This is a genomic window from Halobacterium wangiae, assembly GCF_021249345.1.
GTDB classification, from domain to species: domain Archaea; phylum Halobacteriota; class Halobacteria; order Halobacteriales; family Halobacteriaceae; genus Halobacterium; species Halobacterium wangiae.
In genome coordinates, this window is the sequence record NZ_CP089588.1 from 1413335 (window position 1) to 1468770 (window position 55436).

58 protein-coding genes (2 of these 58 running past the window's edge) are annotated in these 55436 nt (G+C 68.7%); 29 read left to right on the forward strand and 29 right to left on the reverse strand.

The genetic code is table 11. The features are described 5' to 3' along the window. A protein-coding gene (locus LT965_RS07720) for a DNA polymerase sliding clamp (protein WP_232703441.1) crosses the window boundary here: on the forward strand, positions 1-591 show its 3' portion. Its footprint begins 153 nt before the window's first position; 591 of the gene's 744 nt are visible here — the last part of the coding sequence; the start codon falls outside the window, past its left edge; the stop codon is at positions 589-591. A 350-nt stretch (positions 592-941) separates the two neighbouring features. On the opposite strand, the gene LT965_RS07725 is transcribed toward LT965_RS07720, so the two are convergent. Together LT965_RS07725 and LT965_RS07730 are read right to left on the reverse strand one after the other, a co-directional pair. Then, on the reverse strand, positions 942-1616 hold the full coding sequence (locus tag LT965_RS07725) for an HD domain-containing protein (protein ID WP_232703442.1): 675 nt from the start codon (positions 1614-1616) through the stop codon (positions 942-944). 30 nt (positions 1617-1646) lie between these two features. Further along, complete coding sequence (locus LT965_RS07730; protein WP_232703443.1) at positions 1647-2273, reverse strand: protein sorting system archaetidylserine decarboxylase; 627 nt, start codon at positions 2271-2273, stop codon at positions 1647-1649. 84 nt (positions 2274-2357) lie between these two features. Here LT965_RS07730 and priL point away from each other — a divergent pair, with 84 nt between their 5' ends. Further along, a complete protein-coding gene (priL, locus tag LT965_RS07735) occupies positions 2358-3437 on the forward strand; it encodes a DNA primase regulatory subunit PriL (protein ID WP_232703444.1) in 1080 nt (359 codons plus the stop codon). A gap of 38 nt (positions 3438-3475) precedes the next feature. On the opposite strand, the gene LT965_RS07740 is transcribed toward priL, so the two are convergent. Continuing rightward, the gene (locus LT965_RS07740; protein WP_232703445.1) at positions 3476-3676 is read right to left on the reverse strand and encodes a DUF7472 family protein; all 201 of its coding nucleotides are present in this window, start codon (positions 3674-3676) and stop codon (positions 3476-3478) included. Between the two features lie 169 nt (positions 3677-3845). Between LT965_RS07740 and LT965_RS07745 the strand changes: the two genes are divergently transcribed. After that, positions 3846-4493 (forward strand): SWIM zinc finger family protein, encoded by a 648-nt coding sequence (locus tag LT965_RS07745; protein ID WP_232703446.1) that lies wholly within the window; start codon positions 3846-3848, stop codon positions 4491-4493. Here the strand turns inward: LT965_RS07745 and hjc are convergent. From hjc to LT965_RS07765, 4 genes are all read right to left on the reverse strand, one after another. Next, a complete protein-coding gene (gene hjc / locus LT965_RS07750) occupies positions 4453-4878 on the reverse strand; it encodes a Holliday junction resolvase Hjc (RefSeq protein ID WP_232703447.1) in 426 nt (141 codons plus the stop codon). The two genes, LT965_RS07745 and hjc, sit on opposite strands and share 41 nt — an antisense overlap. Before the next feature lie 155 nt (positions 4879-5033). Continuing rightward, positions 5034-6317 carry an adenosylhomocysteinase gene (locus LT965_RS07755; protein WP_232703448.1) on the reverse strand — a complete coding sequence of 428 codons (1284 nt, stop codon included), beginning with the start codon at positions 6315-6317 and terminating at the stop codon, positions 5034-5036. Positions 6318-6469: 152 nt separating this feature from the next. After that, positions 6470-7174, reverse strand: coding sequence for a hypothetical protein (locus LT965_RS07760; RefSeq protein ID WP_232703449.1), 705 nt, complete (start codon positions 7172-7174; stop codon positions 6470-6472). Between the two features lie 135 nt (positions 7175-7309). Then, entirely contained in the window at positions 7310-8599 is a 1290-nt protein-coding gene (locus LT965_RS07765) for an amidohydrolase (RefSeq protein ID WP_232703450.1), read from the reverse strand. Between the two features lie 454 nt (positions 8600-9053). On the opposite strand from LT965_RS07765, the gene hisG reads away from it, so the two are divergent. Beyond that, a complete protein-coding gene (hisG, locus tag LT965_RS07770; RefSeq protein ID WP_232703451.1) occupies positions 9054-9902 on the forward strand; it encodes an ATP phosphoribosyltransferase in 849 nt (282 codons plus the stop codon). Here the strand turns inward: hisG and LT965_RS07775 are convergent, their stop codons facing one another. From LT965_RS07775 to LT965_RS07785, 3 genes are read right to left on the reverse strand one after another with little or no spacing between them, the layout of a single operon-like run. Beyond that, the gene (locus LT965_RS07775) at positions 9903-10259 is read right to left on the reverse strand and encodes a hypothetical protein (protein WP_232703452.1); all 357 of its coding nucleotides are present in this window, start codon (positions 10257-10259) and stop codon (positions 9903-9905) included. It abuts the gene before it with no gap. A gap of 60 nt (positions 10260-10319) precedes the next feature. After that, positions 10320-10688, reverse strand: a complete 369-nt coding sequence (locus LT965_RS07780) for a DUF7473 family protein (RefSeq protein ID WP_232703453.1) — start codon at positions 10686-10688, stop codon at positions 10320-10322. A 3-nt stretch (positions 10689-10691) separates the two neighbouring features. Then, the gene (locus LT965_RS07785; RefSeq protein WP_232703454.1) at positions 10692-11252 is read right to left on the reverse strand and encodes a TATA-box-binding protein; all 561 of its coding nucleotides are present in this window, start codon (positions 11250-11252) and stop codon (positions 10692-10694) included. Between the two features lie 117 nt (positions 11253-11369). Between LT965_RS07785 and LT965_RS07790 the strand changes: the two genes are divergently transcribed. Together LT965_RS07790 and LT965_RS07795 are read left to right on the forward strand one after the other, a co-directional pair. Further along, entirely contained in the window at positions 11370-12332 is a 963-nt protein-coding gene (locus LT965_RS07790) for a TIGR01177 family methyltransferase (protein ID WP_232703455.1), read from the forward strand. Between the two features lie 327 nt (positions 12333-12659). Then, positions 12660-13271, forward strand: coding sequence for a hypothetical protein (locus LT965_RS07795; protein WP_232703456.1), 612 nt, complete (start codon positions 12660-12662; stop codon positions 13269-13271). Here the strand turns inward: LT965_RS07795 and LT965_RS07800 are convergent. The 3 genes from LT965_RS07800 to LT965_RS07810 form a co-directional block, all read right to left on the reverse strand. Beyond that, a complete protein-coding gene (locus LT965_RS07800; RefSeq protein ID WP_232703457.1) occupies positions 13244-13609 on the reverse strand; it encodes a hypothetical protein in 366 nt (121 codons plus the stop codon). The two genes, LT965_RS07795 and LT965_RS07800, sit on opposite strands and share 28 nt — an antisense overlap. 30 nt (positions 13610-13639) lie before the next feature. After that, the gene (locus tag LT965_RS07805; protein ID WP_232703458.1) at positions 13640-14644 is read right to left on the reverse strand and encodes an AAA family ATPase; all 1005 of its coding nucleotides are present in this window, start codon (positions 14642-14644) and stop codon (positions 13640-13642) included. A gap of 83 nt (positions 14645-14727) precedes the next feature. Then, entirely contained in the window at positions 14728-16287 is a 1560-nt protein-coding gene (locus LT965_RS07810) for a DUF7282 domain-containing protein (RefSeq protein WP_232703459.1), read from the reverse strand. A 227-nt stretch (positions 16288-16514) separates the two neighbouring features. Here LT965_RS07810 and rnz point away from each other — a divergent pair, with 227 nt between their 5' ends. After that, a complete protein-coding gene (gene rnz, locus LT965_RS07815) occupies positions 16515-17444 on the forward strand; it encodes a ribonuclease Z (protein ID WP_232703460.1) in 930 nt (309 codons plus the stop codon). 122 nt (positions 17445-17566) lie between these two features. On the opposite strand, the gene LT965_RS07820 is transcribed toward rnz, so the two are convergent. Next, positions 17567-17767 (reverse strand): glycine zipper 2TM domain-containing protein, encoded by a 201-nt coding sequence (locus LT965_RS07820; protein ID WP_232703461.1) that lies wholly within the window; start codon positions 17765-17767, stop codon positions 17567-17569. A gap of 197 nt (positions 17768-17964) precedes the next feature. Here LT965_RS07820 and LT965_RS07825 point away from each other — a divergent pair, with 197 nt between their 5' ends. From LT965_RS07825 to LT965_RS07850, 6 genes are all read left to right on the forward strand, one after another. Then, positions 17965-19929 carry a DUF460 domain-containing protein gene (locus LT965_RS07825; protein ID WP_232703462.1) on the forward strand — a complete coding sequence of 655 codons (1965 nt, stop codon included), beginning with the start codon at positions 17965-17967 and terminating at the stop codon, positions 19927-19929. Positions 19930-19987: 58 nt separating this feature from the next. Next, positions 19988-21202 carry a DUF418 domain-containing protein gene (locus LT965_RS07830; protein WP_232703463.1) on the forward strand — a complete coding sequence of 405 codons (1215 nt, stop codon included), beginning with the start codon at positions 19988-19990 and terminating at the stop codon, positions 21200-21202. 96 nt (positions 21203-21298) lie between these two features. Further along, positions 21299-22288 (forward strand): tyrosine--tRNA ligase, encoded by a 990-nt coding sequence (locus LT965_RS07835; protein WP_232703464.1) that lies wholly within the window; start codon positions 21299-21301, stop codon positions 22286-22288. Positions 22289-22295: 7 nt separating this feature from the next. Next, positions 22296-23165, forward strand: a complete 870-nt coding sequence (locus LT965_RS07840) for an ArsR/SmtB family transcription factor (RefSeq protein ID WP_232703465.1) — start codon at positions 22296-22298, stop codon at positions 23163-23165. Positions 23166-23447: 282 nt separating this feature from the next. Then, complete coding sequence (locus LT965_RS07845) at positions 23448-24011, forward strand: NUDIX domain-containing protein (RefSeq protein WP_232703466.1); 564 nt, start codon at positions 23448-23450, stop codon at positions 24009-24011. Continuing rightward, entirely contained in the window at positions 24008-24517 is a 510-nt protein-coding gene (locus LT965_RS07850) for a hypothetical protein (RefSeq protein WP_232703467.1), read from the forward strand. The genes LT965_RS07845 and LT965_RS07850 overlap by 4 nt, the downstream gene beginning before the upstream one ends. A gap of 207 nt (positions 24518-24724) precedes the next feature. Here LT965_RS07850 and LT965_RS07855 read toward each other — a convergent pair whose 3' ends face one another. After that, a complete protein-coding gene (locus LT965_RS07855; RefSeq protein ID WP_232703468.1) occupies positions 24725-24901 on the reverse strand; it encodes a DUF7470 family protein in 177 nt (58 codons plus the stop codon). A 107-nt stretch (positions 24902-25008) separates the two neighbouring features. Here LT965_RS07855 and eif1A point away from each other — a divergent pair, with 107 nt between their 5' ends. Together eif1A and rio1 are read left to right on the forward strand one after the other, a co-directional pair. Next, positions 25009-25293 (forward strand): translation initiation factor eIF-1A, encoded by a 285-nt coding sequence (eif1A, locus tag LT965_RS07860; RefSeq protein WP_232703469.1) that lies wholly within the window; start codon positions 25009-25011, stop codon positions 25291-25293. Between the two features lie 13 nt (positions 25294-25306). Then, positions 25307-26245, forward strand: coding sequence for a serine/threonine-protein kinase Rio1 (gene rio1, locus LT965_RS07865; protein ID WP_232703470.1), 939 nt, complete (start codon positions 25307-25309; stop codon positions 26243-26245). Positions 26246-26257: 12 nt separating this feature from the next. Here rio1 and LT965_RS07870 read toward each other — a convergent pair whose 3' ends face one another. Then, entirely contained in the window at positions 26258-26614 is a 357-nt protein-coding gene (locus LT965_RS07870; protein ID WP_232703471.1) for a hypothetical protein, read from the reverse strand. A 1-nt stretch (position 26615) separates the two neighbouring features. Continuing rightward, on the reverse strand, positions 26616-26909 hold the full coding sequence (locus LT965_RS07875) for a hypothetical protein (protein ID WP_232703472.1): 294 nt from the start codon (positions 26907-26909) through the stop codon (positions 26616-26618). A 113-nt stretch (positions 26910-27022) separates the two neighbouring features. Here LT965_RS07875 and LT965_RS07880 point away from each other — a divergent pair, with 113 nt between their 5' ends. From LT965_RS07880 to LT965_RS07915, 8 genes are all read left to right on the forward strand, one after another. Then, positions 27023-27892, forward strand: coding sequence for a winged helix-turn-helix domain-containing protein (locus tag LT965_RS07880; RefSeq protein ID WP_232703473.1), 870 nt, complete (start codon positions 27023-27025; stop codon positions 27890-27892). Between the two features lie 223 nt (positions 27893-28115). After that, a complete protein-coding gene (locus LT965_RS07885) occupies positions 28116-29249 on the forward strand; it encodes a tryptophan--tRNA ligase (RefSeq protein ID WP_232703474.1) in 1134 nt (377 codons plus the stop codon). A gap of 105 nt (positions 29250-29354) precedes the next feature. After that, positions 29355-30650, forward strand: coding sequence for an MFS transporter (locus LT965_RS07890; RefSeq protein WP_232703475.1), 1296 nt, complete (start codon positions 29355-29357; stop codon positions 30648-30650). Between the two features lie 26 nt (positions 30651-30676). Next, positions 30677-31483 carry an ArsR/SmtB family transcription factor gene (locus LT965_RS07895; RefSeq protein WP_232703476.1) on the forward strand — a complete coding sequence of 269 codons (807 nt, stop codon included), beginning with the start codon at positions 30677-30679 and terminating at the stop codon, positions 31481-31483. A 55-nt stretch (positions 31484-31538) separates the two neighbouring features. After that, positions 31539-32090, forward strand: a complete 552-nt coding sequence (locus LT965_RS07900; protein WP_232703477.1) for a KH domain-containing protein — start codon at positions 31539-31541, stop codon at positions 32088-32090. 170 nt (positions 32091-32260) lie between these two features. After that, positions 32261-33940, forward strand: a complete 1680-nt coding sequence (gene thsA, locus LT965_RS07905; protein ID WP_349292060.1) for a thermosome subunit alpha — start codon at positions 32261-32263, stop codon at positions 33938-33940. 160 nt (positions 33941-34100) lie between these two features. After that, the gene (locus LT965_RS07910; RefSeq protein ID WP_232703478.1) at positions 34101-34493 is read left to right on the forward strand and encodes a hypothetical protein; all 393 of its coding nucleotides are present in this window, start codon (positions 34101-34103) and stop codon (positions 34491-34493) included. Between the two features lie 162 nt (positions 34494-34655). Continuing rightward, entirely contained in the window at positions 34656-35642 is a 987-nt protein-coding gene (locus LT965_RS07915) for an ornithine cyclodeaminase family protein (protein WP_232703479.1), read from the forward strand. A gap of 299 nt (positions 35643-35941) precedes the next feature. Here LT965_RS07915 and LT965_RS07920 read toward each other — a convergent pair whose 3' ends face one another. Continuing rightward, entirely contained in the window at positions 35942-36154 is a 213-nt protein-coding gene (locus LT965_RS07920; RefSeq protein ID WP_232703480.1) for a DUF7535 family protein, read from the reverse strand. 70 nt (positions 36155-36224) lie between these two features. After that, positions 36225-39062, reverse strand: coding sequence for a leucine--tRNA ligase (gene leuS / locus LT965_RS07925; protein ID WP_232703481.1), 2838 nt, complete (start codon positions 39060-39062; stop codon positions 36225-36227). Between the two features lie 134 nt (positions 39063-39196). On the opposite strand from leuS, the gene LT965_RS07930 reads away from it, so the two are divergent. Further along, on the forward strand, positions 39197-39349 hold the full coding sequence (locus LT965_RS07930; protein ID WP_232703482.1) for a hypothetical protein: 153 nt from the start codon (positions 39197-39199) through the stop codon (positions 39347-39349). 33 nt (positions 39350-39382) lie between these two features. On the opposite strand, the gene LT965_RS07935 is transcribed toward LT965_RS07930, so the two are convergent. The 3 genes from LT965_RS07935 to LT965_RS07945 all read right to left on the reverse strand — a co-directional run bounded on the left by LT965_RS07935 (position 39383) and on the right by LT965_RS07945 (position 40947). After that, positions 39383-39781, reverse strand: coding sequence for an Hsp20/alpha crystallin family protein (locus tag LT965_RS07935; RefSeq protein ID WP_232703483.1), 399 nt, complete (start codon positions 39779-39781; stop codon positions 39383-39385). A gap of 155 nt (positions 39782-39936) precedes the next feature. After that, positions 39937-40746 carry a prephenate dehydratase gene (gene pheA / locus LT965_RS07940; RefSeq protein ID WP_232703484.1) on the reverse strand — a complete coding sequence of 270 codons (810 nt, stop codon included), beginning with the start codon at positions 40744-40746 and terminating at the stop codon, positions 39937-39939. Positions 40747-40794: 48 nt separating this feature from the next. Continuing rightward, complete coding sequence (locus LT965_RS07945; protein ID WP_232703485.1) at positions 40795-40947, reverse strand: hypothetical protein; 153 nt, start codon at positions 40945-40947, stop codon at positions 40795-40797. Positions 40948-41273: 326 nt separating this feature from the next. Here LT965_RS07945 and LT965_RS07950 point away from each other — a divergent pair, with 326 nt between their 5' ends. Further along, complete coding sequence (locus LT965_RS07950; RefSeq protein WP_232703486.1) at positions 41274-41390, forward strand: DUF1059 domain-containing protein; 117 nt, start codon at positions 41274-41276, stop codon at positions 41388-41390. A 119-nt stretch (positions 41391-41509) separates the two neighbouring features. On the opposite strand, the gene lpdA is transcribed toward LT965_RS07950, so the two are convergent. The 5 genes from lpdA to lipA all read right to left on the reverse strand — a co-directional run bounded on the left by lpdA (position 41510) and on the right by lipA (position 47687). Continuing rightward, on the reverse strand, positions 41510-42934 hold the full coding sequence (lpdA, locus tag LT965_RS07955) for a dihydrolipoyl dehydrogenase (protein ID WP_232703487.1): 1425 nt from the start codon (positions 42932-42934) through the stop codon (positions 41510-41512). After that, on the reverse strand, positions 42934-44403 hold the full coding sequence (locus LT965_RS07960; protein ID WP_232703488.1) for a dihydrolipoamide acetyltransferase family protein: 1470 nt from the start codon (positions 44401-44403) through the stop codon (positions 42934-42936). The genes lpdA and LT965_RS07960 overlap by 1 nt, the downstream gene beginning before the upstream one ends. Before the next feature lies 1 nt (position 44404). After that, entirely contained in the window at positions 44405-45382 is a 978-nt protein-coding gene (locus LT965_RS07965; protein WP_232703489.1) for an alpha-ketoacid dehydrogenase subunit beta, read from the reverse strand. Between the two features lies 1 nt (position 45383). After that, on the reverse strand, positions 45384-46466 hold the full coding sequence (gene pdhA, locus LT965_RS07970) for a pyruvate dehydrogenase (acetyl-transferring) E1 component subunit alpha (protein WP_232703490.1): 1083 nt from the start codon (positions 46464-46466) through the stop codon (positions 45384-45386). A gap of 285 nt (positions 46467-46751) precedes the next feature. Beyond that, the gene (gene lipA, locus LT965_RS07975; RefSeq protein ID WP_232703491.1) at positions 46752-47687 is read right to left on the reverse strand and encodes a lipoyl synthase; all 936 of its coding nucleotides are present in this window, start codon (positions 47685-47687) and stop codon (positions 46752-46754) included. 119 nt (positions 47688-47806) lie between these two features. Here lipA and LT965_RS07980 point away from each other — a divergent pair, with 119 nt between their 5' ends. Together LT965_RS07980 and LT965_RS07985 are read left to right on the forward strand one after the other, a co-directional pair. Continuing rightward, positions 47807-49198 carry an MATE family efflux transporter gene (locus LT965_RS07980; RefSeq protein ID WP_232703492.1) on the forward strand — a complete coding sequence of 464 codons (1392 nt, stop codon included), beginning with the start codon at positions 47807-47809 and terminating at the stop codon, positions 49196-49198. 36 nt (positions 49199-49234) lie between these two features. Next, positions 49235-51571 (forward strand): DEAD/DEAH box helicase, encoded by a 2337-nt coding sequence (locus tag LT965_RS07985; RefSeq protein WP_232703493.1) that lies wholly within the window; start codon positions 49235-49237, stop codon positions 51569-51571. 48 nt (positions 51572-51619) lie between these two features. Here the strand turns inward: LT965_RS07985 and LT965_RS07990 are convergent, their stop codons facing one another. After that, positions 51620-52708: an AI-2E family transporter gene (locus LT965_RS07990; RefSeq protein ID WP_232703494.1), complete on the reverse strand. Its 1089-nt coding sequence runs from the start codon at positions 52706-52708 to the stop codon at positions 51620-51622. A gap of 92 nt (positions 52709-52800) precedes the next feature. Here LT965_RS07990 and LT965_RS07995 point away from each other — a divergent pair, with 92 nt between their 5' ends. Beyond that, positions 52801-53535 carry an endonuclease NucS domain-containing protein gene (locus LT965_RS07995; protein ID WP_232703495.1) on the forward strand — a complete coding sequence of 245 codons (735 nt, stop codon included), beginning with the start codon at positions 52801-52803 and terminating at the stop codon, positions 53533-53535. 30 nt (positions 53536-53565) lie between these two features. Here LT965_RS07995 and LT965_RS08000 read toward each other — a convergent pair whose 3' ends face one another. After that, positions 53566-54642, reverse strand: a complete 1077-nt coding sequence (locus LT965_RS08000) for an AI-2E family transporter (protein WP_232703496.1) — start codon at positions 54640-54642, stop codon at positions 53566-53568. A 101-nt stretch (positions 54643-54743) separates the two neighbouring features. On the opposite strand from LT965_RS08000, the gene endA reads away from it, so the two are divergent. Beyond that, a protein-coding gene (gene endA, locus LT965_RS08005) for a tRNA-intron lyase (RefSeq protein WP_232703497.1) crosses the window boundary here: on the forward strand, positions 54744-55436 show its 5' portion. Its footprint extends 342 nt past the window's final position; only the first 693 of its 1035 coding nucleotides appear in the window; the start codon lies at positions 54744-54746; its stop codon lies off the right edge, out of view.

A 55436-nucleotide genomic window follows, 5' to 3' on the forward strand; every position in this document is an offset into this window, starting at 1 on the left:
GGGGCCGCCGCGTTCGAGTCCTACGAGGCCGACGGCGGCATCATCGGCGTCAACCTCTCTCGACTCGAAGACATCGCGGGCATGGCCGACGCGGGCCAGCTCGTCCAGCTCGAACTCGACGAGGAGACGCGCAAGCTCCACATCCAGATCGAGGGTCTCGAGTACACGCTCGCGCTCATCGACCCCGACTCCATCCGGCAGGAACCCGACATCCCGGACCTCGACCTCTCCGCGCACGTCGTCGTCGAGGGCAAGGACATCGACCGCGCCGTCCGCGCCGCCGACATGGTCTCCGACCACATCGCGCTCGGCGTCGACACCGCCGACGAACTGTTCTACGTCGACGCGGCGGGCGACACGGACGACGTCCACCTCGAACTCACCCGCGACGACCTCATCGACCTGGAAGCCGGCGACGCCCACAGCCTGTTCAGCCTCGACTACCTCAAGGACATGAACAAGGCAATCCCGAAGGACGCGGAGGTCGAACTCGAACTCGGCGACGAGTACCCCGTCAAACTCCACTTCGACATCGCTGAAGCCCAGGGCCACGTGACGTACATGCTGGCGCCGCGGATTCAGTCCGACTAGGTACCTTTTGCTGCACTCACTCGGGCGCTGACGCGCCCTCGTTCGCTGGCAAAAGCTACGCTAAAAGCACTCCTCCTTCAGTCCGCTTCGCGTCCCTCAGTCGTCGGCCTCCGCTCGTTCGCTACGCTCACTCGCGGAGTGAACCGCTTTGCTCGGGTCCGTTGGACCGCTCGCTCGCGGATGCTGGCGAGCCGGCTGTGAAGGTTCAAATAGCAGGCCGGGACCAACCCGGCGCGTGACGTAATCCGAGGGCAGGTCCGGTCTAGGCGGGAGCGCGGCACACCGGCCTGCCAGCCAGCGTGCCGCCTGTTCGAATCCGTCTGGGAGCGGAGCCGTCAGTCCGTCGGCCGCTACAACTCCCCCTCCCACTCGGCCGCAAAGCGCTCCGCGAACTCCTCCAGGAAGGCGTGGCGTTCGGCCGCTATCTCGCGGCCCGTCTCCGTGTTCATGTTCTCGTGGAGGCGCAGCAGCTTCGCGTGGACGTGGTGGAAGGTGCTCCCCGGCGCGTCGTCGTCGATGCCGGCGTCCTTCTCGTAGGCCTCCTCCTCGGGGAGCGGGCGGTCCACGTCCCACATGAGGTTGCCGTGCGCGCCGCCGAACTGGAACGCGCGGGCGATGCCGACGGCGCCGATAGCGTCGAGGTTGTCCGCGTCCTGGAGCACCTCCGCCTCGACGGTCTCGGCGGTCAGGGGGTCGTCCTCGAAGTCGTACTCCTCGTGGACGGCGACGCAGTGACAGACCGGGTCGACGAGGTCCGCGGGGACGTCGGCGTCGGCGAGGATCTCGCGGACCTCCGGGATGGTCTCCTCTGGGTGCGTAAAGCCGTCGCCGCGGATCCGGTGGAGGTCGTGGACGAGCGCGGCCACGCCGACGATTCGGGGGTCAGCGTCTTCGGCCTCGGCGATGCGGGTGCCGACGCGGTTGACGCGCCACGCGTGGTGCACGTCGTGGCCCGACGAGTCTCCGTCGAGGTGGGCGGCCATCTTGCTCGCGACGCGGTCGAACAACGAGTCGTCGCTGGGCATGCGCGACCGTTCAGCGACACGGGCCAAAAATCACTCGACGCGGAGCGGCTGCTCCACGCGGCGCCCGTCGCGGCGAGCGAGCACCGTCTCTCCGGCCGCTACCTTCTCGCCCTCCTCGACTACGACGTCCCCGCGGTCGTACTCCCGGGGGAGGAGGACGTCCGCGCGACTGCCGAACGAGATGTGGCCGATGCGGTCCCCGCGCTCGAGTTCGTCGCCTGCCTCGACGTAGGGGTGGATGCGGCGGGCGAACGCGCCCGCGATGAGCACCACCTCGAACTCGCCGCAGTCGATGCGGACGCGCTCGTTGTGGTGGGACTCCTTGTCGAACGCCGGGCGGTGGCCACCCGAGCGGTGACTGACGGCTTCGACGGTGCCGTCGAGGGGCGCGCGGTTCACGTGCACGTCGGTGACGTTCATGAACACGCCGACGCGGACGCGGCCGTCCTCCTCGCGAATCACGGACACCTTGCCGTCGGCGGGCGAGGCGACGCCCTCGTGTGGGGGCGTGCGCTCGGGGTCGCGGTGGAACCAGAGCACGAACCCGGAGACGGCGAGCGCGAGCACGCCCCACAGCGACGAGACGGCCAGCAGCGCGAGCCCGACGACTGCCGACGGGAGCGCGTACACCCACTTCCAGGAACCGCGAGCGAACATATCCCTACTGTGGACGGCCAGCGCCGATAGCCCTTCGGTCGGGAGCGGGGCGTTTATCGGGCCTCGCTCGCAAGGGTGTCAGCGATGAACGCGCGTCACGCTCGCTACCCGTTCCTCGGGGAGGCACGCACCGCCGTCCAGGAGGCGGGCGTCGACCTCGCCCGTGTCGTCGCCGAGGAGGACGCCGTCGTCGAGCGCGCCCGCGAGCGCGTCGTCGGCGCGCTCACCAGCGGCGCGATCGGCGAGCGGGCGCGCTCGGACCGCGTCGAACTGCTCTCGTACCCCGTCGCTCGCGTCCTCGTCTCCGTCGTCGACGAACACATACTCGTACGGAAGTACGCCGACGCGGAGGCGCGCGCGGCCCACGAGCGGTTCACGACCGACGAGACCGACGAGTCGGAACTCCGGAGCGTCGGCGACGAGGCCAGCGTCTCCCGCGCGGAACTCCTCCGGGAGTTCGACCTCACGGACCACGTCTACGCCACTGACGACGGCTACGACGTGGACGTCCCGACGTACCTCCTGCTGGCGTCGTCGCTGCGGGGCGACGAGTGGCGCCTCGTCAACCGCGCGCTCGACGGCGGTCGGGTCCCGGTCCGCGAGCCGGAACTCGACACGCTCCTCCGCCAGGCCGTCCGCGACCGGGTGGCCGAGGGGCTCCCACTGGACGTCCCCGACGAGATCACCGAGGCGATGGAGGCGCCGGCGACCGCCGTCCGGGACGTGCTCGCGGACATGGACCTCACGCGGGAGATCGACACCGTCGTCCCGGAGCTGTTCCCGCCGTGCATGCAACACCTCCTCGACGCGGTGCAGCGCGGCGAACACCTCGCCCACCACTCCCGGTTCGCCATCACCGCGTTCCTCGCGAACGTCGGCCTCACGACCGACGAGATCGTCGAGATCTACTCCGTCAACCCGGGCTTCGGCGAGGAGATGACGCGCTACCAGACCGACCACATCCGCGGAGAGTCCAGCCCCACGGAGTACACGGCGCCGTCGTGTGCGACGATGAAGGCGTACGGGGACTGCACGAACCCCGACGACCTCTGCGACGCCATCAACCACCCGCTGTCGTACTACGAGGCGAAACTGGACGACGAGGACGACGAGGACCTCGAAGACTGGCGCGACCGCGAGGAACAGGACGCCGAGGCAGAGTAGAACCAGTCAGTCCGGACGGTCGGACCGCAGTACGTCACTCACTCCTGTTTCGTGGAGAGCCAGTAGCCGACGCCGGCCATGAGGAGGATGAAGGCGACGATAGCGCCGACGACGGTGTACGCGGCGGTCTGACCGGACCCGTCGGCCATCGTAGCGCCGCCGACGAGAATTCCGATGAACACGAGGACGGACACGATGGCAACACCCGCCTCGAGACGGGCGTCCAGCGACTCAGACATGGGAAGCGCTTTCGTCGGACCCGGGAAAAGCGCTTCGAAGCGGCGGCCGTCCGTCGGCGTCGAGCCCCCGGCGGAGAACGGGGTCGACCTCCCATCACTAGAGGGGCTGAGAACCCAAGAACACTGCGCTTTTGAGGGGTTTAGGGTGGTAGAGCCCCTCGATTACGGTATGGAATCCGCCACACCGACCGACCAGCAGAACGACGCGCGGGCCCGCCGCGCCCGTGAGGAGCGGATGGTCGTGCGTGCCGTCGGCGGTGGCATCTACGAGGTGGCGACGCCCTCCGGTAACGTCTACCAGGTGGACCTCGACGGCGGCCGCTGTACGTGTCCGGACTACCAGTTCCGGCGCACGCAGTGCAAGCACCTGCGACGCGTCGCGATGGAGGTCACCGCCAGGCGGGTCCCCGTGCCCGGCCAGCGGGAGGCGACGTGTGCCGACTGCGGCCAGACGTTCTTCACCGAGGAGAGCACGCCCGACCCCGCCTACTGTGAGGACTGCACGCTGGCCCCGGGCGACCCGGTCATCGACCGCGAGACGGGGAGTCTGCTCCTCGTCGTCGAGTCGAGTGGGGACCGCGCGAGCGAGGTCCGCATCGCCGACCGCGGCTGGTCTGTCGCCGACCACTACTCGAACCAGGGGTACGACCCCGACGACAGGGTCGTCGACGTGCTCTACCCGCTGGATCGCGGCGTCTCGCCGGAGGACATCTCGCCGCGGGACCTGAAACGCTACTCGTTCCCGCGGGGCCGCCTGCGCCGCCCCACCGAGCGACTCAGTAGTCGTCGAGACCAGTTCGTTCCGGCCCCCCAGTGAGCTCCTCGATATCCGTCCCGTCCTCGAGGGCCTTCTCCTTCTTCACCCGGTAGCTGCCGGCGTCCGTCGTGTGGAGGTCCGCGGGGTGGAAGAAGTACCAGTCCTCCCGGTCGAAGCGCACGCCGATCCGTGGTTTGGCGCCGAAGTTCCGCGCGAAGTAGACGAGCGCCTCGACCTCCTCGCCCGTGAGGTAGATGGGGTCGCCCGCGCTCGACTTCGCCTCGATGGCGTAGAAGACGTCGCCGTCGCCGGCGAGCACGTCCGGGAGTTCGCGCTCCGTCGCGCTGCCGCTGGCCGGCGCCCGCATCACGGCGAACCCGCGCTCGTCGAGCGCGTTCACGAGCTGGCGCTCTCGCCGGTTGCCTTTCGCGTTGGAATTAGACATCGCCGCCCTCCCTGCTCGCAGTCATACACCGGGCTATGCAGCGGGGGGATAGGAGGCTTGCGCCCGAGGGACAGCGACATTCTTCGGCAAGCATCCGCGAGCGAGCGGTTCGAAGAACCCGAGCGATGCGGTTCACCGAGCGCAGCAAAAGGTCCCTAGGTCCCGTGCCGCCAGCCGCTCATGTACTCGGCCTGAACCTCGGTGAGTTCGTCGAGTTCGACGCCCTCCGCGTCGAGTTTGATCTCCGCGAGTTCGCGGTCGAGTTCGTCCGGGACCTCGTGGACGCCGGCCGCGTAATCGTCGCCGTTCTCGACGAGTTCGCGCACGCAGACCGCCTGCACGCCGAAGGACTGGTCCATCACTTCGACCGGGTGGCCGAGACTGACGGGGGTGGCGAGGTTGACGAGGCGCCCCTCCGCCAGCACGTTGATGCGGCGACCGTCGTCGAGGCGGTACTCGCGGACGCCGTCGCGGACCTCTCGTTCGGACTCGGCGAGGTCCGAGAGTCCCTCGAGGTCGATCTCGATGTCGAAGTGGCCGGCGTTGGCGAGCACGGCGCCGTCGGTCATCTGCTCGAAGTGCTCCTCGACGATGACGTCGCGGTTCCCCGTGGTCGTGATGAAGACGTCGCCGATTTCGGCGGCCTCGTCCATCGACATCACGTCGTAGCCCTCCATGTGAGCCTCGAGCGCGCGCCGCGGGTCGATCTCGGTGACGATGACGTCGGCGTTCTGGCCGGCGGCCTTCTTCGCGACGCCCTTCCCGCACTGACCGTAGCCCGCGACGACGACGTCCTTGCCCGCCCACGCGAGGTTCGTCGTCATGGCGATGGAGGCCAGGGAGGACTCGCCCGTGCCGTGGACGTTGTCGAACAGCTGTTTCATCGGCGTGTCGTTGACCGCGAAGACCGGGTACTCGAGGGCGCCGTCGTCGTCCATCGCGCGGAGGCGGTGGACGCCCGTGGTGGTCTCCTCGGTGCCGCCGACGATGGTGTCGATGAGTTCGGGGTGTTCCTCGTGGACGCGGAAAACGAGGTCGCCGCCGTCGTCGACCGTGACGGAGGGGTCGTGAGCGAGGACCGCGTCGATGGCCTCGTAGTACGCCTCGTCGTCGACGCCGTGCTCGGCGTAGCTCGTGATGTCATCGTTGGCGTCGAGCGCGGCGCTGACGTCGTCGTGGGTCGACAGCGGGTTGCAGCCCGTGATGGCGACCTCCGCTCCGGCGTCCGCCATCGTCTCGACGAGCGCGGCGGTCTTCGCCTCGACGTGGAGCGCCATCCCGACGGTCTCGCCGGCCAGCGGCTGGTTCTCGACGAACTCCTCGCGGAGCGCGGTGAGGATCGGCATGTGTTCGAACGCCCAGTCGATCTTCTTCCGCCCGGACTCCCGGGCGGCCTCGACGTCGTCGAGGTGGTCGCTGATCGGCGACGCAGTTGTCATACGAACGCGGACGGCGACCGAACCCAAAACCCTACCGAAGCCGTCAGCGCCGTCCGACATCGCTCGGCCGACGGCGGTGCCGCTGCTGGCCAGTTCGATGCTGTCGATACGAGCCCGACTGCCGAGTTCGCGCCCGCAGAAAGCGAGTGCCGCTACGGCGGTCCGTTGCCGTTACCGCCGCCGTTGCCGTTACCGCCTGCATTGCCGTTGCCGCCGCCGTTACCGTTGTTTCCGCCGTTGTTCCCGTTGCCGCCGGCGTTCCCGTTACCGTTCCCGTTGTTGCCGTTCGCTTCCGCGTCGGACTCGTCGGAGTCGTCACCGTCGTCCTTCGGCCCGGGGTCGACGTGGTCCGGGCGGTTGTCCGCGCCGGGGTTGTTGTCGACGACGAACGCCGACACCGTCTGCCCGCTCATGTTGCCCTCCTCCTGGAGGGAGGCGACGAACGCGGAGACCCGAGCGCCGAACGTGTCGAGTTCCTCGGAGTCGTTCTCCTCGGTCTCGTTCGTCTCCTCGGTCGGCGCGACGAGGTCGAGCGTGGTCGACCCCGTCGCGTTGTCCACGGACGCCGTCACGGAGACGGAGACGTTCTGGTCGGGTGCCGCCAGCCCGACGGTGCCGTTCTCGTCGGTGACGTAGTCGCCGCTGCCGGCGTACGTCGAGTTGTTCAGTGCTTCGACGGTGACTGACGCGTTCGCCACCGCGGACCCGTTCTCGCTCACCGTCACCGTGACGGTACCGTCCGTCGCCTGGTCGCCGCCGACCGCGAGGTCGTCGGCCGCCATCGCTCCACCCGGAACGACGGCGACGACCGCGACGACCAGCGTTACGACCAGTAATGTGTGCCCTGTGTTCCGCATTGCGACTAGATAGTTACCAGCAACGGTGGCATAAGGCTACTGGCCGATTCGGGTTCTCGGCGCCGCTTGCCGTCGTCTTCGGGCGGTTTCGTGCGTTCTGCGACTCGCCGGGGTCGGGCTCTCCGAGGTGTTCTGTTACGCCGCTCGTTCGGCGACGGCGGCCGCACGGGACGCCGCGCGCTCCCGGACCGCGTCCTCGTCGAGGGTCAGCACCGCCCGGTCCCGCATCAGGACGTCGCCGTCGCAGACGGTGTGGCGGACGTCGCTCCCGCCCGCGGCGTACGCGAGGTGGGAGACGTAGTCGTGGACGGGCGTGAGGTGGGGCGCGGAGAAGTCGACGACCGCGAGGTCCGCGTTCGCGCCCACCTCGATGCGGCCGGCGTCGAAGCCGAGCGCCCGCGAACCGCCGGCAGTGGCCATCTCGACGGCCGCCTCCGCGGGCACCGCGGCGGCGTCGTCCGCGGCGAGTTTACCGAGCATCGCGGCGTCACGGAGTTCGTCGAAGAGGTCGAGGTCGTTGTTCGACGCCGCGCCGTCGGTGCCGAGCGCGACGTTCACGCCTGCCTCGCGCATCGCCTGGACGGGCGCCATCCCCGAGGCGAGTTTCATGTTCGACGCCGGGCAGTGGACGACGCTCGCCGAGCGCTCCGCGAGCAACTCGACCTCGCTGTCGTCGGTGTGGACGCCGTGCGCGAGGAAGTCCCCGGGTTCGAGCAGCCCCACGCTGTCGGCGTACTTGAGGGGACGAACGCCGCGCTCGTCGACGATGGGGTCGACCTCCGCGGTCGTCTCGTTCGCGTGGAAGTGCACTGGCACGCCCGCCTCGCGGGCCTGCCCGACGAACTCCCGGAGGTACGCCTCGCCGACGGTCGTGAGGCTGTGGGGCATGTACGCCGTGCGGATGCGTCCGCCCGCCGCGCCGTCGAACTCCAGTGCGACCTCGATGCTCTCCTCGTTGTCCGCGACTGCGTCGTCCTCGTCCTTCCCGATGGTGACGACGCCGTGGCCCAGTCGCGCCCGCACGCCGGCTCTCTCGACGGCCGCCGCGACCTCCGGCACGTGGAAGTACATGTCCGCGAACGCCGTCGTCCCGGACTTGATCATCTCCACGAGCGCGAGGTCCGTCCCCGCCCGCACGTCCTCGGCGCCCAGCTCCGCCTCCGCCGGCCAGACGTCCTCCTGCAGCCACGCCTCGAGGGGTTTGTCGTCGGCGTACCCCCGCAGCAGCGTCATCGCCGCGTGGCAGTGGGCGTTCACCAGCCCCGGCATCACCAGGCAGCCGTCGGCGTCCAGTCGCTCGTCGCCCTCGGACACGTCGCCCACGTCGAGAATCTCGCCCGCCTCCTGGTCGACGAGCACGTCGCCTTCCACGACGGTCATGTCCGGTCGGAGGACCCGTCCGCCCGCGACTCGCAGTGTGGTCATGGGTTCGGCTTCGGCGGTTCGCGGTGTGAATCTGTCGGGTTCCGCGTTCGTGATTAGTGTTCGGGGATTTCGCTTCGGCTGACTACCCCGCCTCAGAAGCCCCCGCGGTCTCGGGTCGAGAGACTCACTGCGCTCCTCACTCCCTTCGGTCGTTGCGGTGCTTGCGCCGTCTGTCTTCCCCGAGACCGCGGCCCCTTCCATTCCCACCCACTGCCGGCTGACCAACCGGCGATGGGCGGACTGAAAGGGGCGGCGCACTCGGTGAAGGCGGACGACGCAAGCACTGGACTGAACGAGCGTAGCGAGTGAAGGAAGCGCGCAGCGAGTCCCCCGAGTGCGCCGGGGCTTTCGGGTGTGGTAGTCGGCCGGACTGCCATTTCCCACGAATCCGCCACCAGACCACGTCCTGCCACAAGGAAAACCTAGTTCCGGGTGCCACGCCTACACCGCTCACATGCGAATAGCCGTGCCCAACAAGGGCCGTCTCCACGACCCGACGCTCGACCTCCTCGACAGAGCCGGTATCGGCGTCGAGAACGGCGCGGACCGACAGCTGTACGCCGACACGGTCGACCCCGACATCACCGTGCTGTACGCGCGAGCGGCCGACATCCCGGAGTACGTCGCGGACGGCGCGGCGGACCTCGGCATCACGGGCCTCGATCAGGTGCGGGAGTCCGGGGTGAGCAACGTCGCGGACCTGCTCGACCTCGACTACGGGAAGTGCCGGCTGGTGCTGGCGGCGCCCGAGGACGGTGACATCACCGAACCCGCGGACCTGGACGGGAAGACCGTCGCGACGGAGTTCCCGCGGGTCACCCGGGACTACTTCGAGGGGGAGGGCGTGGACCCGGACATCGTGGAGGTCACGGGGGCGACCGAACTGACGCCCCACGTCGAGATGGCCGACGCGATCGTGGACATCACGTCGACGGGGACGACGCTGCGGGTGAACCGGCTCGCCATCGTCGACGAGGTGCTCCAGAGTTCGGTGCGGCTGTTCGGCCGCGAGGACGTCGTCGACGACTCGAAGGTCGAGCAGGTCGTGACGGCGCTCCGGTCCGTGCTCGACGCGGAGGGGAAGCGCTACCTGATGCTGAACGCGCCCGAGGAGAACCTCGAGGCCGTCGAGGACGTCATCCCGGGGCTCGGCGGCCCCACCGTGCTCGACGTCGACGAACCGGGGACGGTCGCGGTGCACGCCGTCGTCGAGGAGCGGGACGTCTTCGAGGCGGTCAACGCCCTCAAGGGCGAGGGCGCGTCGGGCATCCTGGTCACCGAGATTGAGCGGCTCGTGGAGTAGCTACCGGAGGCCGTCGCCGACGTTCTCGCCGACTCTCACGGCGTAGCCGACCAGCGGGTACGCGACGAAGCCGACGACGCTGAGCGCGGCGAGCGCGAGCGAAGTGAGCTGCTGGTCGTGTGGTGACCCGCTCGCGAGCGTGAGGACGGCGGCGACGGTCGGTGCGATCCACACGCCCGCGAGCAGTTCCGGTCGGTCGAGGAAGTAGTACGCGGAGAGGGCGAGTACGGCGAAGATCCCGAAGACGGCGGCGACGTCGGCGCTAGACCGGGAGACGAACGAGGCGACGTAGGCGAGGAGGGCCGCCAGCAGGGCGAGTGCGCTTCCGCGGAGCGCCTGGCGGTCGTAGTCGTTCATACGCGCCGGTACACAGCATCCGACAAAAAGTTCGGGCGGGCGTTCTCCCTGCGTGCGAATCTACCCGGGCGCGGTGCCGAGCAGCGCGAGCAGGTTCGCGGCGAGCAGCACGAGCGCGAGCGACACCACGTAGTGCATCACGACGACGAGCAGCGCCGTCCGGTACTTCACCCGGTAGACGGCGTGGACGGCGACGAGGTCGGCGGTGAGGCCGACTGCGACGATGACCAGTGGGCTGTAGCGGACGAGCGCGATGGTGACGATGGCGGGCGCGAGGCCGACGAGGAACGCGCGCTTCCAGGGCACCTCGCCGAGCACGTAGGTCGCCGCCGCGTGGGCGGTGAAGCTGAACAGGAGCCAGCCGGCGAGGAACGTGCCGACGTACTGGGCGAGCGTCCCCGGGCTGGGCTGGACCGCGAGCGGGACCACGGCCTACTCGAGGAGGCCGAGCTCTTCGAGCCGGGAGACGATCTTGTCGACGGCGTGTTCGGCGTCCTCGGGCTTCTTCCCGCCGGTGATGACGAGCTTCCCGGAGCCGAACAGCAGCGCGACGACCTCGGGTTCGTCGAGGCGGTAGACGAGGCCGGGGAACTGCTCGGGCTCGTACTCGATGTTCTCGAGGCCGAGGCCGATGGCGATGGCGTTCAGGTTGAGCTGGCGGCCGAGGTCGGCGGACGTGACGATGTTCTGGACGACGATCTCGGGTTCGTCCTCGACCTGGATGGAGAGTTCGCGGAGCTTGTCGAAGACGATGCGGAGGCTCTCGTGGACGTCGTCGGTCGACTTCGCGCCGGTGCAGACGATCTTCCCGGAGCGGAAGATGAGCGCGGCGCTCTTCGGTTCCTGGGTTCGGTAGACGAGGCCGGGGAACTGCTCGGGGTCGTAGTCGGCGCCCTCGAGGTCCATCGCGACGCTCTGGAGGTCGAGTTCCTGGCCGATTCCCGTCGAGGCGACCACGTTTTCAATGTTGATGGTTTCCTTGGGGTCGGTCATCGTTCGCCTTAAATCACGTATTTAAGGCTTATAAAGGTTGGTAGTCCCGGTGACTTCCGCTCAAGTACTCCGGCGGTCATCGGTAGCCTGATTGGCCGCGGGCGCGGACCTGGGGGCGTGTACGTCCTCGAACTCGGCGGTGACGACGATCAGTTCGCCGCCGCCGAAGCCGCGGCCGCCGCCACCGAGGTCCGCGTCGTCGCGCCCGGTCTCGCCGTCGCCAGCGACGTGGACCGCGAGCGCTTCCGCGGCCTCGCGTACGCCCACCGCGCCGGCGACCACGTGGCCGACACCGACGCCAGCGTCGACACCGCGGCGGACGCCCTCCGGACCGCCGATGTCGACTGCGAGGGGTCGGTCGCCGTCCGCGCCCGGGACGTCCGCGGCACCGCGGGCGTCGACACCCAGCGCGCCGAACGCGAACTCGGCGGCGTGCTCGTCGACCGCGGCTTCGCCGTCGACCTCGAGGACCCCGACCACGAACTGCGCGCGCTATTTGCGGAGGATTCCGCCTACCTCGCCTGGCTCGCCGCCGAGTCCGTCCGCGACTACGGCGACCGCAAGCCCACCGACCGCCCGTTCTTCCAGCCGGGGAGCATGGACCCGCTGCTCGCCCGCGCCGTCTGCAACCTCGCCCGCGTCGAAGCCGGCGACCGCGTCCTCGACCCGATGTGCGGGACCGGTGGCGTGCTCGTCGAGGCCGGACTGCTCGGCGCACGCCCCCTGGGGACGGACGCCCAGTCGAAGATGGTCCGGGGCGCCCGCCAGAATCTCGCGCACTTCCTCGACGACTACGACGTGGCGCGCGCCGACGCTACCAGCCTCCCGCTCCGGGACGACAGCGTCGACGCAGCAGTGTTCGACGCGCCGTACGGCCGGCAGTCCAAGATCGAGACTCACGACCTCGCGGACCTCGTCGGCGGCGCGCTCGCGGAGGTCCGCCGCGTGAGCGACCGCTGTGTCCTCGTCGCGGACCGCGACTGGCGCGACGAAGCGGCGGACGCGGGGTGGACCGTCGAATCCCGGTTCGAGCGCCGCGTCCACCGCTCGCTAGTGCGGTACGTGCTCGTGCTGGAGTGAGGGTCCGCCTGCTGAAGACTCGCTGCCGACGTGATCGCTTGAAAGCCCTCGGCACGCTCGCGATCGCTCGCCAGCATATCGCTCGCTGCGCTCGCGATAGTGGCTGCCGAGGCGACCAGACAAGCGCGAGCGTGCCTCGCCCTTTCAGTCCACCAGGCGACCGGTTGGTCGACCGCCGACACACGCCGGCCACGTGACAGCGTCTGTCGGACGGCTTCGTAATCCAAAATCGAGATTCCGAGAACTACAGATCCGTTCGGCTACACTCCAGCAAGCTTCACTTTCGAAGTGAAAACCGCATTGAACGATGCGTGTGTACGCTCGAACATGGCACAGGAGACGTCCGCGCTCTCCCCGCGACTCGCGCGCGCCGCCGACTGGGGCGTCTACGCGCTCGTCGTCAGCACGCTACTTGGCCTGCTCGCGTTCCTCACCAACCCCGTCCCGGACCCCTCGTTCCCGTGGGCGACGCTCCCGGCGTCGCTGCGCCTCCCGGTGACACAGCCACGCATCGAGCACTGGCCCGTGACGTACACGCTCGCCGTCTGGACGTGGGTGTTCGCGCTCCCGCTCGCGTTGCTCGCGGTCTATCGGCGGATCGCACCGCGGATTGGTCTCGGTGCGAGCGCGTGGCTCGTCGGCCTCCCGGCGGCGCTGATGGTCGTGCTCACGACGTACTGCCGGTTCTTCTGGCCGAAGCTCCACCCCGCGTCGTGGAACGCGCCCTCCTACACGTTCGCCTGCTGGGGCTACTGCTCGTCGTACGTACCGGCGTGGAGCAACCTGGCGTACCTCGTCGCGGGGCTCGGCGTCGGCGCGTTCCTGCTCGCTCGCCAGCGCAGCGACCGCGGGCGCCTGGTCGCCGGCGCGTTCGGCGTCCTCGCACTCCCGCTCGGCCTGCCGGCGCTCGTCTACGCGCGACGGACCTCCGTCCGGTAGTAGTTGGCCACGGCGGCGACGACGAACGCCGCGGCGCTCACGGCGAGCGCGGTGGTCTGGTTCTCGGCGATGGGCTGGAGGTCGAGCACCGCGAGCGCGACGACGGCGAGCACGTAGCCGAAGAAGCAGACGAACCACACCGAGTAGTACTCCAGACCGACCTGGTCGGTGACGACCGCCCAGCCGACGACGAACCCCGGACCGAGAATCAACAGCGGCCCCCACCACGGGGTGTTCGCGCCGGCGATCGCACTCAGGAGCACGGTCGCGGGCAACGCCACCATCAGCATCGACCCGAGTACGACGCCGACTCGTTCCAGGGTGTCGGGAAGGGACACAGGCGGTATCCGGCGCCCCACGTAGAAAAGCTACCGCCCGAGTTCCGCGAGCAGGCGGCCGAGCTGGATGCGGTCGCTGTTCCCCTGCGTGAGGTCGAACTCCACGTCGCCGGCGAGCACGTGGAGCGCCGCGAGTTCGTCGCCGGAGTACCGCGAGCGTCCGACGCGGAGCAGGTCCCGCAGGACCTCCTCGCCGTCCATCCCCTCGTCGACGAGCAGGTCGTCGAGGGTCTTCCGGGCGTCCGTGAACTCGCCGGCCTCGGCGTCGTCGAGCATCGACTCGACGGCGTCGTCGGAGCCGACCTCCTGGAGCGTCTCGTAGGCGGCGTTCATCGTCACCTCGCCCTCCTGCTCGGCGGTCGTCTGGGCGCCCAGCACGGCCTTCCGGAGGTTGCCGTCGGCGTAGCCCGCGACGAACTCCAGGCCGTCCTCGTCGTAGTCGACGCCCTCCGCCTCGACGATGTCGCGGAGTACGGCGACGATCTCTTCGGGCGTGGGGGCCCGCATCGACACCGGGAAACACCGCGAGTGGATCGGCGGGATGAGCTTCGAGGGCTGCCGGGTCCCGATGACGAACTGCGTCGCCTCGTGGTGGCGCTCCATCACGCGGCGCAGCGCCTGCTGGAAGTCCTCGCGGATAGCTTCGGCGTTGTCCAGTAGGATGGTGTTGTACTCCCCGGAGACCGGCGCGTAGCTCGCCGTCTCCTTGAGCACGTGGTTGATGAGGTCGGCCTTCGAGGAGTTCCGGCGGCGCTTCGAGGAGATGAACGACGCGAACCGGGGGTCCTCGCTGATCTCCTTCTTCGTCATGCCGAAGAAGTCCGCGACGTTCAGCTCCACGAGGTCGTTGTCGGGGTCCGCGTGCGCCTGCTCGGCGAGCGCGCGCACCGCGGCCGTCTTCCCCGTGCCCTCGGGGCCGTACACCACGAGGTTCACGGGTTCGTCGACGGCCTCCTGGAGGCGGTCGCGCACGTCGGCCTGCGGGATGTCCGCCAGCGACGGCGCGTGCGTGTCTATCCACAGCGGAGCGTCCATCACTGCGGGGTAGCCGCCCGGCGGTCAAGAATCGGTCGGTTGGCGGAGGCGGAACTGCCCGAAGCCGTGACGGGGGTCGCCCGTCAGGCAGTCGTGTTGGTCTCCGTCTCGTCGGGGGTCACGGTGGCAGCGTCGACGACCAGTTCACCGTCGACGAGGTCGGGGCCGTCTTCCACCCCGCCGGACGTGACGAAGTCGAAGGTGCTGGTCGCGTTGCCGGCGTCGGTCTGGTTCGTCTCGACGTGCGGCACCGCGACGACCGTCTCCGTGTCGCTCAGCGTCACGTTTCCGAAGTCGGCGCCGGGCACGTCTCCGTACAGCGTGACGTTGACGTCCTCGTGGTAGCCGGCTTCGAGGTAGTCGGAGACGCCGACGACGGTCTCCGGCCCGGCCGACGCGTTCGCGTCGAGGACGCTGTCGTCGTGGAGGGCGACGTAGCCGCCCTCGGGGACGAACACGGAGTCGACGGTGAACGTCCCGCCGGTCACGTTCTGGTCCTCGACGTCGACCGCGGACTCGTTCGTGACGTCGATCACGTCGAACTCACTGGAGTTCTCCGTGGTGACGCCGTGGATGTACGTCGCGTTCGGGACGCCCGTGGTGTCCACCTCGAACGTCACGGTCGTGGTCTCGCCGGCTCCGACCGCGACCGTCTGGTGCACCACGACGTCGACGTCCCCGTCTTCGAGGCGGAAGGCGACGTCCTCCTCGCGGTTCTCGCCACCCTCGTTGGTCACCGTCGCGTCGACCGTGACGTTGCTGCCCGGCACCGCGTACCCGGGTGCGTCGAGGTCCTCGACGACCAGGCCGCCGGTCGCCGCCTCGGTGTCGTCGGTCGCGCCGTCGTCCTCACCGGGCGTCGTCTCGCCCGCGAAGGTCACCTCGGCGGAGTCGGTGACGGGTTCGCCGTCGACGAGGTACGGACCGTCCTCCTGGCCGTCACTCGTGACGAAGTCGAAGGTCGGCGACTCCTGCTGTTGCTGCTGGGCAGCGCCGAACATCGCGGTGGCGTTCCCGTCGGTTGTGTTGTCGTCCGTGGTGTCGTTCGTGCCGCCGTTCGGCGTCTCTGTGGTCGTCTCCGTCGTAGTCGTCTCCGTCGTGGTCGTGTCTGCCGTAGTCGTGTCCGTCGTTGTGGTGGTCGTGTCCGTCGCCGTGGTCGTCTCGTTGTCGTCCGGCGTGGTCGTCGGCTGGCCGCCCTGGTCGGTGTCGCTGGTCTCCTGGTGGGCCATCGCCACCAGCGTCTCCGTGCCGTTCACGGCGGTGTTCTCGAAGTCGGCGCCGGGCACGTCCTCGTACAGCGTGACGGTGACGTCCTCGTAGCTACCCGCTTCGAGGTAGTCGGAGACGCCGATTACGTCCCCGACGGTGTCGTTCGCTCCGCCGGTAGTGGCGTGGACGGCGACGTAGCCGCCCTCGGGGAGCGTGACGTTCTGGATAGTGACTGTGTTCCCCGTCGCGGTCTGGTCGTCGAACGTCACGCTGGCGTCGGCCTGCTGTAGCGCGTTCGAGGCGTCTGTCTGTGGTGCGGTGCTCTGTGTCGTCGTCGGCGCCACGAACGCGGCCGCCGCCACGCCGCCAGAGAGTGCGACCATGGCGGCGACAGCGACGACGCCGAGCGTTCGGATGTGTCCAGCTGTGGGCATCTGCAATCGGGGTGATACGTACGGTCGGCCAATAAACCGAAATCATAGTTAAGCCGCTTTTCGGACTATACAGGGCTGCTACTGCCGGAACAGGCCGACGGTACTGCTCGACAACCCGACCGTACTCCGTCACAATCGTGTCGTACAGGCAACTTCTCTCTCCTCGGCGGCCGACCGGTCGCCCGGCTATCGGTGTCGTTTTGCGCTCGGCCCGACCAACTCGTAGCATGACGCTCCAGGTGACGTTCCTCGGGACGAGCGGCGCCATCCCGACGACGGCACGCAACCCGAGCTCGGTGTTCGTCCGGCGCGAGGGCGAGGCGTTCCTCTTCGACGCTGGCGAGGCGACGCAGCGCCAGATGATGCGCTACGGCACGGGCTTCGACGTCTCCGACGTGTTCGTCACGCACGCCCACGGCGACCACGTCCTCGGACTCCCGGGACTCGTCCAGACGTGGGACTTCAACGACCGCGAGGACACGCTGACGATCCACGTCCCCCGGGGTATCGGCCGCTCGGTCCGACAGTTAGTGTTCGCCATCGGCGGGGACGTCGGCTACCCGGTCCGCGTCGAGGAGGTCGACCCGGGGGAGGTCGCTCTCGACCGCGAGGAGTTCGAGGTCCGCGCGTTCCAGACCGACCACCGCACCACATCCGTCGGCTACGCGCTCGTCGAGGACGACCGGAAGGGCCGCTTCGACCGGGAGCGCGCGGAGGAACTCGGCGTCCCCGTCGGCCCGAAATTCTCCCGACTCCACGACGGCGAAGCGGTCGAACTGGACGACGGGACGGTCGTCCGCCCGGAGCAGGTCGTCGGCGACCCGCGGCCCGGTCGCACGCTTGTCTACACGGGTGACACGCGGCCCCACGACGCAGTGGTCGCCGCCGCCGAGGGCGCCGACCTCCTGATCCACGACGCGACGTTCGCCGACGACGCCGCCGACCGCGCCGCCCAGACCGGCCACTCGACCGCCGGCGAGGCAGCTGACGTCGCCACTCGCGCCGGAGTCGCGGCGCTCGCGCTCACGCACATCTCCTCGCGGTACGCGGGCGACGCTCGGGAGATCAGGGAGGACGCGGAGAAGGCCTTCGACGGCGAGGTGTTCGTCGCTCACGACGGCCTGGAGTACGACGTGCCGTTCCCCGACGCCGAGTGACCTGGCGGTCACTCGACCCCGCGATCACTTCGTTCTCGCGGACGCCGAATAACTCCGTTATTCGAGCCCACAGTCGCTTCGCTCCTGCGGACGCCGACTGACGGCGGCGCTCGGCCCGAGTACTACGTCCGTTCCTTGATCTTGTCGGCGAGTTCCACCGCACTCGCGCGCTTCTCGCCGACGATCGCGCCGACGAGCGCGCCGACGCCGCCGCCGGTGCTCGCGGCGTTCCGGCTGATCGCGCCGCCGACCGCAGCCCCGACGGCCGCACCCATGGCAGCGTACTTCGCTCGACTCATCGCGACTTTGAGTTGACCTCTCATACGGTTGTATTGGAGCACGAGGCGGATAAACTTACTCGCCGAGCGATGGGAGCGTTCGTCGCGAGTGCGGTCAGCACCGTCACCTCGTCGCGTTCCCCGGAACGCCTCCGTGGGGAGTCCCGTGGGTCGGTTCGTTTGACCGGCGACCCCCGCCCCGCCGTGCACTTATTACCCGTCGAATACTACGTAGTGGCGAGTTGAGTACCCGTACGAGCGCCCTCGACGCCCTCGTCTTTGGCGTCGACGTGCAGAGTGGCGACGTGCGTGGGGACGCACCCTCCTACGCGCTCGTCGTCTTCGACGGAGAGACGATAGAGCGCGACGTCGTCACCCGCCGGAAGCTACTGCGCCGCGTCGACAGCGAGGAACCGGCCATCCTCGCGACGGACAACATGTACGAGCTGGCGGCGGACAAGGACCAGCTCGTCCACCTCCTCCGGGGGCTGCCCGAGGCGACGAAACTGGTGCAGGTGACCGGCGACGAGCGCCCGGAACCGCTGTCCCGGGTCGCCAAGCGCCACGGCGTCCCCTACGGCAAACCCGCGATGGAGGAGGCCGAGGCCGCGGCCCGTCTCGCCGCGCGGAACGTCGGCTACGAGGTGTCGGCGTTCACGAACGAGACGACGGTGAAGGTCTCCCGGGGCCGCTCGACGGGTGGCGGTGGCGGGTGGAGCGAGGACCGCTTCACGCGCCGCATCCACGGCTCCGTGAAGCGCGCGAGTCGCGAGGTGGAGTCGAAGCTGACGGAGGCCGGCCTCGAGTTCGAGCGGGAGGTCACGGAGAAGTACGGCGGCTACGCGAACGCCGTCTTCACCGTGCAGGCCCGCCCCGAGGACATCCCCGTCTCCAGTCGGCGCTCCGGTGACACCCGCGTGGAGGTCGAGCCAGTGCGTCGGGACGGCATCGAGTTCCGGCCGCTCGCGCGCCGCCGGGACCGCGTGTTCGTCGGCGTCGACCCTGGCACGACGACGGCCGTCGCGCTGGTCGGCCTGGACGGCCACGTACTCGACGTGATGAGCACGCGGACCGCCGACACCGCCGCGGTCATCGAGTGGATCATCGAACACGGCCGTCCCATCCTGGTCGCGGCGGACGTGACGCCGATGCCGAACACCGTCGAGAAGATCCGCGCGAGCTTCGACGCCGCCGGCTGGGCGCCCGACACGGACCTCCCGGTCGACGAGAAACAGCACCGCACCCGCGAGGAGGGGTACGACGACGACCACCAGCGGGACGCCCTGGCGGCGGCGCTGTACGCCTACGATGCCCACGAGGACCAGATCCGGCGCGTCACCGAGCAGACGCCGCGCGAACTCGACGTTGGCGAGGTGGTGGGGCGGGTCGTCGGCGGCGAACCGCTCACCGCCGTCCTCTCGGACCTCGAGGAGTCCGAGGAGCCCGAGGAGGAGACGGTCGAGCACGACCCCCGGGAGCTCACCGCGGAGGAGCGCCGCATCCGCGACCTGCAGTCCCAGGTCGGGCGGCTCCGGTCCCACGTCGCGGACCTGGAGGCCGAACTCGACGAGAAGGACGACCAGATCGCGGAGTACGAGGACGAACTCTCCGAGGCTCGCCGCGAGGAGCGCCAGGAGGCCCGCGAGCGCCGCGAGGCCACCCGCCTCCAGTGGGAGAACGACCGCCTCGAGACCGAACTCGACGAGGAGCGCGAGCGCGCCGACGAACTCGCGTCGAAGCTCGAGCGGCTGAAGGAACTGTGGAAACTCGACCACTCGAACTTCGCGGACGTGAACACGAGCGGCGACCTCGTCGCCGTCAAACCCATCGACCAGTTCACCGTCGACGCTATCGAGGCCGTCGACGAGGAGTACGGCATCGCCAGCGGCGACGTCGTCTACCTCCGGGACGCCTCCGGCGCGGGCCGCCGCACCGCGGAACTGCTCGCGTCGTTCGACCCCCGCGTCGTCCTGCGCTCGGGCGGGCTCTCGGACGCCGCCGACGAGGTGCTGTTCGAACACGACGTCCCGGTCGGCCCCGCCGACGACGTGACCATCCGCGAGGTGGACGAACTCGCGCTCGCCAGCGAACGGGACGTGGAGGCGGTCGTCGCGGAGTGGCGCGAGCGCCGCGAGGAACGACAGCGCGAGCAGAAGGAGAGCATGGTCGACTCCATCATCAGCGAACACCGCGCCGACCGGGAGTAGCGTGTACGACGAAGAGGCGACAGCTTTTGTGTCGGGCGAGCGACGGGGTAGGTGACCGATGACCTCCGAGAGCGGACCGACGCCACCGTCGGAGCGCATCGTCGGACTCGACGCGCTCCGCGGGTTCGCACTCCTCGGCATCCTCGTCATCAACGTGCGACTGTTCTCGATGCCGGAGGTGGTGTTGCTCAACCCGACGGCGTACGGGGAGTTCACCGGGGCGAACTACTGGGCCTGGTTCGCCGGCCACGTCCTCGTCCAGCAGAAGTTCATGACGCTGTTCACCGTGCTGTTCGGCGGGGGCGTCGTCCTCTTCACCCGCAACGCCGAGCGGCGCGGCGACCCGGCGCTCGGACTCCAGTTCCGGCGGGCGCAGTGGCTCGTCGTCTTCGGCCTCGCCCACGCCTACCTGCTGTGGTACGGCGACATCCTGGTCGCCTACGGCGTCACCGCACTCGGAGTGGTCTACCTCCGCGACCAGACGCCGCGAACGCTGACCCTGCTCGGTGTCGCCCTGCTCCTGGTTCCCTCCGTCACCGAGGTCCTGTGGGCGCTGTTCGGCGACCTCTCGGCGTTCGCCGACACCTGGCGGCCGGCCCAGGACGCCCTCCGGGCGGAAGTCGAGACGTACCGGAGCGGCTGGCTCGCCCAGATGGACCACCGCGTCCCGACGGCGTTCGGCCGGCAGACGTCGGGCTACCTCTCGTCCACCGTCTGGCGCGTGAGTGGGACGATGCTGTTCGGGATGGCGCTGTTCAAGTGGGGCGTGCTGACCAACGACCGGTCGACCCGGTTCTACCGCCGTCTCGTCGTCGTCGGCGCGGCCAGCGGCCTCGCGGTCGTGCTCGCCGGCGTCTGGTACGTCGAGGCGGCCGACTGGTCGGCGTCGGCGGCGCTGTTCTGGATCCAGTTCAACTACTGGGGGAGTCTCCCGCTGGCGGGCGCGTACGTCGGCCTCGTCATGCTGTACGCCCGGTGGCGGCCCGGGGGCGTCGTGACGCGGACGCTCGCTGCGGTCGGTCGGACCGCCTTCAGCAACTACGTCCTCCAGTCGGTGCTCGCCACGACCGTCTTCTACGGCCACGGCCTCGGGCTGTTCGGCCGGGTGAGCCGCGTCGAGGCGCTCGGCGTCGTCGCGGCCATCTGGGCGGTCCAGGTCGTGCTGTCGGTCGTCTGGCTCCGGTACTTCCGGTACGGCCCGATGGAGTGGCTCTGGCGCGTGCTCACCTACGGCGAACGCCAGCCGCTCTGGAAGCCCCGACCGGAGGAGTGAGGCTCCGGAGCGAACGCCCTGTGGCGACCACCCACCAGACAGAACCGTTCACACGGTTCCAGAACGCCTAACTCCGCGCGTGGATTCTGCCCGAGCATGGACACCTACGAACTCGTCACTCGGAACGCGGCGGAAGTCGTGACCGAGGAGGAGGTCGAGGAACTGGCCGACGACCCCGCAGGGAAGCGGGCGTACGTCGGCTACGAGCCCTCCGGCGTCCTCCACCTCGGCCACCTGCTCACCGCGAACAAGCTCATCGACCTGCAGGAGGCCGGCATCGAGGTCGTCGTCTTGCTCGCGGACGTCCACGCCTTCCTCAACGACAAGGGGACCTTCGAGGAGATCCGCGAGACGGCCGAGCAGATGAAGGCCCAGTTCCTCGCGTACGGCCTCGACGAGGACCAGACCGAGTTCGTCCTCGGCAGCGACTACCAGCTCGACGAGGAGTACGAACTCGACCTGCACGCCCTCCAGGTGGAGACGTCGCTGAAGCGCGCCCAGCGCGCGATGGCGGAGATCCAGGGCGGCGAGACGGCGAAGGTGAGCCACGTCGTCTACCCGCTGATGCAGGCGCTGGACATTGAGTACCTCGACGTCGACCTCGCGATCGGCGGCCTCGACCAGCGGAAGGTCCACATGCTCGCCCGCGAGGAGCTCCCGAGTCTGGGCTACGAGAAGCGGCCCGCGCTCCACACGCCGATCATCGGCGACCTCACGTCGGGCGAGGGGAAGATGAGCTCCAGCGCGGGCGTCACCATCTCGATGGAGGACTCCACCGAGGACCTCGAGGAGAAGGTGAACTCGGCGTTCTGCCCGCCCGAGCGCGACCCGGAGGGCGACCTCGTCAACCCCGTGCTGGAACTGTTCCAGTACCACGTCTTCCCGCGGTTCGAGACGGTGGTCGTCGACCGCCCCGACGAGTACGGCGGCGACCTCACGTACGACGACTACGAGGCGCTCGCCGACGACCTCGAATCGGGCGAACTCCACCCCGCGGACGCGAAGGGTGCGCTCGCGACGTACCTCGACGAACTCATCGAACCGGGCCGCGAACGCCTCCGCGAACTCCGCGGCGAGTCGGCGTAGGGTCGCCATGACCGAACCGGACTTCGAGGCGACCGCGGACGCCTTCGGCATGCTCGCCGACCCCGTCCGCGTCGAGATACTGGCGACGCTCTGGCAACTGGAGTCCGCTACGGTGCCGTACTCCGAACTCCGGGACGCCGTCGGCCTGCGCGACTCGGGCCGGTTCAACTACCACCTCACGAAGCTCACCGACCACTTCGTCGAGAAGGCCGACGACGGCTACCGCCTCCGACCGTCGGGGATGGTCGTGCTGAACGCCATCTACGCCGGGTCGTACGTCGACGCACCGGTCCGCGGTGGTCTGGACGTCGGGGGAGAGTGCCCGACCTGCGGGAGCGCGCTCGTCGGCGAGTACGACGCCGGGATGTTCCGGGTGTCCTGCGGGGACTGCGAGGACCAGCTGTTCATGCTGTCGTTCCCGCCGCGCGGAGTCACGCGGCGGGACGACGACGAGCTCCTGGATGCCGTCTCCATCTACACGCGAGCCCACACCCGTCGCTCCAACAGCGGGCTCTGTCCGTTCTGTGGCGGAGCGATGGCGATGTCCCTGGTCCTCGACGCGGACAGCGACCTGCCGCTGTCGACGCTGGTCTACTCGGACTGCGCGAACTGCGGCACGGAGAACCGGTCGAGCGTCGGGTTCTCCGTCCTCGAACACCCCGCAGTCGCGGGGTTCCTCCACGAGCAGGGCGTCGCGCCCGACGCACCGCCCTGGGGGTTCGACTGGTGTCTCAGCGACGACGCCGTGACCGTGGCGTCGCGCGACCCGCCGCGCGTCCACCTGGACGTCGCCGTCGACGGTAGTGAGGAGACGCTCCGTGTGACCGTCGGCGACGACGGGCGCGTCGCCGAAACCGAGTGCGTCGAGACCGTGTGACTCGACCACGTCTCCCGCTGTGGCCGCCCAGACAGGCGCTCTCTCGGCTGCTCCTCGGACGTGTAAGCGAACCCTGGAAAACTGTTTTGTACCCGCCGGACAAATTATTACGATGGGAAGAAGGCGAAATTAAATCGTTGGCTTCTTCTAACAGTTCTCCGTAGCTGCTTCTCCGGCGCTCGAACGCCTGTGTTTCGGGGGTCGTCACGCGTGACACGCCCGCCCAGCCCGACTCAGCGACGCCGAGTAGCCCGCTATCCGACGCCCACCGCACGCCACCACATGACAGGCAACCACGACACCGACGGTACCGACTCCCCGACCGACCCCGATACGCTCGCCGACCGCGACGGCGTCGACTTCCGCGAGAACACACACGAGGTCGACGCCGCGGAGTTCGAGTCCGCGACGGAACTCGACAGCCACGTCGTCGTCGGCGTCACCGACGACCGCGGCGTCCTCCTGGCGAACGACGGTCACCACGGCTGGACGCTACCGGCGTTCGCCGTGGACGACGGCGCGGACTGGCTCGCGGTCGCGAGCCGCGAGTTCGAGGTGCTGACCGGCACGCCCGTCACCGTCGACGGCGTCGAACGCGTCCGGCGTCGGGAGTACCGCGTCCCGGACACCGACGACCGGACCGTCGTCTGGAACGTCGTCGTCCGCGCCTCCCCCGCCGACACCGCGACCCTCCTCGCCGACCCCGAGAGCCGAGAGGACGGTACCGAACTCCAGTGGTTCGACGGTACGCCCGACGACGCACCGGAAGCGGTCGCCGACGACGTCGAGTGCGTCCTCGACCCGAACAGCTCTGCGAACGAACGACCGACGGACGGCCAGCCATGACAGACGCCACTCCCACCGACCCGACCGAATCGCTCACCGACCCCGCTGCACTCGCCGACGACCCCGGCGTCGACTACCGCGAGGCCACGGACGACTCGCACTTCGAGCTGAACCGCGACAACGAGGGCGTCGCCGTTCTCGGCGTGACCGACGAGGCCGGCGAACTCGCGCTCGCAGACGTGGGTCCCGTGACCATCCTCCCGCACGCCGTCGTCGAACCCGGCGCGGACTTCGCCGCGGTCGCTCACCACGCCGCCGACGAACTACTCGGCATCGACGTCACGCTCGACGACCTCGTGCGCGTCCGCCGCAAGGTCTCCACGTCCGAGGACGCCGAGGATGATGCCGTCGCGTACGACGCCGTCTACGCGGCGTCACCGGCCGGCGACGGCGTCCTCCCCGATGAGGTGACGAGCTGTCAGGTCGAGGAAACCGGCTGGTTCGACAGCCTCCCCGACGCCCTCCCTGACGACATGCGCGACGACGCCCGACTGCTAATCGACTGACGACGACCGAAGAATCGACAGCAACGGAACAACCGACGCGAGCATCCGCTGAACGAGCGGTCTAACGGACCTGAGTGAAGCGGTTCACCGAGCGCGAACGCAGTGAGCGCTCGGGCCGACGAACCCCCGGAGGGGGTGAGGAGTGCTTTTTCCGCAAGTTTTTGCCGAGGGGGTCGCGGAGCGACCCCGCAGCGCAAAAAGTGCGTCTTAGAACCCGAACATCCCCATCACGGACTTCGCGGCGCTGCGGACGACGAGCGCGAAGCCGACGAGGACGAGGACGAGACCGACGGCGACGACGGGGGCGGTCCAGGCGACGACGCCGACGCCAGCGAGCACGAGCAGGATACCGAAGACACCGGAGAGTCCGATCTTGTCGAGCATACCGCCACCGTAGAACAGCGCGGTGGTAAGCGTACTGGTCGCGGCCCGGTCGGCCGTCTCAGGGCGAGTGGGTGGGGTTTAAACGGTTTGGTGTCCAATCTGCGCGCATGAGCGACGACAGTGGACGCAAGAATCTGCGAATGCCCGAGGAGGGCGAGGTGTTCGCAGAGGTCACCGACATGCTCGGTGCGAACCGCGTACAGGTTCGATGCGCCGACGGGACAGAGCGGACCGCCCGCATTCCCGGCCGGATGCAGAAACGCATCTGGATACGAGAGGGCGACGTGGTGCTCGTGGAGCCGTGGGACTGGCAGGACGAGAAGGCGGACGTGGCGTGGCGCTACGAGAAGGCAGAGGCCGACCAGCTCCGGGAGGAAGGGCACATCGAATGACGGTGATACGGCGGTGACCGACGAGTTCGGTCTCGCCGAGGACACGGAGGGAGCGGCCGGCGACGAGTTCGAGGAACTGGACGTCAGGGACACGGAGGCCGACCGCATCGCGCGGCGGCAGGACCGCGAGTTCGCGGAGTTCCGCAAGCGCCTGAAGGACACCGAGCAGTTCAAACTCGACGACGGCGCCTTCGACGACGCGACGTACGCCGCCGTCTACAAACTCGTCCAGGACGGCTACGTCGGCGCGTTCGGTGGCCCCATCTCGACGGGCAAGGAGGCCAACGTCTACGAGGCGCTGGACGCCGAGGGCGGCGACGTGGCGGTGAAGGTGTACCGCATCAACGCCTCGAACTTCCAGCAGATGCGGGACTACCTGGAGGGCGACCCCCGGTTCGAGGGTATCCGTGGGAACAAGAAGGCCGTCGTGCTCTCCTGGACGCGCAAGGAGTTCTCGAACCTCCAGCGCGCGAAGGCGGCGGGCGTCAGGGTGCCCGAACCCATCGCCGTCCAGCGGAACGTCCTCGTGATGGAGCTGATCGGCCGGGAGGGCGACGCCGCGTCGAAGCTCAGCGACGTCGACGTGGAGAACCCGGACACCGCCTTCGACGTGGTCCGGGAGTACATGCGCCGCCTCCACAGCGCGGGCCTCGTCCACGGCGACCTCTCGGAGTACAACATCGTCGTCTACGAGGGCGAACTCGTCGTCATCGACGTGGGACAGGCGGTGACGGTCCACCACCAGAACAGCGACGACTTCCTGCGCCGGGACTGCCGGAACGTCGCGAACTTCTTCGCGCGGGAGGGCGCCGACGCGGACCCCGGGGAGCTGTACGACTACATCACGTCGCACGCGGACCCGACGACGGAGGGCGAGACGACGGGGGGCGACGGCCGCGGCATCGAGGGGCACGAAGCGACGGACGCCGAGGACGACGCGGACGGCGACTGACCGCTCGGACGACTAGTCGTCCTCGGGGTCGGCCGTCACGTCGACGGGGTCGTTCGACTGTTCGCCGAGTCCCGGAGCGATGATCGCCCGGAAGTCCTCCTCGCCCCGGAGGTCCTCCTGGACGAGGTCCCAGAGGCCGACCGTGATGCACAGCGCGGCGGCCGCGTGGATGAGGTGGATGTACGCCGGCGCCAGTGTGCCGATGACGGGGCCGGTGAGGGCGTAGACGAGCATGCCGACGGTGATGAGCCGGAAGAACCGCTGGTAGTGGACGACGAGCGTCTCCGCGTACAGCAGGTAGAGCAGGCCGAGCGCCGCGACCGAGCCGAGCACGAAGTCCAGGAGCGCGATGTCGGCGATGGCGACCACGCTACCCACCCCCGTAGCTCATCCGGCGGTGCATCCGGAGCGCGAGGCCGACGAAGACGACCAGCAGCGCGAATCCGGCGCTCTCCATCAGCAGCGCTACCTCGGTGTACGCCGGGAACACGAGCAGTAGCGGGTGGTACAGTGCCAGCACCGCCATCAGCAGCGGGAGCACGGCGAGCACGCTGCCGAACGGCGACCCCCTGAACTTCAGCCAGGCCTGTAGCCCCAGCACGAACCCTGCCGCCCCGACGAGGCTCGCGACCAGCACCGAGACCTGGTACGGCGGATGCTGCATTACGTGCCGACGCAAGGAATCAGTTCTATTAAATGTACGTGCGGTGGCGAGGCTGGCCGCGGGTCGTCGGGGGCTGGCGACACCGCTTTGTCGGCTGCGAGCGTTTCGAGGGCATGAACGACGAGGCGACGGCAGCGGTCGAGCGCCAGCCACCGGAAGCGGCGTTCGCCCTGCTGTCGAACGACCTCCGGGTGGCGATGCTGCGAGCCCTCGGCGAGGCCGCCGACCCGCTGGCGTTCTCGGAACTGCGCGAGCGTGTCGGCGAGGCCGACTCGGGGAAGTTCAACTACCACCTGGGGAAGCTAACGGGGAACTTCGTCACGCAGGGCGACGACGGCTACGAGCTCTCGCTGGCGGGCCGACGGGTCTACGGCGCCATTCTCTCCGGGCAGTACACCGCCGACGCGTCGGTCGACCCCTTCGAGTTCGAGGGGCCGTGTCCGTTCTGCGGGCACGAGACGCTCGTCGCGGAGTACGCCGACGAGCGGGCGCGGCTGTACTGCCCGGACTGCGAGGTGTGGCGCAACGAGTTCTCGTTCCCGCCGGCGAGCCTCGACCAGTTCGAGCGCGCGGCGCTCCCGGCGGCGTTCGACCGCTGGATGCTCGCGACGGTCGTGAAGGTGCTCCAGGGGTTCTGCGCGAACTGCGGCGGTCGCGTAGACGGCACGCTGGTGCCAACCGAGTCGGACCTGCCGATGGACCTAGCGGCGCGCTTCGAGTGCCGGCGCTGTGGCGACGAACTCCGGTCGTCGCCGACGCTCCCGGTGCTCTTCGACCCGACAGCCGTCGCCTTCTTCGAGGCCCACGGCGTCGACGTCTTCGCCGACCCGTCCTGGCGGTACTTCGGCCCCGACGACGAGTTCGCGGTGTCCACTGCCGACGGCGACGAACCGACCGCGACGGTGCGCGTGGCGCTCGGCGACGACGAACTCACCGCGACCGTCGGGCCGGACGTGCGCGTTACGGACGTCCGCGTCGAGTAGCGGTCGCGCCCGGGAGAGCGCCGCGCCACCACAACGTTTTTCGCCCGAGCGGCGACTACCTCCGTGTATGCAGTCCGCTCCCACCCGCTGGCGCTGGCGTACGTCGGGAGCGGACAGTCTCGCGTTCGCGGCCTGACGGGCGTCACTCGCTCGGGTCGGACGCGTTGCTCCCTCCGCTTTCTTCGCGCACCACTCCCCGACCAGCCGAACCCACAGCCAACACATGACAGACGACTCCGTCACGCCGTACGCCGTCGCGGGCGACGTCGACTACGAGAAACTGCTCGCCCGCTTCGGCGCGGACGCACTGACCGACGACCAACGCGCGCGGTTCCCCGACCACCCACTGGTACGCCGTGGCCTGTTCTACGCGGGCCGCGACGTCGAGGAGTTCCTCGCCGCCGACCAGCAGTCCATCGTCACCGGCATCGGTCCCTCGGGCCCGATGCACCTCGGGCACGCGATGGTGTTCTACTTCGCGAAGCGCCTACAGGACGAACTCGGCGCCCGCGTCTACGTCCCGCTGTCGGACGACGAGAAGTACTGGTTCAGGGACCAGACGCCCGCGGAGACCGGCGAGTACCTCCGGGAGAACCTCCGGGACCTGCTCGCGGTCGGCTTCGACCCCGAGTTGACGCGGTTCGTCGTGGACACGAAGGACGCCGACGTCGTCTACCCGCTGGCGACGGCGTTCGGGAAGGACGTCACGTACTCGACGCTGGAGAGCGTGTACGGCACGCCAGACAACGTCGGCCAGGGGTTCTATCCGGCGGTCCAGACGGCCCACCTGCTGTTGCCCCAGCTGGTCCACGGCGAGCACGAGACGCTCGTCCCCATCGCGGTCGACCAGGACCCCCACGTGCGGGTGAGCCGCGACGTCGCCGCGAAAGCCAGATACCCCGTTGGGAAGCCGGGCGCGCTGCTGATGCAGTTCCTCCCGTCCCTCGGTGGTCCGGGGAAGATGAGTTCCAGTGAGGGCGTCGCCGTCCGCCTGACCGACGACCCCGACACCGTCCGGCGGAAGATCCGGAAACACGCCTACACGGGCGGCCAGTCGAGCGTCGAGGCCCACCGCGAGAAGGGCGGGGACCCCGAGGTGGACGTGCCGTTCCAGTACCTCTCGGCGTTCTTCGAACCGGACGACGAGGAACTCGACAGCATCGAGCGAGCGTACCGCGCGGGTGAGTTGCTCTCCGGGGAACTGAAGGAACTCGCCGCCGACCGCATCGTCGAGTTCCTCGAGGGCCACCAGGCGCGACGCGACGAACTCGGGGACGTCGAGGCCGAACTCGCGGCCTACCGGCTCACCGAGGCCGAACGCGAACGCGCGCGGGACGCGGTCGGGTTCGACTACTGACACCACCCGTCGAACCAGCTGACCGACAGAACTGATTTTCTGTCCCGTGCCGAGCAGAACTATCATTCTGGAACTACTTATCGGGTGTTCGACGCTCCATCCAGTATGCGTCACCTGCTCGCCGACCGGAACTTCCGTCGGCTGTTCGTCGGCCGCCTCGTCACGAACGCCGGGGACAGCCTCTACTACGTCGCCGCGATGTGGCTCGTCTGGAAACTCACCAGCGACCCGGTGTACACCGGTGTCGCCGGGTTCCTCACGATGGGGCCGTCGGCGCTCCAGTTCCTGCTCGGGCCGCTCGTCGACCGCTGGGACGTCCGGCGCATCCTCGTCGGCACCCAGGCCGTTCAGGCCGTCCTCGTGCTCGCCATCCCGCTGGCGGCGTACACTGGCCACCTCACCGTCTGGGTCGTCCTCACCGTGATGCCCGTCCTCTCGCTGCTCAACCAGTTCGTCTACCCCGCCCAGAGCGCCGCCCTCCCCCGCATCGTCGAACAGGAGGACCTCGTCGACGCGAACTCGGCGTTCAGTCTCGCCTACCAGGGCGTCGACATGGTGTTCAACGCCACGGGGGGCATTCTCGTCGCCGTCCTCGGCGCCGTCACGCTCTACGCCGTCGACAGCGTCACGTTCCTCGCGGCCGCCGCTACGTTCGCCGGCGTCCGCATCCCGCCAGCCGCCGACGCGGAGAGCAGAGCGCCCGCGGACGCGTCCACGGAGAACGTCGCCACCGACGGCGGGGAACCCGCCGACACCGAGGGGGCAGCCGGCGGGTACGTCGCCGAACTTCGCGAGGGGTTCACGTTCCTGCGCGGGACGTTCCTCGTACTGGTGCTCGTCGGCTCCGCGTTCGTGAACTTCGGCGCGGGCGCCGCGATGGCCGTACTCCCGCCGTTCGCGGCGTCCATCGGCGGTGCGAGCGCCTACGGCGCGCTGATGGCGGCGTTCGCGGCCGGCAACCTCACCGGCGCGCTCGTCGCCGGGCGCCTCGACCACCTTCCGCTCGGTCGGCTGACCATCGGTGCGTTCGTCGCCAGCGGCGTCCTCTTCGTCGCGGCCGCCAGCGTCGCGTGGTTCCCCGCCGTGCTCGCGCTGTTCGGCCTCGCGACGGTCCCACTCGGCCTCACGAACGTGCTGCTCGCGTCGGTCGTCCAGTCCGCCGTCCCCGAGTCCAAACTCGGGCGCGTATCCAGTCTGCTCGGGAGCGCCTCGACGGCCGCCATGCCGGTCGGCACGCTCGTCGGCGGCGTCGTCGCGAGTGTGCTCTGGCCCGCCGCCGTCCTCGCCGGGTTCGGCGTCACGGTCGTCGTCCTCGCCGGCTACTGGCTGGTGACCCCCCGACTCCGCCGTCTCCCCCGGATCGGCGACATCGACACACTGGACCGAACGGCGGAAACCTGAAACCGTAGCGCTCCCGTTCTGAGTGTATGAGCGAGGACGCCGAGGACGCGTTCGCCGCCGTCGCCGACGAACTTCGCGTCCGCATCCTCCAGGCGCTGTGGGACGCCGAGGACCCGCTGTCGTTCTCGGAGCTGCGGGACCGCGTCGACGTCCGGGACTCGGGCCGGTTCAACTACCACCTCGGGGAGCTCCGGGGGCGGTTCGTCGAGCAAACCGAGGACGGCTACGAACTCCGGTTCGCCGGCATGAAACTCGTCACCGCACTCCACTCCGGCATCTACACCGAGGACGTGTCGGTCGGGCCGGCGCCCGTCGACGGCGAGTGCGTCGTCTGTGGCGGCGACCTCGAAGTCCACTATGAGGATGAACGCGGCCGCGTCGACTGCGTTGACTGCGAGATGGCCGTCATCTCCACTGGCGTCCCCCCGGCGTTTGTCGACGGCCGGGAGGACGATCTCGCGGCGGCCATCGACGGCTACGTCCGGAGCACGCAACGCAAGTTCGCAGACGGGTTCTGCCCGGCGTGCAGCGGCTCGACGACGGGTCGCCTCGAGGACGGCGAGCACGGACCACAGATGCTGTACACCTGCGACCGCTGCGGTGGCGAGTTCCAGGGTCTCGTCGCGGCGGCGGTCGTCGACCACACCGAGGTCGTGGCGTTCTACCACGAGCACGGCCACGACGTTCGGGACATCCCGGTCTGGGAACTCGACTGGTTCGACGACGCCGGGTGGGACGGCGACCACGCGGTCGTCACCGTCTCGCTTGACGGAGACGAACTCGCACTCACCGTCGACGAGAACCTCGACGTCGTGGGCTCGGAACGCGCGTGAGAGCGTCCCACACTGGTGACGAAGGCTTTTACGCGCCGACCGAATAGGTCGGTCCATGAAACACGTGAAGATTCCGCAGGACCGGATCGGTGCGCTGATCGGCGACGGGGGTGAGACGCTCCGCCGGATCGAGCAGGCTGCCGAGGTCGAACTCGATGTCGACTCTCAGGACGGGTCGGTGGCTATCGAGCGGGTCGGCGACCCCGTGCGCGGGATGAAGGCCCCCGAGATCGTGCGGGCCATCGGGCGCGGCTTCAAGCCAGACGAGGCGCTCAGCCTGCTGGACGACGACATGCGGATGTTCGACACCATCGACATCGACCGCGCGGCGCGCAACGACAACGACCTCCGCCGGAAGAAGGGCCGCCTCATCGGCGAGAACGGACGGACGCGGGAGCTGATGGAGGAGCTCACCGGCGCGAACGTCGTCATCTACGGGTCGACGTTCGGCGTCATCGGCCAGCCCAACGAGGTCGACGTCGCCAGGTCGGCCGCCGAGATGCTGCTCGACGGCGCCCCCCACGGTGCGGTGTACTCGTTCCTCGAGCGCAAGCGCACCGAGGAGCTGAAACGCCAGGGGATGGACTACCACGAGTTCCCCGGGTAACGGCGTCGTACCGGTCCTGCGGTGGACCGCACCACTCGTTCGTACGGATAAAGCCGGTTCTTGTCACTCGCTATCACGTCTCCAGGGTGCCGTCTGCACCACTCTCACCGGGTGTGGTACTGTCTTTCGCACAAGCTATAAATAGAATCGCATTCAATCAATGAGTGATTATGGCGCAGCAAATGGGCAACCAGCCGCTGATCGTCCTCTCCGAGGACAGTCAGCGCACCTCTGGCAAAGACGCACAGTCGATGAACATCACCGCCGGCAAAGCGGTCGCGGAAGCCGTCCGCACCACGCTCGGCCCGAAGGGGATGGACAAGATGCTCGTGGACTCCACGGGCGAGGTCGTCGTCACGAACGACGGCGTCACCATCCTCAAGGAGATGGACATCGAGCACCCGGCGGCCAACATGATCGTCGAGGTCGCCGAGACCCAGGAGACCGAGGTCGGCGACGGCACCACCTCCGCCGTCGTCGTCTCCGGTGAACTCCTCTCGGAAGCCGAGGACCTCCTCGAGCAGGACATCCACGCCACCACGCTCGCGCAGGGTTACCGCCAGGCCGCAGAGCAGGCCAAGGAGTTCCTCGAGGACGCCGCCATCGACGTGTCGGCCGACGACACCGAGACCCTCGAGAAGATCGCCGCGACCGCCATGACCGGCAAGGGCGCGGAGAACGCGAAGGACGTCCTCTCCACCCTCGTCGTCAGCGCAGTCCAGTCCGTCGCCGACGACGACTCCGTCGACACGGACAACGTCAAGGTCGAGAAGGTCACCGGCGGCGCCATCGAGAACTCCGAGCTCATCGAGGGCGTCATCGTCGACAAGACCCGCGTCAGCGAGAACATGCCGTTCGGCGTCGAGGACGCCCGCATCGCCCTCGTCGACGACGGCCTCGAGATCCAGGAGACCGAGATCGACACCGAGGTCAACGTCACCGACCCCGACCAGCTCCAGCAGTTCCTCGACCAGGAAGAGGAGCAGCTCAAGGCGATGGTCGACTCCCTCTCCGAGGCGGGCGCCAACGTCGTCTTCGTCGACGGCGGCATCGACGACATGGCCCAGCACTACCTCGCGAAGGAGGGCATCCTCGCGGTCCGTCGCGTGAAGTCCGACGACTTCACCCGTCTGTCCCGCGCTACGGGCGCCACCCCGGTCTCGAACGTCAAGGAGATCGACGCCGACGACCTCGGTGACGCCGGCAGCGTCGCCCAGAAGGACATCGGCGGCGACGAACGCATCTTCGTCGAGGACGTCGAGGAAGCCAAGAGCGTCACCCTCGTCCTCCGCGGCGGCACCGAGCACGTCGTCGACGAGGTCGAGCGCGCCATCGACGACTCCCTCGGCGTCGTGCGCGTCACCCTCGAGGACGGCAAGGTCCTCCCCGGTGGCGGCGCACCCGAGACCGAACTCGCGATGGAGCTCCGCGACTTCGCCGACTCCGTCGGCGGCCGCGAGCAGCTCGCCGTCGAAGCGTTCGCCGACGCGCTGGAAGTCATCCCGCGCACCCTCGCGGAGAACGCCGGCCACGACCCCATCGACTCCCTCGTGGACCTGCGCTCCCAGCACGACGGCGGCGACAAGGCCGCGGGCCTCGACGCCTACACTGGTGACGTCGTCACGATGACCGACGACGGCGTCGTCGAACCGCTCCGCGTCAAGACCCAGGCCATCGAGTCCGCCACCGAGGCGGCCGTCATGATCCTGCGCATCGACGACGTCATCGCGGCCGGCGACCTCGTCGGTGGCCAGGTCGGCGACGACGACGGCGACGACGGCCCGGCCGGCGGCCCCGGCGGTATGGGCGGCGGCATGGGCGGCATGGGCGGCATGGGCGGCGCGATGTGACGTAGGCCACAGCCTCACTCACACCTCGCCCCTCGCCCCGCACCGCTCGCTCACCGACACGCGATTTTCTTTCCGCGCCACGCTTGACAGCTACGGCTCTCGTCCTCGAGCAGACCTGTCCCCCAGAAAGGATTTACAACGCTCCACCCACCGGTGAGACGTGAACCGAAGGTCGGTGGTCGTCGCCCTCGGAACGACGGTCGCATCACTCGCTGGCTGTACATCCTCGGGCAAGCGACAGCCCACGGAATCGAGGAAGACCACTGGCAAGACGACCACTAACGGGACTGACGGGGAATCCTCGCTCACCGACTGGGAGGCGACGACCGACTGCGAGGGAGAGCCCAACGACATGCACGACAGCGTCATCAAGGTGGCACGGGTCGAGTCCAGCATCGAAGACGGGCACGTGCCCATCCACTTCTCTGACCTCACTACCGAGGAGCAGGCCATCACTCGCACCGTCACCGAGACGGGTGGCTACGGCACCTGTGAAGTCTCCGACGCGTTTCACCGGCTCGTAGAGCGTGCCTCCGAGCGGACGGAGGGGTAGTCCACCTCCATGCGCGTCTACCTCGAACGGGATGGCGTCTACTACGCCCTCTACGTCGAGGTTCAGGATCAGGTCTACGCCTACTGACTACGCCCGGACGCCCGACAGCGACAGCGCCGCGTAAAAGGAGGTTCTAAGTGACGCCACTGCAATTTTTGCGGCATGGAGACGCTCCTGCTCAACAAGGAGGACGTGGACGTAAACACGCCGATGCCGGAGCTGATATCGGCGGTCGAGGACGCGTTCGCGGCCTACGAGAACGGGGACGCACAGATGCCCGCGAAGTCCTACATCGACCTCCCGCAGTACAACGGCGACTTCCGGTCGATGCCCGCCTACCTTGACGCCGGGTCGTGGGACGCCGCCGGCATCAAGTGGGTCAACGTCCACCCCGACAACCCCGACGACTTCGACCTCCCGACCGTGATGGGGACGATGGTGTACTCCGACCCCGAGAACGCCTACCCGCTCGCGCTCATGGACGGCACCGAACTCACGATGAAGCGCACGGGTGCGGCAGCCGCCGTCGCTACCGACCACCTCGCAATCGAGGACGCCACCTCCTTCGGCGTCGTCGGCGCCGGCGTCCAGGCGTACACCCAGCTGGAGGCCATCGCGGCCGTCCGCGACATCGAGGAGGTCGTCGTCAGCGACATCGACGACGAGGCCGTCCAGAAGTTCGTCGACTACTTCGCCGACGACTTCGACGTCCGCGGCGGCTCCATCGCGGACGCCGGCCACTGCGACGTGCTCTCGACGGTCACGCCCGTCGAGGAGCCACTGGTCGCCCCCGAGGACCTCGCCGACCACACGCACGTCAACGCGATGGGCGCCGACGCCGAGGGCAAACACGAACTCGCCGACGACATCCTCCTCGCCAGTAAACTCGTCATCGACGACTACGCCCAGACGACTCACTCCGGCGAGATCAACGTCCCGTACAACGCCGGCGTCCTCACCGACGCCGACATCTACGGCGAGATCGGCGAGATCGTCACCGGCCAGAAGGACGGCCGCACCACCGACGACACCGTCACCGTCTTCGACTCCACCGGCCTCGCCATCCAAGACGTCGCCGCCGCCCACGTCGTCTACGAGCACGCCGACGAACACGACAACGGCTACCCGTTCGACCTGCTGGGCGTCTAGAACGCATTTTTTGCGCCGCGGGGGGTCGCCGGAGGCGACCCCCGCTCGGCAAAAACTTGCGGAAAAAGCGCCGTCGGACCCCACTTCGGGGGTCCTCGGCGCCCGCGCTCACTGCGTTCGCGCGGTGAACCGCTTCGCTCGGGTTCTTCGAATCACTCGCTCGCGGATGCTCGCTGGATTCCTGCCTAGATTCAAGTAGCAGAGCGGGACCAACCCGGACCGTGACGTGATGAAAACCGCGAGGTGCGAGCGGGAGTGCGGCGGACGCCTCGCGGACGCGAACTCGTCGCCTGTACGCCCTACTCGTCGCTGGAGAACTGGCTGGAGAGGTAGTCCCAGACGGTCGTGACCACCCACAGGCCGACGAGAATCGGCAGCAGCGGGACGAGGACGAACAGCAGTCCGAGGAACAGTAGCCACCCGATGGTGTTCATCTCGCTGTCCGCTCGCGGACCGTAGGGTTTGGTGACCGTTCGCAGGACCTTCTTCACGGGCTCCGGAGCGACGCTCATGCCAGCTAGTTGGTGGGCTAGCTCGTTAAGCGTTGGCTCGCCTGCGACGCAGAGAACAGTTGACGACCGGTTACTCCAGGTCGATGGCCGGTCGGAACGGCACTGCGCGCGACGCGCGGTCGGCGTCGGCGTCCTGCTCGGCGACCACGTCCACGGATGCTTCGAACTCCCGCGCGATGTAGCCGGCGGCCGTCTCGTACAGTTCCGTCTCGTCCACCTCGTCGAGCGCCACGAGTTCGTCGTCGTCGCGCTCGCGGACGTCCGAAACGAGGTCCTGTGCGAGGTCGTTGACCGCGTTCCCCTTCTCGCGCAGTGAGTCCTGCTGCATCACCTTTCCCATCACCGCACCGACGTCCGGCCCGGTCTCGCGGACAGTCTCGTAGACGCGGTGCTTCCACGGCGCGGCCGCGTAGATGGCGATCCGGTCCGGGTCCGTGCCGGTGACGTCGATGACCTCGCGGACGTCGTCCGCCAGGTTCTCGACGAGTCGCTCCTCGACCTCCACGCGAGCCGACTCCAGTTCGGGGTCGGCTTCGGGCCACGCGGCGTCCTCGACCGGTTCGCCGGTCAACTGCTCGTGGAGTTCGTTGGCGAGGAACGGCACGATGGGTGCCAGCAGGCGCAGGCGCGTCCGCAGGACCTCCTGGAGCGTCCAGCGTGCGCCCGGTCGGTCGAGGTCAGCGCGCTTGCGGTACCACGTCAGGTGCTCCTCGAAGTGGTAGAACGCCTCCTGGCTGGCCTTCCGCGTCTGGAAGTCGTCCATCGCTTCGGTGGCCTCGCGGATGGTCGACTGGAGCTTCGACAGTAGCCACCGGTCGATGCGCTCCAGGTCGCGTTCACCCGCGGGCGCGGTTATCACGTCCTGTGCGCGCTCGTAGAACCGCGCGAGCTGGTTCTGCGTGGTGCCGACCTCGTCGCCGCGCCAGTCGAAGTCCTGCCAGGGCTCCGCGGAGTTCAGCAGGAAGAACCGGACCGTGTCCGCGCCGTACTCCTCGATGGCCTCCGTCGGCAGCACGACGTGACCGCTGGACGAGGACATCGCCTTCCCCTCCAGCAGGCCCATACCCGCGACCGCGATGCCCTCCGGCCACTTCGACTCGTCGAACAGGTCGGTGTGGTGGAACAGGTAGAACGTGAGGTGGTTCGAGATGAGGTCGTTCCCCGAAATGCGGTAGTCGACGGGGTACCAGTACTCCCACTCCTCGCGCAGGTCGAGGGCCGTCTCGTCCGGGTCGTCGACGGCATCCGCGCCGTAGAACAGCGTGTCGAAGAACTCGCGGTCCATCTGCTCCGGCGGGACGTCTTCCAGCCGGTGGGCGATGGTGTAGTAGGACATGTACACCGTCGAGTCCGACAGCGGCTCGATGACGAAGTCGTCGTCCCACGGAAGCCGGGTGCCGAGGCCGTAGTTCCGGATGCACGGCCACTCGTTCAGCCAGTCGACGGTGTGGTCGAGCTGGTCGCGGGTGTTCTCCGGGATGGCGTCCAGGTCCGCGATGGCCTCGTGAGCGAGTTCCTTCCAGTCCTGGTCGCTGTACGTGAGGAACCAGGTGTCCTGCTTGGCCACTTCGACCTCGCCGCCACAGCGGCAGACGACCTCCTCGGAGAACTCGTACATGGTGTCGAACTCCCCGCTCGACTGGAAGTGGTCGGCGAGTTCGTCGCGGACGTCCTCGACGATCGCACCGGCGTACTCGCCGTACATGTCCTTCAGCGTCCCGCTGTGGAACTCTCGGTTGTACACCTGCTGGGTGGCGTCCTCGAGAGCGGGGTCGTCGCTGGACTCGATACCGAACTCCTCGACGGCGGCCCGCGCCGGGAACTCGTCGTCGTAGGCTTCGACGTCGATGATGGCCTTCGGTTCGATGGCGTCGACGTCGGCGGGGTCGATGCCGTACTCGCGCATGCGCTCGTCGTCTGCCTTCGCCTCCTGCAGCGCCACCCAGTCGTCGGGCGAGTGGGCCGGCACGGACATCACGACGCCCGTCGCGTTGTCCGCGTCGACGAAGCCCGCTGGCAGGACGAGGACGTCCTCGCCCGTGACGGGGTTGGTGACGTGCTCGCCGACCAGTCGCTCGCCCGTAAACCGGTCGAGAATCTCCACGTCCCGCTGCTGGAGGACGAGTTTCTCGGCGGCCTCGTCGCTGACCAGCCAGCGTTCGCCGTCCACGTTCGCCTCGACGTAGTTCGCGCCGGGGTCGATGTAGGCGTTCGTGACGCCCCGGACGGTCTCCGGGCGCAGCGTCGCCATCGGCACCACCGTGTCGCCCGACTGGAACTTCACGAGCGTGTACTCCTGGAACTCCGCCTCCTCGCCCTCCAGGATGTCGTGAGTGGTGACGGGGTTCTCCTCGTCGGTGCAGTACTTCACGGGGTGGAGGCCCTTCTCCAGACGGCCGTGGTCCCGCAGTGTCTCGTACTGCCACGTGACGAACTTCGAGTAGCGCTCGTCGTTCGTCGTGAACTCCCGGCGCCAGTCGATGCTGAGGCCGAGGGACTGCATGTTCTCCTTGTAGTGGTTCTCGATGAAGTAGCGCGCGAACCCCATCGGCGTCTCCAGGGTCTCGAGTTCGTCCTCGGGGACGTTGTACGTGTCCCGGAGCACGGAGAGCTGCTCCTCCTCGCCCTTCTGCAGGCGGTTCACCGCGCCGATGATCGGCGTGCCGGTGACGTGCCACGCGATGGGGAACAGTACGTTGTCGCCCTGCAGCCGTCGGTAACGAGCGTAGACGTCCGGCACGGTGTAGGTGCGGGCGTGGCCGATGTGCATCCCGCCGGAGGGGTAGGGGTAGGGGACGGTGACGAACGTCGCGTCCTCGTCGTCGGAGTCGGGCGTGGCGTCGTAGCGACCGCCCTCCGCCCAGCGGTCCTGCCACTTCTGTTCGATTTCCCGTGGCTGGTAGGTCATACCCGACGTGACTCCCCCGCAGTCCAAAAGCCCTCCCATCGTGACTGTTCGACCTGTCAGGTTGCGAAGAAAACCGGTGTGGGGTAGCGCGTTACACACAACGATTTTCAGCTCCCTCTCCCTCCAACGAGCTCGTGGGCGAAGCGGTGACGGGGTTCTCCTACGACGCACTCGACCTCGGCTTCACGCCCCCGGTCCGGGGTGGCGACCGCCCAGCGGACTGGGCGGCGGCAGTCGACACCGTCGCCGAGGAAGTCGCGACTGTCCTCCAGGGAGCACGCCGGTAGTCGGTCCGAGCGAGGCGAGACGACTGGTGGCGCCTACTCGATGTCCACCGTCGTCCCGTCGTCGGACGCGCTCGCCTTCGGCAGTTCGACGGTGAGGACGCCGTGCTGGAACGACGCGCTCGTGGCGTCCTCGTCGACGGCCTCCGGGAGCGTGAGGCTCCGACTCGTCGAGCGCTCGCTGCGCTCCCGACGGATGTACTGCTCCTCGTCGATCTTGGTGTCCTCGGACCGCTCGGCGTCGATGCGGAGCGTCCGGTCCTGTACCTCTACCTCGATGTCCTCGCTCTCGAACCCGGGGAGGTCGGCGGTGACCGTGAAGCGCCCGTCGGCGTCCTTCACGTCCACCGCGAACTCGCTGCCGCCGTCGCGTGCGTCGTCGAGTCGTTCGAGAATCCGTTCCAGTTCCTCGAAGGGGATGCCGCGAGAGGTCATGCACGAAGGTTCTCTCCGAACCGCCGAAAAGCCACCGGCCACTTACACGTCTGAAGCAATCGACGGCCGAGCATCCGCGAGCGAACGGTTCGGAAAGCCCGAGCGAAGCGGTTCACTCCGCGAGTTTTTGCCGAACGAGCGGCGCAAAAGTGCGTTTAGACGACGTGCTCGACGTCGTAGGAGCCGAGGCGGTGGACCCAGCCGTCCTCGGCGATGGCCTCGATCTCCTCGAGGGCGGCCTGCGTGCGCTCCTCGTAGAGGCCGGCGGCGACGTCGACGTGGAAGACGTAGTCACCGAGTCGCTCGCCGGAGGGCCGGGACTCGACCCGGGAGAGGTTGATGTCGCGGTCGGCAAACGGTTCGAGTAGTTCGAGCAGCAGACCGGGGTAGTTGGCGTTCGGGTAGACGACGAACGAGGACTTCCCGCCGGCGTCCGAGCGGTCCTCGGGCGGTGCGACGACGAAGAAGCGCGTGGAGTTGCTGGTGCGGTCCTGGATGTCCTCGGCGACGAGCTGGAGGTCGCCGGTGGCGTTGTCGGGGTGGGCGATGCCGGCGACGGTCGCGTCCTCGCGTGCGAGTTCGACGCTTCGTGCCGTAGAGGCGACGGCTTCGCGGTCGGCGTCGGGGTAGTTCTCGTCGAGGAACGTCCGGACCTGCGCGAGCGCCTGGGAGTGGCTGGCGACGGTGTCGAAGTTCCCGCTCTGCGCGATGAGCGCGTGCTTAACGGGTGTGACGACCTCGCGGACGACGGCGAGGTCGGTGTCCGCGAGCGCGTCCAGGGTCTCCGTCACCGACCCCTCGATGCTGTTCTCGATTGGGACGACGCCGCGGCTGGCGCTCCCGTCGGCGACCGCGTCGACGATGCCGCGCACAGACTCGGCGAATGCGATGTCGCCGTCGTCTGCGACGGCGAGCGCTGCGCGGTGTGAGTACGTACCGGCGGGCCCGAGCGTGACCGTCTGCATGCCTCCCCGTAGGCGGTGGACGGGGGAAAAGGCCGTCGGGGTGACAGTCTACTCAAGCCGGTACCCGCCGACGACGAGCGCCGTGCCGAACACGGCGAGCACGACGGGGTAGGCGTCTGGGAGCCACGCCGGGAGCAGGAGCGCGAGCAGCGTCACCTGCACGCCGATCAGCATCGTCTTCGCACCCTCGGAGTCGGTCATGTGCGAGTGCTCACACGAGACGAGGAAAAGCCACGCGATTCGCTGGCCACCGGGTCGACGACGCCCACCCCCGGACGGCCCGGGAGGGTCGAAAGGGAGCGCTACTCGTCGCGGCCGCCCCCACTCGAGCGCCGTAGCCGCCACTTTTTCGTCCGTCCGGCGCCCCGCCGTCAGTGCCCGGACAACGCCTCCTTACGCTCCCGCTGCGCTCCAAAAGCCACCCTTTCCAGTTCGTACCATCTGTGTAACAATGCTCGACTGCGTACATCGCTAGCACGGTGTCCAGAACAATGGCATACCAGGCTAGCTGTCAGGAGGACGAGTTCATGGTACAGTCCGACGACGAACAGGAGGTCCTGAACAACCTCAAGGAGCACGCCCACGAGAAACACGACATGGACATGAGCGACGACGACGCGCGGGACATGATGGAGCAGACGTAGCTCCGCCACCCGCGACGCGGGCCGGCCTGCACACTTCATTTTCCGACGGCGCTGAGGGCGACGACGTCGCGACCGGGAATCTGCGCGACGAGAACTGAGCGAAGCGAGAGCGGTGGAGGTTACCGGTTCAGCGTGTGGATGGCGTGGCCGAGCGCGTGCTCGGAGGCCTCCTTGACTGCCTCGGCGAGCGTCGGGTGGGTGTGGATGGTGGCAGCGACGTCCTCGAGGGTGGCGCCCAGTTCGATGGCGAGCGCGAGCTCCGCGATCAGTTCGCTGGCCTCCGGGCCGACGATCTGCGCGCCGAGGATGAAGCCGCTGTCCTCGTCGGCGACGACGCGCACGAAGCCCTCGCCCTCGCCCGTGGTGAGCGCGCGACCGCTGGCGCTGAACGGGAACTTCCCGACCGCGGGCTCGAAGCCCTGTGCTTCGGCCGCGTCCGCGGTGAGGCCGACGGTCGCAATCTCGGGGTCCGTGAACACCGCGGCGGGGACGGCCTGGTAGTCGAGGGCCGCGGGTTCGCCCGCGATGACCTCGGCGGCGACCTCGCCCTCCTTGCTCGCCTTGTGTGCGAGCATCGGGCCGGGCGCGACGTCGCCGATGGCGAAGACGTTCTCCACGTCGGTCCGGGCCTGGTCGTCCGTCTCGATGCGGCCGTCCTCGTTCGGTTCGAGGCCGACGGCGTCGAGGTTCAGCGTGTCCGTGACGGGCTGGCGGCCGACCGCCACGAGCACCTTGTCCGTCTCGAAGTCCGTCGTCTCGCCGTCCTCGTCAGCGGCGGTGACGACGATGCCGTCGCCGGACTCCGCCCAGGAGTCCGCGGCGAGGCCGAACTCGAAGTCGATGCCGAGTTCCTCCGCGTGCTGCGTGACGGGACGCGCCAGGTCGTCCTCGTAGCCGACGAGCGCCTCGTCGAGCATCTCGACGACGGTGACGTCGACGCCGAGCTTCGCGAGGACCGTCGATATCTCCATCCCGATGTAGCCCGCGCCGACGACGACCATCGACTCGGGGTAGTCGTCCATCGCGAGCGCCTGCCGGGAGTTCAGGACGTGCTCGCCGTCGAACTCGAAACCCGGCACCTCGATGGGCTTCGAGCCGGTGGCGACGATGCAGTGCTCGTAGGTGATGGTCTCGGAGCCCTGGCCGTCGCCGCCGTGGACGACGCGGAGTTTGTCGTTGCCCGCGAACTCCGCGCGTCCCTCGATGAGGTTGACGCCGTTGGCCTTGCAGAGCTGTTCGACGCCGCCGGTGAGCTGTTCGACGACCTCGTCCTTCCAGGCGACCATCTCGCCGACGTCGACCTCGGGGTCGGCGTACACGCCCATCTCCTCGGCGTTACCCGCAGAGTGGGCGACATCCGTCGCCGTGATCATCGCCTTCGACGGGATGCAGCCGTAGTTCAGGCAGGTCCCCCCGTAGGCGTCCTTCTCGACGAGCGTCACGTCGAGACCGAGCTGTCCGGCGCGGATGGCCGCGACGTAGCCGCCGGGACCGGCCCCGACGACCGCAACTTCCGTTCCTGTGGATACGTCTCCGACAACCATTATTCGAGTAGTAGTAGTTCGGGGTCGGTCAAGTACTCCATCACCTGATTGGTGAACGCCGCGGCCTCAGCACCGTCGATGACGCGGTGGTCGATAGACAGCGACAGCGGCAGCGTCATCGCCGCGCGCACCTCGCCGTCCTCGGCGACCGGGCGCTCGTCGATGGCGCCCAGCCCCATGATGGCCGTCTCCGGGTAGTTGATGATGGGCGTGGCGTACTCGCCGCCGATGGCGCCGAAGTTCGTGACGGTGAACGTGCCGCCCTGCATCTCCTCGCGGGAGATCGAGCGGTCACGGGCCTTCTGGGCGAGTTCGTTCACTTCGCTGGCGACCTGCAGTATCGACTTCTGGTCGACGTGTTTCACCACGGGCACCATCAGGCCGGCGTCCGTCGCCACCGCGATGCCGACGTTGTAGTCCTGCTTGATGGCGATCTCCTCCTCTTCCTCGCGGAGTTCGGAGTTCAGGATGGGGAACTCCTTGAGGGCCGCGACGATCGCCTTCATCACGAACGGCATGTACGTCAGCTTCACGTCCTTCTCGGTGGCGCGCTCCTTCAGTCTCGCGCGCGTCTCCACGAGCGCGTCGATGGGCGCGGTGTCGTGGTGGGTGACGTGTGGGGCCGTGTACTTCGACTCGGCCATCTGCTTGCCGATGGTGCGACGGATGCCGCGGTAGGGCTCCGTCGTCTCGCCACCCTCGGCGTACTGCCGGGGAGCGCCGGCCGCGGGCGCCTCGGCCTGCGCGGCCTGGCCGCCCTCTGCGTACTGCTGGACGGCCTCGGCGGTGACGAACGCCTCGCCGTCGCGCTGCTCGACCGCGGGGACGTCGTCGATGTCGACGCCGAGTTCGCGTGCGAGGCCGCGGGTCGCGGGCGCCGCGAGCGTGCGGTCCCGTCCCGCTGCCTCCTGGCTGCCCGTCGCCGCAGGCTGCGTCGACGGCGCCGCGGTCGTCTGCGTCGTCTCCGCGGGTTCGGTCGCGGTCTCGGCCTCGGCGGCCGCTGGTTCCTCTCCCTCGGCGGCCGCGCGCACGTCGCCCTCGGTGACGCGACCGGACGGCCCGGTCCCCTCGACAGCGTCGAGGTCGACGCCGAGTTCGCGGGCGAGTCGGCGCACGCTCGGCGGTGCGAACGTCCGCGACTCGGCCCTCGAGGTGGCGGACTTGCTCTCGCTCTCCGCTTCGGCCTCGGGTTCCGTCTCGGCCTCTGCGTCGGCCGGTTCGGCGGCCTCGCCCTCGACGTCGAAGGTGACGATGACGTCCCCGACGGGGACGACGGTGCCGGCCTCGAAGTGTATCTTCTGCACGGTGCCGTTCACGGGCGAGGGGACTTCCACGACTGCCTTGTCTGTCTCGACCTCCGCGACCGGCTGGTCCTCGGTGACGGCGTCGCCCTCGGAGACGAGCCAGCTGACTATCTCGCCCTCTGCGACACCCTCGCCGACGTCCGGGAGTTTGAATTCTCGTGCCATCTCAGAACTCGAAGGCGTCACGGATGCCCGACTCGATGCGCTCGGGCTCCGGCAGGTAGTAGTCTTCGAGCGCGGCCAGCGGGAACGGCACGTCGAAGCCGGTGATGCGCTCGACCGGTGCCTCCTGGTACAGCAGCGCCTCCTCCTGGATGGTGGCGGTGATCTCCGCGCCGACGCCCGCGGTCTGGGGCGCCTCGTGGACGATGGCCGCCCGGCCCGTCTTCTTGAACGACTCGACGACCGTGTCGATGTCGAGCGGGCTGAGCGTCCGGAGGTCGACGACCTCGACGTCGATATCGCCGTCGAGGTTCTCCGCGGCCTCGATGGTCGGGCGCGTCATCGCGCCCCAGGTGAACACCGAGACGTCGGTGCCCTCGCTGCGCACCGCGGCCTCGCCCAGCGGCACCTCGTAGGTGTCGTCGGGCACCTCCTCGCGGAACGCGCGGTAGATCTTCTTCGGCTCCAGGAAGATGACCGGGTCCGGCGAGCGGATCGCCGAGATGAGCATCCCCTTCGCGTCGTGGGGCGTGCTCGGCATCGCCACCTTCAGCCCGGCCTCGTGGACGTAGAACGCCTCCTTGGACTCGGAGTGGTGCTCCGGCGCGCGGATGCCGCCGCCCATCGGGGCGCGCAGCACCATCGGACACGTGTACCGGCCGCGACTCCGCGTCCGGAGGCGGGCCATGTGGCTCACGATCTGGTCGAAGCCCGGGTACATGAACCCCGAGAACTGGATCTCGGGCACCGGCTTCAGGCCGTAGGCCGCCATCCCGACGGCCGTCCCGATGATACCGGACTCGGCCAGCGGCGTGTCGATGACGCGCTCCCCGCCGAACTCGTCGAAGAGTCCCTCGGTCGCGCGGAACACACCGCCGTTCTTCCCGACGTCCTCGCCCATCACGAGCACGTCGTCGTCTTCGGCCATCTCGTCGCGGAGGCCGTCCCGTACCGCCTGCACTAGGGTCAGGTTCTCACTCATCTTAGTCCTCCAGTAGCGCTTCGTCGCCGTGTTCGTCCCGAATGGACTGGAACCACTCGAGTTGCTGTTCGAGACGCTTGGGCATCTCCGCGTAGACGTTCTGGAACATCTCCACGGGGTCCGGTCGCGGCGTCTCCTCGGCCGCCGCGATGGCGTCCGCGACGTCGTCCTCGATATCCGCCTCCATCTGCTCGACGTCCTCGTCGGTGAGTCGGTCGGTGCGCTTCAGGAACTTCTCCATGCGCGGGAGCGGGTCCTTCGCGCGCCACTTCTCGACCTCCTCCTCGTCGCGGTACACCGACGGGTCGTCCGCCGTGGTGTGCGCGCCGAAGCGGTACTGCACCGCCTCGATGAGCGTCGGGCGCAGTTCGCCCTCGTCGGGGTCCTTGGCCTTCTCGACGGCCGCCTTCGTCACCTTGTACACCGCGAGCGGGTCCATCCCGTCGACCTGCACGCCCTCGAAGCCGTACGCCGTCGCCTTCTGGGCGAGCGTCTCGGAGGCGGTCTGTCGCTCCCGCGGCACCGAGATCGCCCACTGGTTGTTGTTGCAGAAGAAGACGTTCGGCGTGTCGAAGACGCCCGCGAAGTTCAGCCCCTCGTGGAAGTCGCCCTCGCTGGTCGCGCCGTCGCCGAAGTAGCAGAGGAACGCCTTGTCCTGCTCGTCGCGGAGTTGCGACGCCCACGCCATCCCGGTGGCGTGGGGAATCTGGGAGGCGATGGGCACCGCGACGGTGAAGATGTTCGCGTCCTCGGGGATGCGGTTGCCCTGCTCGTGGCCCATCCAGTACAGCAGCGTCTGCTTCAGCGGCAGGCCGCGAACCAGTCCCGCGCCGTGTTCGCGGTAGCTCGGGACCATCCAGTCGTCCTCGGCGAGCGCCATCGCGGAGCCGATCTGGGCGCCCTCCTGACCGGACAGCGGCGGGTACGTCCCGATGCGTCCCTGTCGCTGGAGGCTGACGGCTCGTTCGTCGAACCGTCTGGCCAGTTTCATGTGTCGATACATCTCGACGAACTCGTCGTCGGTGAGGTCCGGTACCTCCGCGCCGTCGACGACCTCGCCGTCCTCGTCGATCACCCGAACCATGTCGTCGGGCTCTCGGTGAACGGTCTCAGTCACGGGTACCCCCGTCCTGACATGTTCGGAAGGTCGACCCCTGCGACCATAGGGTTTTCGTAACGTCCGTTCCGGAGAACCTGTCAATCGTAGATTTTCGTTACTAGCGTCCACAACGGCGCCGACTAGGTGGACGAACGAACGGCAACGAGGGGAATATTCGAGGAATCGGAAATAACTGCACGGTGGGCTGTCCGCGGGCTGGACGCTCGTTCAATCAGTGGTCACTGTCCGGTAGTTACCAGACAGAGTCGCTCAGTCAGAGGCCGCCCTACGGGCGTCCTCTCGTGCCTCTTCGATGCTCTTCCCCTCCCGCAGCACGGCGTCGACGAACAGTTCGCCGGCCTTGTACGACGACCGCACCATCGGACCGGAGGCACAGTAGAGGAAGTCGAACTCCGCCTCGGCGACTCGGCGCCACGTCTCGAACTTCTGGGGGTGGACGTAGTCCGCGACGTCGAGGTGGGTGCGCGACGGCTGGAGGTACTGGCCGAGTGTCACCACGTCGACGCCGACCTCGCGGAGGTCGCCGAGCGTCTGGTACACCTCGTGGTCGTACTCGCCGACGCCCAGCATCAGACTGGTCTTCGTGTAGATGTCGGACTCGCGGTCCACCTGGTCGAGGACGGAGAGAGACTGCTCGTAGCCCGCGCGGCGGTCCCGGACCGGGAACTGGCGGCGCTCGACGGTCTCGACGTTGTGCGCGATGACGTCCGGGTTCGCGTCGATGATCTTCCGGACGAGTTCCGCCTCCCCCTGGAAGTCCGGGATGAGCACCTCCACCAGCACGGAGGGGTCGCGCTCCTTGATCTCCCGGATGGTCTGGGCGAAGTGGCCGGCGCCCTGGTCGGGCAGGTCGTCGCGGTCCACCGACGTCAGCACGACGTAGTCGAGGCCGATCTTCGCGACGGACTCCGCGACGTTCGCGGGTTCCTCGGGGTCCAGAGGCTCCATCCCCCCGGTCTCGACGTCACAGAAGTTACAGCCCCGCGAACACCGGTGGCCCATCAGCATGAACGTCGCAGTGCCCGGGCCGTTGCGACCGCTCCAGCACTCCCCGAGGTTCGGACAGGACGCCTCCTCGCAGACCGTGTTGAGGTCGTGCTCCCGGAGCGTATCCTTGATGTCCGTGAATCGTTCCCCGGACGGCGGCCGCATCTTCAGCCAGTCCGGCTTGCGCCGACCGCTCATACCCCAACGTTTGGAGGCCACTGCTAAAACGGTGCGGATTGGGACACCCCAGTTCGGCGCTCGCCTATCCCATATGTTAAATGGGAGGAGATGTGTATTAAACCTCGAACGCTAGAAAAATGTTCGACGTTTCGAGCGAGGAGATCACCGAGGGGTCCCTGTCGCGGGCGCTCGCCATCCTCGCCGCGCCCCTGGTGGCACAGCAGGTCGTCGTCGCGCTCGGTGCAGTCGTAGACATCTTCTGGCTCGGTCGGTTGAACGAGGCCGCCGTCGCCGCCGTCGGCCTCGTCGTCCCCGTGTACGCGCTCATCGCGCTCCCGGTGACTGCCACGTTCAAGGGCGGCCAGATACTCACCTCCCAGAGCGTCGGCGCCGACCAGGACGACCGGGCCACCCGAATCCCGTTCCACGCCGCGCTCGCCGGGGCCGGCCTCGCGTTCGCGCTCGCGGCCCTCACCCTCCTGGTCGCCCCCGACATCGTCAGACTGCTCGGCGCGGAGGGCGACACGTACACGTACGCCGTCACCTACCTCTCGACGTACATCTTCGCGTACGTCCCGTTCGCCGTTAGCGACGGTCTCGAAGGCGGATTCGTCGGCTGGGGTGACTCCGGTACGGCGTTCGCGCTGAACGCCACGAACATCGTCGTGAACGTCGTCCTCGACCCGTTTCTCATCTTCGGCTACGGGCCGTTCCCCGAGTGGGGCGTGTTCGGCGCGGCGATGGCGAGCATCGTCGGCGCCACGGCGAGCGCCACGCTCGCCCTCGCTGTCGCCGTCAGCGGTCGCCGCGACTTCTCGATTCCCCGGGACGCCATCGACCTCCGGCCGTCGCTGTTCCGCGAAGTGCTGACCGTCGGGGGGCCGGTCGCCTTCCAGACCGCCGGCAGGCAGGCCGCCCGCCTCGGCATGGTCGCCATCATCTCCATCGCGGGGTCGACGGCCGCGCTCGCGGCCTACAACGTCGGCGCCCAGCTCGCTACCATCGCGTTCGTCCCCGCGAGCGGACTCGCCGGTGCCGCCACGACAGTCGTCGGCCAGAACCTCGGCGCCGACCGGCCGGGCCGCGCACGCCGAGCGACCTGGCTCAGCGTCGGGACGGCCGTCGTCGCGCTGGCCGTCCTCGGCGTCCTCCAGTGGGTGTTCCCCTCGCTCATTGCGGAGACGTTCGCGCCCGCCCTCGGCGAGGAGGCGTTCGGGCTCACCGTCGAGTACCTGCAGATCCTCGCGCTCGGCTACTGGGCGCTCGGCGCCATCTACACACTCGAGTCCGGGTTCAACGGCGCGAGTCGCACGAGCGTCAGCATGTACGCGACGCTCATCCAGTACTGGGGCGTCCGCCTCCCCATCGCGGCGGGCGGGGTGTTCGTCTTCAACTACGGCGTGCTCGCGGCGTTCTGGGGCGTCACCATCTCGAACGTCGCGGCGGCGCTTGGCCTCGGAATCTACTTCTGGTACTCGACGGACCGCGGCCTGCTCGAGCGGGCGGCGTCGGCGGCCGCGGCGGACTAGAAACGCCTATCCGAGCGGCCACCCTCCCACGCCCTGATGGAGGTTGCCGAGGTCGTTCCACAGTTCGCCGAGGCGTTCCCCTTCGACGAGTTCAACGAGATGCAACGCGAGGCGGTGCCCGCGCTGCTGAACTCGGACGCCAACGTCGTGGCGTCCGCGCCCACCGGCTCCGGGAAGACCGCGCTCGCGGAACTCGCCATCTGCCAGACCCTCGAGGCCGGCGGCACGGCGCTGTTCGTCGCGCCGCTTCGCGCGCTCACCAACGAGAAGGAGGACGAGTGGGAGCGCTTCGAGGACCTCGGCTACTCGGTGTACGTCGTCACTGGCGAACGCGACCTCAACCCGCGACGGGCCGAACGCGCGGACGTCCTCGTGATGACCCCGGAGAAGGCCGACTCGGCGACCCGGAAGCACGACTCGCCGCGGTACTCGTTCGTGACGGACGTCGACTGCGTCGTCATCGACGAGGTCCACCTGCTGGACTCCGAGAAGCGCGGGAGCGTCCTCGAAGTCGTCGTCTCGCGGCTCCGCCGGCTCTGCGACCCGCGCGTGGTCGCGCTGTCGGCGACGATGCCGAACATCGACGACGTCGCAGCGTGGCTCGACGCCGCCCCGGAGACCACCTTCGAGTTCGGCGACGAGTACCGGCCCGTGGACCTGCACGCGGGCGTGCGGACGTACAAACACGGCGACAACCCGTTCGCGGACAAGTACCGCCGGCTGTTCACCGCCCTGGACCTCGCGGAGCCACACCTCCGGGAGGACGGGCAGGCGCTCGTGTTCGTCTCCTCCCGGCAGGACACCGTGCAGGCGGCGAAGAAGACCAGAGACGAGATCGGCGAGCGCGACATCCCGGTGAGCTCCCGTGGGGACTACGAGTTCCACACGGCCGCCGAGGACCTCGACAACGCGACGCTCCGGAAGTCGGTGCTGGACGGCGTGGCGTTCCACCACGCGGGCCTCTCGACCCACGACAAGAACCTCGTCGAACAGTGGTTCCGCGAGGGGAAGATCCGCGTCCTCTTCTCGACGTCGACGCTCGCGTGGGGCGTGAACCTCCCCGCCAGGTGCGTCGTCATCCGGGACACGAAGCTCCACGACCCCCTGGAGGGCGAGGTGGACATGAGCCCCCTGGACGTCCTCCAGATGCTCGGTCGCGCCGGCCGTCCGGGCTACGACGACGTGGGCTACGGCTGGGTGGTCTGTGACGACTCGGACGCCGACAAGTACCGCGCGCTGCTCGAGGAGGGGAAAGCGATCGAGTCCCGCCTCGCGGGCAGCCTCGCGGAACACCTGAACGCCGAGATTGCGATGGGGACCATCCGCGGCCTCGGCGACGTGATGGACTGGCTGGAGACGACGTTCTACTACCGGCGCGCGCAGTCCGCCCCGGAGAGCTACGACTTCCCGAACCTCCGGGACCGCGTGCGGGACACGCTCGACTCGCTCGTCGCGGACGGGTTCATCGAGACGGACGAGGACCTCGGGCTGTCGGCCACGAGGCTCGGCGTGCTCGCCTCGACGTACTACCTCCGACTCGACACCGCCCGGGAGTTCCGCGCGGTCGCCGACGAGGAGACGGACGCCGACGGCATCCTGCGCGCCGTCGCGAACGCCGGCGAGTTCGACAGCGTGAGCGCCCGGCAGTCCGAGCGGGACGCCATCGACCGGATACTCGGCGCCGACGGCGACGAGATGGAGTCCGGCCCGCGGAAGGTGTACGCCATCCTGCGCGGGAGCATGGACGCCAGTGTGCCTGGCGAACTGCGCTCGGACGCGTGGGTCATCCGCCAGAACGCGCTCCGCCTGCTCGCCGCCCTCGGCGCGTTCTTCGAGCGCTACGACGACCCCCACGGCGCGAACGTCGCCGCCCGCCTCGAAGCACGCATCGACAACGGCGTCCCCGAGGACGCCGTCGGACTCACCGCGCTCGACGGCGTGGCCGCCGGCCGTGCACACAAACTCCACGACGAGGGCATCGACACGCCGTCGGACGTGCGCGAGTCGGGCGTCGACGGCCTCGTGGACGCCGGCCTCTCCGCCGGCGTCGCGGAGAGCGTCTTCGAGCAGACCCGCGAGATGCCCGCGGTCACCGTCGACTGGGGGGACTTCCCCGACAGCATCGCCGCCGGCGCCAACGAGATGTGCGAGGTCGTCGTGCGGAACGGCGGTGGCGGCGCGGCCGCCGGCGTACGCGTCACAGTCAACGACGTGGCGATGACCGAACGCTCGGGCTACCTCGACGACGCACTGCGCGCACCGGTCGGCGTCTTCGGCGCGAACGCCGACGTTCTGGAGTTCGAGGTCACCGTCTCCTTCTCGGAGTTGCCGCTGCTCCCGGTCACCGACACGCGAACCGTCCGCATCGAGTAGCGACACCTGCCCTCGCGGCCACCGTGGACGTACCGGGGACCGGCGCGCTCACCGGTACGACCGGAACTCCGTCGCGACGTCCGGGAACACCTGGCGGCCGACGACGACGATGGTGACGAGCATGATGGGTCCAAAGAAGACGCCCCACCAGCCGAAGGCGATGGAGCCGATGACGTACGCGAGCATCACCAGTCCCATGTTCAGGTCGCCCGCGGAGAAGTACGACCGCAGGAAGATGTCGGGGATGACGTCGACGACCACCTGCGTGACCACGAGGAAGACGACGGGGAACCAGAGGGGTGCGCCGGTGAAATACGAGACGGCGAAGAGGTAGACCGCCAGCGGGTAGTAGACGACCTTGATGCCGATGCCCGGGACGATGGTGCCGACGCCGGTGAGGAGGCCGAGCAGGAACGGGTACGGGATGGAGAGCCCCTCGGGGGCGACGAAGTCCATGCCGTTGTAGACGGCGAGAGCGATCGCGCCCAGGGCCAGGATGCTGATGAAGTTCCCGACGAAGAGGGTCTCGAGGTGGCCGTCGACGTCCTCCAGGACGGACACCACGCGGGCGTCCTCGCCGACGCTCTCCCGGAACCAGCCGGCCAGCTTGTGGCCGTCGCGCAGCAGGTAGAAGAGGAACACGAACATCAGGAACACTCGGACGCCGATGAAGAACACGAGGCCGGCGGCGGTCGTGATCTGGCCGAGCGCCCCGGACAGCAGGTTCCGGAGCTGCTGGTCGAACACCTCCCGCGGATTCTGCCGTACCTGCCCGAGGATGGCCTCCGGATTGGACTGCGTGAGGTCGATGTACGGCTCCAACAGCGGCCTGTACTGCTGCAGTTGCGCGTGCGTGAGGATGTCGCCGATCTCCTTGGACGCGGTCCACGCCGCGTAGCCGACGATGAGCAACACCGGCAGCAACACCAGCAGCAGCGTGGCCGTCACCGCGACGTTGGGGTGCTCGGTTCGGTCCTCCAGCCAGGCGTAGATCTGCCGCATCGCGTAGTACACCCAGACGGCGAAGACGAGGGCGCCGAACACCGGCTCTACCACCATGACGAGGAAGAAGACCAGGGCAGCGATGACGAGGAGCCAACCGACTGTTCGCCACTGCCCCTCCCGGGGAAGGTCCATGCCCACAATTGCGTCTAAAGTGACAAAACCCTCGGGGCAGTGTGCCGCGGGCGGCCCGAAGTTCAAGTACGAGAACGGGACCAGCACGGCCCATGCAGGACGCGATCCGCGTGCTCGCAGGCGAGTGCGCAGTGCGCTACGAGACCGGCGGCGAGACGGAACGCGACCTCCGCGGCGACGTGGTGGTCCTCGTGAAACCCGACGACACCGTCCTCGTCCACGACGCCGACGGCTACCAGCCGGCGGCGTGGCTCACCCGACCGGGCGTCGTCCGCTACACCCGGGACGCCCGTGGATTCCGCCTCGACGCGGCGGACGGCGACGAGCGCCTCGTCGTCGAGAGCGCGACCGAACACGGCGACGCCCACTACCCAGCCTCGCCCGCTGGCCCGCCGGTCGGCACCTGCGGCTGCGAGGGGACGCTCGTCCGCGACGGCGGCCGCGTCGTCTGCGTGGACTGCCGCTCGAACTACCCGATTCCACGCGACGCCGCCGTCACCGGCGAGACGTGTCCGGACTGCGGGCTCCCCCTGCTGCGCGTGGCCCGCGGCGTCGAGGTGACGGCGTGTCTCGACCGGGACTGTCGGCCTATCGTGGCCGCGGTCCGCGAGGCGGTCGACGGCGCGTGGACGTGTCGCTGCGGCGCCGCCCTCGGTGTGGAGACGAACCGCGGCCTCCACGCCGTCTGCGAGGACTGCGGGGAACGCCACCGCCTCCCGCGGGGCACCGCCGACGGGACCTGCGACTGCGGGCTGCCGACGTTCGATACGGGTGACGGCCCGCGGTGCCTCGACGCGGAGTGCGCGGAGGCGCTGCCGACGGCGTGACCGTCGACACTCACGGGAGTCGCGACGCGTTCACTCGGACGCCGTCGCGGCGTCGACCAGCGACGGCACCACCTCCTCCCCGACGTTGAGCGCGACGACCAGCAGGATGGGGCCGAGGAACACGCCCGCCCACCCGAAGGTGAGCGCGCCGAGGACGTACGCGAACATGACGAGTCCCATGTGGAGGCGCCCCGAGGAGAGGTACGGTCGGAGCACGAGGTCCGGGAGCACGTCGACGATGACCGCCGTCACGACGAGGAAGACGGGTGCGAACCACAGCGGGCCGTCCGTGGTCCACGCGAACAGGAAGATGGCGCCCGCTAGCGGGTAGTAGACGATCTGGATGCCGATGGCGGGGACGAGCGTCGCCAGCCCGGTGAGCATCCCGAACAGGAACGGGTACGGGACGCCCGTGCCCGCCGGCGCGAGGAAGTCCAGTACGAGGTAGGTGGTGACCGCGAGGACGCCGACGACGCCGATGGTGATGACGTTCCCGACGAACACCGTCTCCAGGTCGTCGTCCGCCCGTTCGAGGACCGTGACGGCCTCGCTGTCCCGACCGAACGTCTCCCGGACCCAGTCGCCGAGGCGGTGGTCGTCGCGCAGGAGGTAGAACGCGAACGCGAACGCGAGGAAGACGCGGACGACGACGGAGAACGTCTCGCCGGCGATGACGCCCGCCGATCCCAGCGCGGCGACCAGTAGTTGCCTCGTTCGCTCGTCGAGGGCGCCCGTCGGGTCGGCGCGGACCGACTCGTAGAACGTCTGGGGGTCCTCGATGTCGGCCGCTTCCAGCGCCTCTGCGAGCCACGGGAACCCGCCGTTCGAGAGGGTCGCCAGTTCGCCGAGCGCCACCGCCGCGGCGTAGGCGACCACGACCAGCGCGGGGACGACGAACGCCAGCAGGGTGAGGAACGTCGCGACGGAGGCGCGGTCGAAGACGTCCTCGAGGCGGCGCTCGAGTCGCCGCGTGGCGTAGTAGATGAACAGCCCGAAGGCGAACGCTCCCAGGACGGTCCGCAGTCCCTGCCACAGCAACAGCGCGAGCACGAGGACGACGACGAGCCACAGGACCGTCCGCGTCCCCTCCGGAGACTCGAACTTCATGGCGTCTACAACGTGTTCGGCCGTGAAATGTCTCCGGCCTAAGGCCCAACACGGCGGCCGCGACCGACGCGCCTATGCCGGACGCGGCGCCACCCTGTGACATGGACGGACAGACGACCGACGACGGCGTCAGAGTGGGGGGCGACGCCCGCCAGCGCTTCCACGACGCGCGCGGCTACGGCCACCCGCTCGACGGCAACGACGTCGCGCTGTCCAACGTGGAGGCAGCCCACCTGCTCTACCGCGGGGACCTGAACGCCGTCGACGGGATGGACTTCCGGACGTTCCTCGCCGACCGCGAGCCCGGGTTCGGTGCGCGCTTCCTCGTCTACGCGGACCTCCGGGACCGCGGGTTCTACCTCGCGCCGGACCGCGAACCGTGGTGGCACGACCCCGGCGACGGCGACTTCGTCGTGTTCCCGCGCGGGAAGGGGCCCGGCGACGGCGAGGTGAAACACCGCGTCCGGGTCGTCGACGAGCGCACCGTCGTCCCGAGCGCGGGTCTCGCGGACGTGGTGCTCGCGGTGGTCGACGAGGAGAGCGAGATCACGTACCTCGACGTAACGGCGACGGAGCCGGCGGGGGAGACGGCGTTCGACCCGCCGACGGGCGTCGAGGGGGTGTTGCTGGAGACCCGCGTGCTCGTCTGGGACCCGCCGGCCTCGCTGCACGATCGGGGGTTCTACGGCCAGCCCCTCGGCGGGCGGGCCGCGGAGTACGACGCGCTCCAGTTGTCGCTGCTGGAGGCCGCCTACCTCGCGGCGTCTGGCGCGCTCGGCCTCGGTGACGGTGCC

Bases quoted from the DNA above. Each gene is read 5' to 3' on its own strand.
- LT965_RS07830 (WP_232703463.1), top strand. From the start codon at position 19,988: ATGACCTCCGAGAGCGGACCGACGCCACCGTCGGAGCGCATCGTCGGA.
- LT965_RS08000 (WP_232703496.1), bottom strand. From the start codon at position 54,642: ATGAAGTTCGAGTCTCCGGAGGGGACGCGGACGGTCCTGTGGCTCGTC.
- LT965_RS07740 (WP_232703445.1), bottom strand. From the start codon at position 3,676: ATGTCTGAGTCGCTGGACGCCCGTCTCGAGGCGGGTGTTGCCATCGTG.
- LT965_RS07885 (WP_232703474.1), top strand. From the start codon at position 28,116: ATGACAGACGACTCCGTCACGCCGTACGCCGTCGCGGGCGACGTCGAC.
- LT965_RS07755 (WP_232703448.1), bottom strand. From the start codon at position 6,317: ATGACAACTGCGTCGCCGATCAGCGACCACCTCGACGACGTCGAGGCC.
- hjc (WP_232703447.1), bottom strand. From the start codon at position 4,878: ATGTCTAATTCCAACGCGAAAGGCAACCGGCGAGAGCGCCAGCTCGTG.
- LT965_RS07875 (WP_232703472.1), bottom strand. From the start codon at position 26,909: ATGCAGCATCCGCCGTACCAGGTCTCGGTGCTGGTCGCGAGCCTCGTC.
- LT965_RS07920 (WP_232703480.1), bottom strand. From the start codon at position 36,154: ATGAGCGTCGCTCCGGAGCCCGTGAAGAAGGTCCTGCGAACGGTCACC.
- LT965_RS07775 (WP_232703452.1), bottom strand. From the start codon at position 10,259: ATGAACGACTACGACCGCCAGGCGCTCCGCGGAAGCGCACTCGCCCTG.
- LT965_RS07845 (WP_232703466.1), top strand. From the start codon at position 23,448: ATGACAGGCAACCACGACACCGACGGTACCGACTCCCCGACCGACCCC.
- LT965_RS07985 (WP_232703493.1), top strand. From the start codon at position 49,235: ATGGAGGTTGCCGAGGTCGTTCCACAGTTCGCCGAGGCGTTCCCCTTC.
- LT965_RS07945 (WP_232703485.1), bottom strand. From the start codon at position 40,947: ATGACCGACTCCGAGGGTGCGAAGACGATGCTGATCGGCGTGCAGGTG.
- LT965_RS07810 (WP_232703459.1), bottom strand. From the start codon at position 16,287: ATGCCCACAGCTGGACACATCCGAACGCTCGGCGTCGTCGCTGTCGCC.
- LT965_RS07745 (WP_232703446.1), top strand. From the start codon at position 3,846: ATGGAATCCGCCACACCGACCGACCAGCAGAACGACGCGCGGGCCCGC.
- LT965_RS07820 (WP_232703461.1), bottom strand. From the start codon at position 17,767: ATGAGAGGTCAACTCAAAGTCGCGATGAGTCGAGCGAAGTACGCTGCC.
- LT965_RS07805 (WP_232703458.1), bottom strand. From the start codon at position 14,644: ATGGACGCTCCGCTGTGGATAGACACGCACGCGCCGTCGCTGGCGGAC.
- rnz (WP_232703460.1), top strand. From the start codon at position 16,515: ATGACGCTCCAGGTGACGTTCCTCGGGACGAGCGGCGCCATCCCGACG.
- LT965_RS07980 (WP_232703492.1), top strand. From the start codon at position 47,807: ATGTTCGACGTTTCGAGCGAGGAGATCACCGAGGGGTCCCTGTCGCGG.
- LT965_RS07990 (WP_232703494.1), bottom strand. From the start codon at position 52,708: ATGGACCTTCCCCGGGAGGGGCAGTGGCGAACAGTCGGTTGGCTCCTC.
- LT965_RS07900 (WP_232703477.1), top strand. From the start codon at position 31,539: ATGAAACACGTGAAGATTCCGCAGGACCGGATCGGTGCGCTGATCGGC.
- LT965_RS07995 (WP_232703495.1), top strand. From the start codon at position 52,801: ATGCAGGACGCGATCCGCGTGCTCGCAGGCGAGTGCGCAGTGCGCTAC.
- LT965_RS07895 (WP_232703476.1), top strand. From the start codon at position 30,677: ATGAGCGAGGACGCCGAGGACGCGTTCGCCGCCGTCGCCGACGAACTT.
- lpdA (WP_232703487.1), bottom strand. From the start codon at position 42,934: ATGGTTGTCGGAGACGTATCCACAGGAACGGAAGTTGCGGTCGTCGGG.
- eif1A (WP_232703469.1), top strand. From the start codon at position 25,009: ATGAGCGACGACAGTGGACGCAAGAATCTGCGAATGCCCGAGGAGGGC.
- LT965_RS07855 (WP_232703468.1), bottom strand. From the start codon at position 24,901: ATGCTCGACAAGATCGGACTCTCCGGTGTCTTCGGTATCCTGCTCGTG.
- leuS (WP_232703481.1), bottom strand. From the start codon at position 39,062: ATGACCTACCAGCCACGGGAAATCGAACAGAAGTGGCAGGACCGCTGG.
- LT965_RS07960 (WP_232703488.1), bottom strand. From the start codon at position 44,403: ATGGCACGAGAATTCAAACTCCCGGACGTCGGCGAGGGTGTCGCAGAG.
- LT965_RS07950 (WP_232703486.1), top strand. From the start codon at position 41,274: ATGGTACAGTCCGACGACGAACAGGAGGTCCTGAACAACCTCAAGGAG.
- LT965_RS07725 (WP_232703442.1), bottom strand. From the start codon at position 1,616: ATGCCCAGCGACGACTCGTTGTTCGACCGCGTCGCGAGCAAGATGGCC.
- thsA (WP_349292060.1), top strand. From the start codon at position 32,261: ATGGCGCAGCAAATGGGCAACCAGCCGCTGATCGTCCTCTCCGAGGAC.
- LT965_RS07915 (WP_232703479.1), top strand. From the start codon at position 34,656: ATGGAGACGCTCCTGCTCAACAAGGAGGACGTGGACGTAAACACGCCG.
- LT965_RS07935 (WP_232703483.1), bottom strand. From the start codon at position 39,781: ATGACCTCTCGCGGCATCCCCTTCGAGGAACTGGAACGGATTCTCGAA.
- LT965_RS07795 (WP_232703456.1), top strand. From the start codon at position 12,660: ATGGCACAGGAGACGTCCGCGCTCTCCCCGCGACTCGCGCGCGCCGCC.
- lipA (WP_232703491.1), bottom strand. From the start codon at position 47,687: ATGAGCGGTCGGCGCAAGCCGGACTGGCTGAAGATGCGGCCGCCGTCC.
- priL (WP_232703444.1), top strand. From the start codon at position 2,358: ATGAACGCGCGTCACGCTCGCTACCCGTTCCTCGGGGAGGCACGCACC.
- LT965_RS07765 (WP_232703450.1), bottom strand. From the start codon at position 8,599: ATGACCACACTGCGAGTCGCGGGCGGACGGGTCCTCCGACCGGACATG.
- LT965_RS07880 (WP_232703473.1), top strand. From the start codon at position 27,023: ATGAACGACGAGGCGACGGCAGCGGTCGAGCGCCAGCCACCGGAAGCG.
- LT965_RS07840 (WP_232703465.1), top strand. From the start codon at position 22,296: ATGACCGAACCGGACTTCGAGGCGACCGCGGACGCCTTCGGCATGCTC.
- LT965_RS07965 (WP_232703489.1), bottom strand. From the start codon at position 45,382: ATGAGTGAGAACCTGACCCTAGTGCAGGCGGTACGGGACGGCCTCCGC.
- pheA (WP_232703484.1), bottom strand. From the start codon at position 40,746: ATGCAGACGGTCACGCTCGGGCCCGCCGGTACGTACTCACACCGCGCA.
- LT965_RS07850 (WP_232703467.1), top strand. From the start codon at position 24,008: ATGACAGACGCCACTCCCACCGACCCGACCGAATCGCTCACCGACCCC.
- pdhA (WP_232703490.1), bottom strand. From the start codon at position 46,466: ATGGTTCGGGTGATCGACGAGGACGGCGAGGTCGTCGACGGCGCGGAG.
- LT965_RS07730 (WP_232703443.1), bottom strand. From the start codon at position 2,273: ATGTTCGCTCGCGGTTCCTGGAAGTGGGTGTACGCGCTCCCGTCGGCA.
- LT965_RS07835 (WP_232703464.1), top strand. From the start codon at position 21,299: ATGGACACCTACGAACTCGTCACTCGGAACGCGGCGGAAGTCGTGACC.
- LT965_RS07760 (WP_232703449.1), bottom strand. From the start codon at position 7,174: ATGCGGAACACAGGGCACACATTACTGGTCGTAACGCTGGTCGTCGCG.
- LT965_RS07890 (WP_232703475.1), top strand. From the start codon at position 29,355: ATGCGTCACCTGCTCGCCGACCGGAACTTCCGTCGGCTGTTCGTCGGC.
- LT965_RS07785 (WP_232703454.1), bottom strand. From the start codon at position 11,252: ATGACCGACCCCAAGGAAACCATCAACATTGAAAACGTGGTCGCCTCG.
- hisG (WP_232703451.1), top strand. From the start codon at position 9,054: ATGCGAATAGCCGTGCCCAACAAGGGCCGTCTCCACGACCCGACGCTC.